Source organism: Arthrobacter sp. 05L428 (assembly GCF_056397665.1).
Genome location: NZ_JBFTNW010000002.1, coordinates 1 through 55,705, shown reverse-complemented (window position 1 = coordinate 55,705; position 55,705 = coordinate 1). Strand labels below are relative to the sequence as shown.

At 68.9% G+C, this 55,705-nt stretch carries 54 protein-coding genes; 18 read left to right on the top strand and 36 right to left on the bottom strand.

Annotation, left to right across the window (positions count from 1 at the left end):
• The first annotated feature begins 227 nt into the window (after positions 1–227).
• Positions 228–1,064, top strand: coding sequence for an HhH-GPD family protein (locus AC1DH3_RS06595; RefSeq protein ID WP_441418181.1), 837 nt, complete (start codon positions 228–230; stop codon positions 1,062–1,064).
• Positions 1,065–1,081: 17 nt separating this feature from the next.
• Here AC1DH3_RS06595 and dhaM read toward each other — a convergent pair whose 3' ends face one another.
• From dhaM to AC1DH3_RS06570, 5 genes are all read right to left on the bottom strand, one after another.
• Positions 1,082–1,756, bottom strand: a complete 675-nt coding sequence (dhaM, locus tag AC1DH3_RS06590; RefSeq protein WP_476892998.1) for a dihydroxyacetone kinase phosphoryl donor subunit DhaM — start codon at positions 1,754–1,756, stop codon at positions 1,082–1,084.
• Positions 1,753–2,379, bottom strand: coding sequence for a dihydroxyacetone kinase subunit DhaL (dhaL, locus tag AC1DH3_RS06585; RefSeq protein WP_476892999.1), 627 nt, complete (start codon positions 2,377–2,379; stop codon positions 1,753–1,755). Before dhaL ends, dhaM begins: the two co-directional genes overlap by 4 nt.
• 2 nt (positions 2,380–2,381) lie before the next feature.
• On the bottom strand, positions 2,382–3,383 hold the full coding sequence (gene dhaK / locus AC1DH3_RS06580) for a dihydroxyacetone kinase subunit DhaK (RefSeq protein WP_441418124.1): 1,002 nt from the start codon (positions 3,381–3,383) through the stop codon (positions 2,382–2,384).
• A gap of 397 nt (positions 3,384–3,780) precedes the next feature.
• Positions 3,781–4,290, bottom strand: coding sequence for an amino-acid N-acetyltransferase (locus AC1DH3_RS06575; protein ID WP_476908874.1), 510 nt, complete (start codon positions 4,288–4,290; stop codon positions 3,781–3,783).
• 69 nt (positions 4,291–4,359) lie between these two features.
• Complete coding sequence (locus AC1DH3_RS06570; protein ID WP_476908873.1) at positions 4,360–6,486, bottom strand: S9 family peptidase; 2,127 nt, start codon at positions 6,484–6,486, stop codon at positions 4,360–4,362.
• 125 nt (positions 6,487–6,611) lie between these two features.
• Here AC1DH3_RS06570 and AC1DH3_RS06565 point away from each other — a divergent pair, with 125 nt between their 5' ends.
• Positions 6,612–7,055: a Rieske (2Fe-2S) protein gene (locus tag AC1DH3_RS06565; protein ID WP_476893002.1), complete on the top strand. Its 444-nt coding sequence runs from the start codon at positions 6,612–6,614 to the stop codon at positions 7,053–7,055.
• 138 nt (positions 7,056–7,193) lie between these two features.
• On the opposite strand, the gene AC1DH3_RS06560 is transcribed toward AC1DH3_RS06565, so the two are convergent.
• From AC1DH3_RS06560 to lysS, 4 genes are all read right to left on the bottom strand, one after another.
• The gene (locus tag AC1DH3_RS06560) at positions 7,194–9,686 is read right to left on the bottom strand and encodes an ATP-dependent Clp protease ATP-binding subunit (RefSeq protein WP_441418128.1); all 2,493 of its coding nucleotides are present in this window, start codon (positions 9,684–9,686) and stop codon (positions 7,194–7,196) included.
• Positions 9,687–10,048: 362 nt separating this feature from the next.
• Positions 10,049–10,375, bottom strand: coding sequence for a histone-like nucleoid-structuring protein Lsr2 (locus tag AC1DH3_RS06555; RefSeq protein ID WP_175323908.1), 327 nt, complete (start codon positions 10,373–10,375; stop codon positions 10,049–10,051).
• 137 nt (positions 10,376–10,512) lie between these two features.
• A complete protein-coding gene (locus AC1DH3_RS06550; RefSeq protein WP_441418130.1) occupies positions 10,513–10,701 on the bottom strand; it encodes a hypothetical protein in 189 nt (62 codons plus the stop codon).
• A 2-nt stretch (positions 10,702–10,703) separates the two neighbouring features.
• Positions 10,704–12,233, bottom strand: coding sequence for a lysine--tRNA ligase (gene lysS / locus AC1DH3_RS06545; protein ID WP_175323910.1), 1,530 nt, complete (start codon positions 12,231–12,233; stop codon positions 10,704–10,706).
• A gap of 77 nt (positions 12,234–12,310) precedes the next feature.
• Here lysS and AC1DH3_RS06540 point away from each other — a divergent pair, with 77 nt between their 5' ends.
• The 3 genes from AC1DH3_RS06540 to AC1DH3_RS06530 are packed head-to-tail and all read left to right on the top strand — an operon-like array spanning position 12,311 to position 14,858.
• On the top strand, positions 12,311–13,306 hold the full coding sequence (locus AC1DH3_RS06540) for an alpha/beta fold hydrolase (RefSeq protein WP_476893003.1): 996 nt from the start codon (positions 12,311–12,313) through the stop codon (positions 13,304–13,306).
• A gap of 45 nt (positions 13,307–13,351) precedes the next feature.
• Positions 13,352–13,978: a thymidine kinase gene (locus AC1DH3_RS06535; RefSeq protein ID WP_441418132.1), complete on the top strand. Its 627-nt coding sequence runs from the start codon at positions 13,352–13,354 to the stop codon at positions 13,976–13,978.
• Positions 13,979–14,024: 46 nt separating this feature from the next.
• Positions 14,025–14,858: an alpha/beta fold hydrolase gene (locus AC1DH3_RS06530; protein ID WP_441418133.1), complete on the top strand. Its 834-nt coding sequence runs from the start codon at positions 14,025–14,027 to the stop codon at positions 14,856–14,858.
• An 11-nt stretch (positions 14,859–14,869) separates the two neighbouring features.
• On the opposite strand, the gene AC1DH3_RS06525 is transcribed toward AC1DH3_RS06530, so the two are convergent.
• The gene (locus AC1DH3_RS06525) at positions 14,870–16,372 is read right to left on the bottom strand and encodes an MDR family MFS transporter (protein WP_476893004.1); all 1,503 of its coding nucleotides are present in this window, start codon (positions 16,370–16,372) and stop codon (positions 14,870–14,872) included.
• Between the two features lie 259 nt (positions 16,373–16,631).
• Between AC1DH3_RS06525 and AC1DH3_RS06520 the strand changes: the two genes are divergently transcribed.
• Positions 16,632–17,087 (top strand): SRPBCC family protein, encoded by a 456-nt coding sequence (locus AC1DH3_RS06520; protein WP_441418135.1) that lies wholly within the window; start codon positions 16,632–16,634, stop codon positions 17,085–17,087.
• Here the strand turns inward: AC1DH3_RS06520 and panC are convergent.
• The 14 genes from panC to dacB all read right to left on the bottom strand — a co-directional run bounded on the left by panC (position 17,084) and on the right by dacB (position 30,758).
• Positions 17,084–17,971, bottom strand: a complete 888-nt coding sequence (gene panC, locus AC1DH3_RS06515; protein WP_476893005.1) for a pantoate--beta-alanine ligase — start codon at positions 17,969–17,971, stop codon at positions 17,084–17,086. The genes AC1DH3_RS06520 and panC overlap by 4 nt on opposite strands.
• A 1-nt stretch (position 17,972) precedes the next feature.
• The gene (locus AC1DH3_RS06510) at positions 17,973–18,893 is read right to left on the bottom strand and encodes a Rossmann-like and DUF2520 domain-containing protein (protein WP_441418137.1); all 921 of its coding nucleotides are present in this window, start codon (positions 18,891–18,893) and stop codon (positions 17,973–17,975) included.
• Entirely contained in the window at positions 18,886–20,403 is a 1,518-nt protein-coding gene (locus AC1DH3_RS06505) for a PH domain-containing protein (protein ID WP_476893006.1), read from the bottom strand. Before AC1DH3_RS06505 ends, AC1DH3_RS06510 begins: the two co-directional genes overlap by 8 nt.
• Positions 20,400–20,912 (bottom strand): PH domain-containing protein, encoded by a 513-nt coding sequence (locus AC1DH3_RS06500; protein WP_476893007.1) that lies wholly within the window; start codon positions 20,910–20,912, stop codon positions 20,400–20,402. Before AC1DH3_RS06500 ends, AC1DH3_RS06505 begins: the two co-directional genes overlap by 4 nt.
• A complete protein-coding gene (locus tag AC1DH3_RS06495) occupies positions 20,893–21,417 on the bottom strand; it encodes a DUF3180 domain-containing protein (RefSeq protein ID WP_441418139.1) in 525 nt (174 codons plus the stop codon). The genes AC1DH3_RS06500 and AC1DH3_RS06495 overlap by 20 nt, the downstream gene beginning before the upstream one ends.
• Complete coding sequence (folK, locus tag AC1DH3_RS06490) at positions 21,414–21,968, bottom strand: 2-amino-4-hydroxy-6-hydroxymethyldihydropteridine diphosphokinase (protein WP_441418140.1); 555 nt, start codon at positions 21,966–21,968, stop codon at positions 21,414–21,416. The genes AC1DH3_RS06495 and folK overlap by 4 nt, the downstream gene beginning before the upstream one ends.
• On the bottom strand, positions 21,965–22,324 hold the full coding sequence (gene folB, locus AC1DH3_RS06485; RefSeq protein ID WP_441418141.1) for a dihydroneopterin aldolase: 360 nt from the start codon (positions 22,322–22,324) through the stop codon (positions 21,965–21,967). The genes folK and folB overlap by 4 nt, the downstream gene beginning before the upstream one ends.
• Positions 22,325–22,336: 12 nt before the next feature.
• A complete protein-coding gene (folP, locus tag AC1DH3_RS06480) occupies positions 22,337–23,284 on the bottom strand; it encodes a dihydropteroate synthase (RefSeq protein WP_476908872.1) in 948 nt (315 codons plus the stop codon).
• A 12-nt stretch (positions 23,285–23,296) separates the two neighbouring features.
• The gene (gene folE, locus AC1DH3_RS06475) at positions 23,297–23,953 is read right to left on the bottom strand and encodes a GTP cyclohydrolase I FolE (protein ID WP_476893011.1); all 657 of its coding nucleotides are present in this window, start codon (positions 23,951–23,953) and stop codon (positions 23,297–23,299) included.
• A 9-nt stretch (positions 23,954–23,962) separates the two neighbouring features.
• Positions 23,963–26,029 carry an ATP-dependent zinc metalloprotease FtsH gene (gene ftsH, locus AC1DH3_RS06470; RefSeq protein ID WP_441418144.1) on the bottom strand — a complete coding sequence of 689 codons (2,067 nt, stop codon included), beginning with the start codon at positions 26,027–26,029 and terminating at the stop codon, positions 23,963–23,965.
• Between the two features lie 212 nt (positions 26,030–26,241).
• Positions 26,242–26,793, bottom strand: a complete 552-nt coding sequence (gene hpt / locus AC1DH3_RS06465; RefSeq protein WP_146336115.1) for a hypoxanthine phosphoribosyltransferase — start codon at positions 26,791–26,793, stop codon at positions 26,242–26,244.
• Between the two features lie 29 nt (positions 26,794–26,822).
• A complete protein-coding gene (gene tilS / locus AC1DH3_RS06460; RefSeq protein WP_476893012.1) occupies positions 26,823–27,860 on the bottom strand; it encodes a tRNA lysidine(34) synthetase TilS in 1,038 nt (345 codons plus the stop codon).
• A 98-nt stretch (positions 27,861–27,958) separates the two neighbouring features.
• Positions 27,959–29,095 carry a zinc-dependent metalloprotease gene (locus tag AC1DH3_RS06455; protein WP_476908871.1) on the bottom strand — a complete coding sequence of 379 codons (1,137 nt, stop codon included), beginning with the start codon at positions 29,093–29,095 and terminating at the stop codon, positions 27,959–27,961.
• A 148-nt stretch (positions 29,096–29,243) separates the two neighbouring features.
• Positions 29,244–30,758 carry a D-alanyl-D-alanine carboxypeptidase/D-alanyl-D-alanine endopeptidase gene (dacB, locus tag AC1DH3_RS06450; RefSeq protein ID WP_476908870.1) on the bottom strand — a complete coding sequence of 505 codons (1,515 nt, stop codon included), beginning with the start codon at positions 30,756–30,758 and terminating at the stop codon, positions 29,244–29,246.
• Between the two features lie 153 nt (positions 30,759–30,911).
• Between dacB and AC1DH3_RS06445 the strand changes: the two genes are divergently transcribed.
• From AC1DH3_RS06445 to AC1DH3_RS06435, 3 genes are all read left to right on the top strand, one after another.
• Positions 30,912–31,400 (top strand): inorganic diphosphatase, encoded by a 489-nt coding sequence (locus tag AC1DH3_RS06445; RefSeq protein ID WP_441418149.1) that lies wholly within the window; start codon positions 30,912–30,914, stop codon positions 31,398–31,400.
• Positions 31,401–31,538: 138 nt separating this feature from the next.
• Entirely contained in the window at positions 31,539–32,861 is a 1,323-nt protein-coding gene (locus AC1DH3_RS06440) for a carboxylesterase family protein (protein ID WP_476908869.1), read from the top strand.
• A 56-nt stretch (positions 32,862–32,917) separates the two neighbouring features.
• Complete coding sequence (locus AC1DH3_RS06435; protein ID WP_476908868.1) at positions 32,918–33,679, top strand: DUF429 domain-containing protein; 762 nt, start codon at positions 32,918–32,920, stop codon at positions 33,677–33,679.
• Positions 33,680–33,699: 20 nt separating this feature from the next.
• Here the strand turns inward: AC1DH3_RS06435 and AC1DH3_RS06430 are convergent, their stop codons facing one another.
• Positions 33,700–36,105: a phosphoketolase family protein gene (locus AC1DH3_RS06430; RefSeq protein ID WP_476908867.1), complete on the bottom strand. Its 2,406-nt coding sequence runs from the start codon at positions 36,103–36,105 to the stop codon at positions 33,700–33,702.
• Positions 36,106–36,303: 198 nt separating this feature from the next.
• Between AC1DH3_RS06430 and AC1DH3_RS06425 the strand changes: the two genes are divergently transcribed.
• Positions 36,304–36,903 carry a hypothetical protein gene (locus AC1DH3_RS06425; protein ID WP_441418153.1) on the top strand — a complete coding sequence of 200 codons (600 nt, stop codon included), beginning with the start codon at positions 36,304–36,306 and terminating at the stop codon, positions 36,901–36,903.
• A 36-nt stretch (positions 36,904–36,939) separates the two neighbouring features.
• Here the strand turns inward: AC1DH3_RS06425 and AC1DH3_RS06420 are convergent, their stop codons facing one another.
• Together AC1DH3_RS06420 and serS are read right to left on the bottom strand one after the other, a co-directional pair.
• A complete protein-coding gene (locus AC1DH3_RS06420) occupies positions 36,940–37,788 on the bottom strand; it encodes an HAD family hydrolase (RefSeq protein ID WP_441418154.1) in 849 nt (282 codons plus the stop codon).
• 93 nt (positions 37,789–37,881) lie between these two features.
• The gene (gene serS / locus AC1DH3_RS06415) at positions 37,882–39,162 is read right to left on the bottom strand and encodes a serine--tRNA ligase (RefSeq protein ID WP_441418155.1); all 1,281 of its coding nucleotides are present in this window, start codon (positions 39,160–39,162) and stop codon (positions 37,882–37,884) included.
• 78 nt (positions 39,163–39,240) lie between these two features.
• Here serS and AC1DH3_RS06410 point away from each other — a divergent pair, with 78 nt between their 5' ends.
• Positions 39,241–40,368 carry a diacylglycerol/lipid kinase family protein gene (locus tag AC1DH3_RS06410; RefSeq protein ID WP_476908866.1) on the top strand — a complete coding sequence of 376 codons (1,128 nt, stop codon included), beginning with the start codon at positions 39,241–39,243 and terminating at the stop codon, positions 40,366–40,368.
• A gap of 26 nt (positions 40,369–40,394) precedes the next feature.
• Here the strand turns inward: AC1DH3_RS06410 and AC1DH3_RS06405 are convergent, their stop codons facing one another.
• The 3 genes from AC1DH3_RS06405 to AC1DH3_RS06395 all read right to left on the bottom strand — a co-directional run bounded on the left by AC1DH3_RS06405 (position 40,395) and on the right by AC1DH3_RS06395 (position 42,027).
• A complete protein-coding gene (locus AC1DH3_RS06405) occupies positions 40,395–40,613 on the bottom strand; it encodes a hypothetical protein (RefSeq protein ID WP_175323934.1) in 219 nt (72 codons plus the stop codon).
• A gap of 92 nt (positions 40,614–40,705) precedes the next feature.
• Positions 40,706–41,686 carry a prephenate dehydratase gene (pheA, locus tag AC1DH3_RS06400; RefSeq protein WP_476908865.1) on the bottom strand — a complete coding sequence of 327 codons (981 nt, stop codon included), beginning with the start codon at positions 41,684–41,686 and terminating at the stop codon, positions 40,706–40,708.
• A 14-nt stretch (positions 41,687–41,700) separates the two neighbouring features.
• Entirely contained in the window at positions 41,701–42,027 is a 327-nt protein-coding gene (locus AC1DH3_RS06395) for a rhodanese-like domain-containing protein (protein WP_175323936.1), read from the bottom strand.
• 110 nt (positions 42,028–42,137) lie between these two features.
• On the opposite strand from AC1DH3_RS06395, the gene AC1DH3_RS06390 reads away from it, so the two are divergent.
• The 4 genes from AC1DH3_RS06390 to AC1DH3_RS06375 all read left to right on the top strand — a co-directional run bounded on the left by AC1DH3_RS06390 (position 42,138) and on the right by AC1DH3_RS06375 (position 47,265).
• Positions 42,138–43,607, top strand: coding sequence for an amidase (locus AC1DH3_RS06390; protein ID WP_476908864.1), 1,470 nt, complete (start codon positions 42,138–42,140; stop codon positions 43,605–43,607).
• 83 nt (positions 43,608–43,690) lie between these two features.
• Entirely contained in the window at positions 43,691–44,803 is a 1,113-nt protein-coding gene (locus AC1DH3_RS06385; protein WP_441418159.1) for an alcohol dehydrogenase catalytic domain-containing protein, read from the top strand.
• 126 nt (positions 44,804–44,929) lie between these two features.
• Complete coding sequence (locus AC1DH3_RS06380; protein ID WP_476908863.1) at positions 44,930–46,399, top strand: peptide MFS transporter; 1,470 nt, start codon at positions 44,930–44,932, stop codon at positions 46,397–46,399.
• A gap of 5 nt (positions 46,400–46,404) precedes the next feature.
• On the top strand, positions 46,405–47,265 hold the full coding sequence (locus AC1DH3_RS06375) for a phosphotransferase (protein WP_476908862.1): 861 nt from the start codon (positions 46,405–46,407) through the stop codon (positions 47,263–47,265).
• Here the strand turns inward: AC1DH3_RS06375 and AC1DH3_RS06370 are convergent.
• On the bottom strand, positions 47,255–47,716 hold the full coding sequence (locus tag AC1DH3_RS06370) for a DUF4190 domain-containing protein (RefSeq protein ID WP_476908861.1): 462 nt from the start codon (positions 47,714–47,716) through the stop codon (positions 47,255–47,257). The two genes, AC1DH3_RS06375 and AC1DH3_RS06370, sit on opposite strands and share 11 nt — an antisense overlap.
• Positions 47,717–47,848: 132 nt before the next feature.
• On the opposite strand from AC1DH3_RS06370, the gene pgm reads away from it, so the two are divergent.
• The gene (pgm, locus tag AC1DH3_RS06365) at positions 47,849–49,510 is read left to right on the top strand and encodes a phosphoglucomutase (alpha-D-glucose-1,6-bisphosphate-dependent) (RefSeq protein WP_476908860.1); all 1,662 of its coding nucleotides are present in this window, start codon (positions 47,849–47,851) and stop codon (positions 49,508–49,510) included.
• Between the two features lie 20 nt (positions 49,511–49,530).
• Here pgm and AC1DH3_RS06360 read toward each other — a convergent pair whose 3' ends face one another.
• The 5 genes from AC1DH3_RS06360 to AC1DH3_RS06340 form a co-directional block, all read right to left on the bottom strand.
• Positions 49,531–50,664 (bottom strand): GGDEF domain-containing protein, encoded by a 1,134-nt coding sequence (locus AC1DH3_RS06360; protein ID WP_476893019.1) that lies wholly within the window; start codon positions 50,662–50,664, stop codon positions 49,531–49,533.
• A gap of 138 nt (positions 50,665–50,802) precedes the next feature.
• Complete coding sequence (locus tag AC1DH3_RS06355; protein WP_476908859.1) at positions 50,803–51,330, bottom strand: 2'-5' RNA ligase family protein; 528 nt, start codon at positions 51,328–51,330, stop codon at positions 50,803–50,805.
• Positions 51,331–51,388: 58 nt separating this feature from the next.
• Positions 51,389–51,994 carry a malonic semialdehyde reductase gene (locus AC1DH3_RS06350; RefSeq protein ID WP_476908858.1) on the bottom strand — a complete coding sequence of 202 codons (606 nt, stop codon included), beginning with the start codon at positions 51,992–51,994 and terminating at the stop codon, positions 51,389–51,391.
• A gap of 127 nt (positions 51,995–52,121) precedes the next feature.
• Positions 52,122–52,862, bottom strand: a complete 741-nt coding sequence (locus tag AC1DH3_RS06345; RefSeq protein WP_476908857.1) for a phosphotransferase — start codon at positions 52,860–52,862, stop codon at positions 52,122–52,124.
• A 183-nt stretch (positions 52,863–53,045) separates the two neighbouring features.
• On the bottom strand, positions 53,046–53,609 hold the full coding sequence (locus tag AC1DH3_RS06340; protein WP_476908856.1) for a flavodoxin domain-containing protein: 564 nt from the start codon (positions 53,607–53,609) through the stop codon (positions 53,046–53,048).
• Positions 53,610–53,777: 168 nt separating this feature from the next.
• On the opposite strand from AC1DH3_RS06340, the gene AC1DH3_RS06335 reads away from it, so the two are divergent.
• On the top strand, positions 53,778–54,248 hold the full coding sequence (locus AC1DH3_RS06335) for an N-acetyltransferase family protein (RefSeq protein ID WP_476908855.1): 471 nt from the start codon (positions 53,778–53,780) through the stop codon (positions 54,246–54,248).
• Positions 54,249–54,335: 87 nt separating this feature from the next.
• Positions 54,336–55,705 (top strand): DUF222 domain-containing protein (locus AC1DH3_RS06330; RefSeq protein WP_476908854.1); only part of this gene is annotated, 1,370 nt, incomplete at its 3' end.

Below are 55,705 nucleotides of genomic sequence, written 5' to 3'. Positions count from 1 at the left end.
CCGCGGGTTATGCCGGCCCACCACGCCGCTGGCCGCACTATGGTGCCCGTCTCTATTAAGCTGGTTCGATCAAAGCCTTAGCCGATTCCCCCGCCCTCCCCGCCGCCGCGGCCCTCCCGCCGGTGCCGGCTGTGCCGCTCGCCGAGCTGCACGCCGCCCTGGACTCCTGGTTTGGTGACACCGCCCGCGATCTGCCCTGGCGGGCGGCGGACTGCTCCGCCTGGGGTGTGCTGGTCAGCGAAATCATGCTCCAGCAGACCCCCGTGGTCCGGGTGCTGCCCGTGTGGGAGGAATGGCTGCGGCGCTGGCCCGCGCCGGCCGATCTCGCCCGGGAGCCCGCCGGGGAGGCTGTCCGGTCCTGGGGCCGGCTGGGGTATCCGCGGCGGGCGCTCCGGCTGCACGCGGCCGCCGCCGCGATCGTGGACAACCATGGCGGCGCGGTTCCCGGCAGTTACCCGGAATTGCTGGAGCTTCCCGGCGTGGGCAGCTACACGGCCGCCGCCGTCGCCGCGTTCGCCTTCGGCGGCAGGGCGACCGTGGTGGACACCAACATCCGCCGGGTCCACGCTCGGCTGTTCACCGGGACCGCGCTGCCGGCGCCGGCCCTGACGGCCGGCGAAATGCGGCTGGCCGCGGAGCTGCTGCCCGACGAAGATGCCGCCTCGGTGCGCTGGAACGCCGCCGTGATGGAGCTGGGGGCGCTGGTCTGCACGGCCCGGGCGCCGAAGTGCGGTCAATGCCCCGTCCGCGGCGCGTGTGCCTGGCTCGCCGCCGGCGAACCTCCCCCCACCTACACGCCAAAGGGGCAGGCCTGGCACGGGACGGACCGTCAGGTGCGCGGAGCCGTGATGGCCGTCCTGCGCCTGGCCGAATCACCGGTGGCCCGCGAACTGCTGGAACAGGCCCCCGCGGACCTAGGCTTCGACGCCGACGGGATCGGGGTCCCGCTCGCGGCGCTGCACCGGCTGAACCCGGCGCCCGAGCAGCTGGAACGGGCCCTTGCCGGGCTGCTCAGCGACGGCCTGGCCGAGCTGCACCCGGGCGGTCTGCGGCTGCCCGGCTGACCTGGTCCCAACTACACCTAGGGCTCGCCGAAGCCTGCCTTGATCAGCCCGCCCAGGTAGTCGACCGCCTTGCCCGCGTCCGCCCCGCTGGCTTCGATGTGCAGCACGGTTCCTTTCCCGGCGCCAAGCATCATAAGTTCCGTCATGGATGCACCGTCGACCCCGTTGATGGTGACGTCGGCATCCATCCCGGCCAGGCCGCCGGCAATCTTCGCCGCGGGCCGTGCGTGCATCCCGGCCTGGTTGACGAGTTCGAAGTCGCCCTGGGCATCCGGCGGCTGCTGGTGCGCGTGTTCGGGCCCGTGCGGGTGGGCCGGCGGGCGGTAGACGGCTTCGGCCGCGTCCTTCACGGTTCCGGCGTCGGCCCCCGTCTGGGCGGAAACGGCTGCCGCGACGAGTCCCTCGATCAGCGGGGCATCGGCCAGCTGGATTGACTCCGGATCGGCGGCGAACTCCACCGCCGATTCCGCTGTCATGACGGCGGAACCGAGGTCGGTGAGCACCACGATGCCGCTTCCCCCGGACGCCCGTTCCAGCGCGGCCATCACCTTCTCCAGGCTGGTTCCGATCCGGCCGTCGTCGGTGCCGCCGGCCGCCACGATCATGACATCGGGCGCCATTTGGGCGGCGAGTTCGACGGCGCCGTCGGCGATCTTTTCGCTGTGCGAGACGACGACGAGCCGGACCGTCATCCGGCGGCCCCCACGGCGGCGCGCAGGATCAGGGCACTGGATACGGCTCCGGGGTCGCGGTGGCCGATGCTGCGCTCCCCCAGGTAGCTGGCGCGGCCCTTCCGGGCCAGCATCGGGTCGGTGGAAACAGCGCCGGCCTCGGCCGCATCGGCCGCCGCGGCCAGGACCTTGCGGACGTCGCCGTCGCCGGCGGCGGCCGCCGAGGCATCCACGGCAGGAGTCCAGGCATCCACCATCGTCTTGTCGCCGGATTCGGCCTTGCCGCGGGCCACGATGCCGTCGCGGGCCGCCTGCAGCGCCGCTGCCAGCGTGGCGGCGTCAATGTCGGCAGCGTCCCCGAGGGCCGTCGCGGCCCGCAGGAAGGCTGTTCCATAGAGCGGCCCGGCGGCGCCGCCGACCTTCGACATCAGGGTCATGGCGGTGAGTTTCAGTGCCGCCCCGGCAGTTTCCGGGGGCGCTTCGGCGAGTTTGTCCATCACGGCCTTGAAGCCGCGGTCCATGTTCTCGCCGTGGTCGGAGTCACCGATCGGCCGGTCCAGCTCAATGAGTTCGACCCTGTGCTCGGCCATTGCCTCGGCGGAGAGCGTCAGCCACCGCACGGCCCAGCCGACGTCCAGCCCCACGTTCAGACGCCCCAGCGCAGGGCGGCGGTGTGGACGGGCGCGTCCCAGAGCCCGGTCATCTCCTCGTCGAGGCGCAGCACGGTGATGGAGCAGCCCTGCATCTCAAGCGAGGTGATGTAGTTGCCCACCAGCGAGCGCGCCACGGTGACGCCCTGATCCGCAAGCCTTTGCGCGGCCCGGCGGTAGACGATGTACAACTCGCTCAACGGTGTGCCGCCCATGCCGTTGACGAACAACAGGACCTTCTCCCCCGAGGCGAGGCCAAGGTCGCTGACGACGGGATCCAGCAGGCGGTCGGTGATGCCGTCGACGGGCTCCATCGGAATCTTGTGCCGGCCCGGCTCGCCGTGGATGCCGATGCCGATCTCGATCTCGTTGTCCTCGAGCTCGAAGCTGGGCACTCCGGCGTGCGGCACGGTGCACGCGCTCAGGGCCACGCCCATGCTGCGCACGTTTTGGTTGACGCGGTCACCGATGGCGGCGACGGCGTCGAGGCTGTCGCCGCGTTCGGCGGCGGCCCCAGCGATCTTCTCGACCAGGACGGTTCCGCCGACGCCGCGGCGCCCTGCGGTGTAGAGCGAGTCCTGCACGGCGACGTCGTCGTTGACCAGCACCGTACGGACCTCCACGCCCTCGGCCTGCGCCAGTTCGGCGGCGGTCTCGAAGTTCAGCACGTCGCCGGTGTAGTTCTTCACGATGTGCACGACGCCGGCGCCGGAGTTCACTGCAAGCGTGGCCGGCAGGATCTGGTCCGGGGTGGGCGAGGTGAACACTGCGCCGGGAACCGCGGCGTCGAGCATCCCCAGTCCGACGTAGCCGCCATGCAGGGGCTCGTGGCCGCTGCCGCCGCCGGAAACCAGCCCGACTTTTCCTGCCACCGGGGCGTCCTTGCGGACGATGTATTTGGGATCCGGGTAGACAGTCACAAGGTCGGCGTGAGCAAGCCCAAACCCCTCCACTGACTCGTCGACCACGGCCTTGGGATCATTGATGAGTTTCTTCATGGCTGTGCTCCCTGGATGGTTGTCCTGGCTGCTTGCTTAGACCCTACTACCGGGGCCCTGCCAGCGGTAGGCTCCGGGTTCAACCACTGCCGGGACGCTCAGGGCCCGGGTGCAGCCTCCGGCGCGAAGCTCGGCCAGGCGTCCGGACCGAGAGCCACCCGGGGCTGGAGCCGGCGCGCGGCGGCATCGGCGCCCCCGCAGCGGTCGCCACCGGGTGAGTCCGGCTGCACCGGAACGGCGTCCACCGTCATTTGGAATGCGGAGAAATCTGGAAAAATCACGCGATTCTGCAATTTCTGCCTCCGGAAGCTGGCGGCCCGCCCCATCGGGCCGGGATCAGTTTATCCACCAAGTTGATTTGGCGGAAGACCCCGTTTCAGGCAGCTGCGGGAAGCGCCTAGAGCGTCCGGATCATGCGGGTGTTGCCCAGGGTATTGGGCTTGACCCGCGCGAGGTCCAGGAATTCGGCGACGCCTTCATCGTGTGAGCGCAGGAGCTCCGAGTACACCACCGGATCCACGGCCGTCTGGTCCGCCATCATCTCGAAGCCATGCTTCTTGAAGAAGTCCACTTCGAAGGTCAGGCAGAACACGCGGGAGATGCCGAGCGCTTTCGCATCCTCCAGCAGGCGTTCCACCAGCAGGTGTCCGACGCCCTTGCCGCGCCACGCATCCGAGGTGGCCAGGGTGCGCACCTCCGCCAGGTCCTCCCACATCACGTGCAACGCGCCGCAGCCGATCACCTCGCCGTCGGGCGCTTCGGCGATCCGGAACTCCTGGAGGCTTTCGTAGTACGCGACGGTTTCCTTGGCCATCAGGATCCGCTGGTCGGCCAAGGGTGCCACCAGGGTCTTGATGGCGGCAACGTCGCCGGTGCGGGCAGGGCGGATGCGGATCGTCTCAGTCACAGCCCAATCCTACGGCGCGGGCCCTTGCGCCCCGCCCGGCCTTGGCCGGCCGGGGCGGGGCCGGGCGGCTCAGAGACCGAGCTCGTCCGGCACCGGGATGTCCTTGTCCAGCAGGTTCCTGGCCAGGAAGTGCTCGACCACGCCGTACCAGACCTTGGCGTGCTGCGGCTGCAGGATCCAGTGGTTCTCGTCCGGGAAGTAGAGGAAGCGGTGGTCGGTTTCGCCGTTCTCGTCGGCCGCCAGCTGCGACTTTGAGAGCAGTTCGTACCAGAGCCGCAGCCCCTCGCCGATCGGCACGCGGTAGTCCTTGTCGCCGTGGATGACCAGCATCGGCGTGCGGATCTTCTCCACATGCAGGTGCGGAGAATTCTCCGCGGCCATCTCCGCAGTCATTTCCTTCAGCCAGTACTGCGCTGAGTCCGTGGTCGGGCCGAACTGGTCCAGGGCCCACAGGCTTGCATGCGTGACGATCGCCTTGAACCGGTCCGTGTGGCCTGCCACCCAGTTGGCCATGTAGCCGCCGAATGATCCGCCCATCGCCGCGGTGCGTGTCTCGTCGATGTCGGGGCGCTGCTCGACGGCGTCGGTGATCGCCATCAGGTCCAGGAACGGAGCCTTGCCCCACTCGCCCCAGCCCCGCTGGATGTGATCCTGGCCGTAGCCGGTGGACAGGGCCGGGTCCGGGAGCAGCACCGCGTAGCCCCGGGCCACGAGCAGCCACGGGTTCCAGCGCCAGGTCCAGGCGTTCCAGGAGCCCAGCGGGCCGCCGTGGATCCAGAGCAACAGCGGTGCCGGGTTTCCGGCCGATGCGTCTTCCGGAAGGGCCAGGTAACCGGGCACCCGGCTGCCGTCCGCCGAGGTGGTCTCCACCCGCTCGAGCGTGCCGCGGTAGGCAGGGCGCCCGGCCGGGGCCGGCAGCCGGGTGACGTCGCCGCTGGCGAGGTCGATCCGGACGGCTTCCGCCGGAAATTCGTAGGAACTGCGCAGCGCATAGGCGCTTCGCCCGTCCGGGGAGACGGCGACGTCGGTGTAGGCGGCCGCGTCGGCCGTCAGCCGCACGGGCGCAGCCTCCCCGCCGGCGTTGCCGGGCACGGCGATGCGGAACACCGGCGAAGCCCCGTCTTCATCCGCCGTCACAAGCACGGCCGATCCATCCGGAAGCCAGGCCGCGGGGTGGCCCCAACGATCCCAGCCTTGCGCGAGCGGCGTCAGCGCCGCATCGCCGCCGTCGCTGTCGCCCGAGACATCGAGGAGGTGCAGCGCGATCCTGGGCGCCTGCTCCGGGGTGGTGTCTGTCTCGCTGAGCACCACCAGGGTCCGGCCGTCGGGGCTGACCGGGCCGGGGAAGTAGCTCATGCCCTCGGTGTCGAGCAGGACCCGGCGGGTGCCGGCGGCGACGTCGACGGCCACGAGCACGGTGCGGGAGTCGGCATTGGCGAGCGGCCGGGTGAAGCTGCTGTAGACCGTCTTCCCGTCCGGGCTGACGGCGATATCCGCCTCACGGAGTCCGTTTCCGGCGTTGGGGGTCAGGTTGCGCAGCTTGACCGGCGGGAGGGCGTCGACCGTCACCGGCTTCCCGGGCTCCGGCTCCGCACCGGGCTCGACGGCGAACAACCGGGGCTGCGCGGGGCCCAGGTCCGCGTCCCAATAGCGCACCGGGTAGCCGCTGTGCAGGATTGCGGCCACCTTGTTGTCCTTGCGGTCCTTGCGGCGCTCCTCGTCGTTTTCCTCGTCGGTGGAACCGGCGAGGACTGACGCCGTGACAAAGAGGGCGTCGGCCTCTTTCGCGGCCAGGAGGCCGCCGATGCCGCCGGCCCGGGAGAGCGCGACGCGGGCCTCTCCGCCGTCGGCCGGGAGGACCCAGAGGGCGTTGACCGGCTCTGCATCCGGGCTCTCGGGGTCCGGGCGCGCAGAAGTGAAGTACAGGCTGCCGTCCGCCGCGAACACGGCGCCGGCCTCGCCCTTGGCACTGCGCGTGATCCGCCGGGCCTGCTTTTTGCCCGCAGGATCCAGCTCCCACAGCGCGGTACGGTATTCGGTGCCCTTGTCGTTGAGCGTGGCCACGGTGGTGACGAGCCGTCCGCCGTCGGGGCTCAGCGCCAAGCCGCTCACCTTCGGGATGGCGAGGTAGTGGTCCAGGTCGTGGAACGGGGTCTCGGGGTGTTCGGCCGGGGTCTGCGTATCGGAAGAAGCCATGCCCCCGATTCAACACCCCTTGTGCGCCGGATCACACTCCGTTCACTCAGAGTGAAACACTGCTTTCATATTCAAAGGTGCCGAAATCGCAGCGGGCTCTCAGGGACTGTTGGCATGATGAGTCCATGAACCCTGAAAAGTCCCTGCCTCGACGCTCCCTGCTGCTCGGCGCTGGCGCCCTGGGCGGCAGCGCCCTGGCCCTCTCGGCCTGCACCGCTTCGCCGACCGGCACCCCGGCGACGACGGCGGCCGGCCCCTCTGTTCCGGCCGGCACCGCGGTCAAGGTGGGCAAGCTCAGCGATGTATCGGTGGGCGGCACGGCCACCGGGAAAATCAACGGCAAGACGGTGGTGATCTTCCGGCCGGATGACAAGACCGTCCTGGCGTACGACGCGGCATGCACCCACGCCGGCTGCCCGGTGGCCCCCGCCGGGGAAGACTTCCAGTGCCCGTGCCACGGCTCCTCCTTCAAGGGATCCGACGGCAGCGTGATCAACGGTCCGGCCCAGGCGCCGCTGGCCAGGCTGAAGGCGGCTATCGACGGCGAATGGATCACCGTAACCGCCTGACACGGCCGTCCCACGTCAAATAGAAGCGCCCGCGGCAAGAAGCGCCCGCGGCAAGCGGCGCCAGCGGCAAAAAGGCCCCGGCCGCCTCCTTGAAGGAAGCGGCCGGGGCCTTTTACTTGGAACGTTATCGCTTGGCGCCTAGACGCTCGGAGCGATTTCCGGGATGCGCGGCTTGGCGTTGCCGGCGAAGGTGAACTTCGCGTCGTCGCCTTCGCCTTCCACGTCCACCACCACGATGTCGCCGGCGTGCAGTTCGCCGAAGAGGATCTTCTCGGAGAGCTGGTCCTCGATCTCGCGCTGGATGGTGCGGCGCAGCGGCCGGGCACCCATCGCCGGGTCGTAGCCGCGGGTGGCCAGCAGCACCTTGGCCGCGGGCGTGAGCTCGATGCCCATGTCCTTGTCCTTGAGGCGCTTCTCCAGGCGGGTGACGAACAGGTCCACGATCTCGATGATCTCGTCCTGGGTCAGCTGCGGGAACACCACCACGTCGTCAACACGGTTCAGGAACTCGGGGCGGAAGTGCTGCTTGAGCTCCTCCGTGACCCGGGCGCGCATCCGGTTGTAGCCGGTCTGCGTGTCCGTCCCGGACTGGAAGCCGGTGGCGACGCTCTTGGAGATGTCCCGGGTGCCGAGGTTCGTGGTCATGATGATCACGGTGTTCTTGAAGTCCACCACGCGGCCCTGGGAGTCGGTCAGGCGGCCGTCTTCCAGGATCTGCAGCAGCGAGTTGAAGAGGTCGGCGTGCGCCTTCTCTACTTCGTCGAACAGCACCACGGAGAACGGCCGGCGCCGGACCTTCTCGGTCAGCTGGCCGCCTTCCTCGTAGCCCACGTAGCCCGGAGGGGCACCGAAGAGCCGCGAGACGGTGTGCTTCTCCGAGTACTCGGACATGTCCAGCGTGATCAGCGCGTCTTCCTCGCCGAACAGGAACTCCGCGAGGGCCTTGGCCAGTTCGGTCTTGCCGACGCCGGTGGGGCCGGCGAAGATGAACGAGCCGCCCGGACGCTTCGGATCCTTCAGGCCTGCACGGGTACGGCGGATCGCCTGGGACAGGGACCTGATGGCCTCGTTCTGGCCGACCACGCGCTTGTGCAGTTCGTCTTCCATCTTCAGCAGGCGCGAGGATTCTTCCTCGGTCAGCTTGAAGACCGGAATGCCGGTGGAGTTCGCCAGCACCTCGGCGATGAGATCCTCATCCACCTCGGAGATGTCGTCCATGCCGCCGGTCTTCCATTGGCGTTCCTTCTCGGCGCGCTCGGCAATGAGCTTCTGCTCCTTGTCGCGCAGCGAGGCGGCGCCTTCGAAGTCCTGCGCGTCAATCGCGGATTCCTTCTCGAGCTTCATGGCCGCGATCTTCTCGTCCATGACCTTGAGCTCCGGCGGGGCGGTCATCCGGCGGATGCGCAGCCGCGCGCCGGCTTCATCGATCAGGTCGATTGCCTTGTCCGGCAGGAAGCGGTCCGAGATGTAGCGCTCGGAGAGGCTGGCCGCCGAGGCGAGGGCGCCGTCGGTGATCGTGACGCGGTGGTGCGCCTCGTAGCGGTCACGCAGGCCCTTGAGGATCTCGATCGCGTCGGCGACGGAGGGCTCCTTGACCTGGATCGGCTGGAAGCGGCGCTCCAGGGCGGCATCCTTCTCGATGTGCTTGCGGTACTCATCCAGCGTGGTCGCACCGATGGTCTGGAGCTCACCGCGGGCCAGCATGGGCTTCAGGATCGAAGCCGCATCGATGGCACCTTCGGCAGCACCGGCACCCACCAGGGTGTGGATCTCGTCGATGAAGAGGATGATGTCGCCGCGGGTGCGGATCTCCTTGAGCACCTTCTTCAGGCGCTCTTCGAAGTCACCGCGGTAGCGGGAGCCGGCCACCAGGGACCCGAGGTCCAGGGTGTACAGCTGCTTGTCCTTGATGGTCTCCGGCACGTCGCCGCGGACGATCGCCTGGGCCAGGCCCTCGACGACGGCGGTCTTGCCGACGCCGGGCTCGCCGATCAGCACCGGGTTGTTCTTGGTGCGGCGGGAAAGGACCTGCATGACGCGTTCCATTTCCTGCTCACGGCCGATCACCGGGTCCAGCTTGTTCTCGCGTGCGGCCTGGGTCAGGTTGCGCCCGAACTGGTCGAGGACGACAGAGCCTGCGGGGGTGCCTTCGGCCTGGCCGGAGCCAACGCCGGCACCGGCGGATTCCTTGCCCTGGTAGCCGGAGAGCAGCTGGATGACCTGCTGGCGGACGCGGTTCAGGTCCGCTCCGAGCTTGACCAGCACCTGGGCGGCCACACCTTCACCCTCGCGGATGAGGCCGAGCAGGATGTGCTCGGTGCCGATGTAGTTGTGGCCCAGCTGCAGGGCTTCGCGCAGCGAGAGCTCCAGCACCTTCTTGGCGCGCGGGGTGAAGGGGATGTGGCCGGACGGGGCCTGCTGGCCCTGGCCGATGATCTCCTGAACCTGCTCGCGGACGCCGTCGAGCGAGATGCTCAAGGACTCGAGGGCTTTGGCGGCAACACCTTCACCCTCATGGATCAGACCCAAGAGGATGTGTTCGGTGCCGATGTAATTGTGGTTCAGCATGCGTGCCTCTTCTTGGGCAAGCACAACTACGCGACGGGCACGGTCCGTAAATCGCTCAAACATTTCGCCACACTCCTAGCTACGACGTACTTTGATGCTACGTGGCGGAGTTCGAGATTTGTGGCTTGTTCGCCACGGGGGAAACCCGGACGGGTCCCGGGCGTCACGGCGGTCCACGGATACCGGCCGGCCGGGGCCCTGGCTCGGCCCCGGTCAGGGCTGCGCTCCCGCCCGGTTACTTCTTCCCAAATCCTGAAGACACGGCGTGTCCTCGGCTTATTGAGGCATTTTCCGGAGGCAACCGGGCGGGAACGCACAGTTGCCGCCAGCACCGGCCGTCCGGACACGACAATGCCCCCGCCGCGGGGGCAGGGGCATGGTCGAAGGAAAGGGGCGAGCCGACGCGCCCTTCCGGGAAGCAGGTACTAGGAATTTGCCTTTTGGTAGGCTTCCTGAATTTCGGCTTGGATACGGCCGCGGCTGTTTACCGCATAGCCGTTGTCCCGGGCCCACTGTCGAATCTGCGCCGAGTCCTGATTGCGGCCGCTCGAAACTTTAGTCCGGGTTGCCCGCCCGGTCGACGTCTTGCGCGCGTGGGCCACGTACCGCTCGACGGCCGAGCGGAGTTCTGATGCGTTGCCCGATGACAGGTCAATTTCATAACTCACGCCATCAAGGCCAAACCGGACAGTTTCGTCCGCGGATCCCCCATCCAGATCATCAACAAGGATGATTTTAACTTTCTGTGCCATAAAAACTCTCTTTTCAAAAGGTCGAGTATTTAGAAAAGCAGGATGTATCTGAAAAAAGTATCCATCCTTTTATGGCCGGGAGTCAAAGCGGAAAAGCCCTTCCAAAGAAAGTCCACAGGAAGGAATAGCCCCAGCTTTTAGCGCTGTTCGGGGGAATGCCCGGTCCCGGGAGCGGGATTTTGCTCCGGCCCGCGGGCTGCCGCCTCCGCCTGGGCGCGGGCCTCGGCCTGGCGCTCGGATTTGTCGGCATTGAAGATTGCCTTCATGGCGAACCAGAAGATGAGCCCGACGACCACGGACGGGAGCAGGACGGCAATGTATTCCATGATCAGTGGCCTTCGGGCTTCAGCAGCGGGAAGAGAATGGTCTCGCGGATGCCGGCGCCGGTGAAGAGCATGACCAGCCGGTCGATGCCCAGTCCGATGCCGCCCATCGGCGGGGCGCCGTACTCGAGGGCGCGGAGGAAGTCCTCGTCCAGCTGCATGGCTTCGACGTCGCCGGCGGCGGAGCGGCGGGACTGCTCGGTGAGGCGTTCGCGCTGGATGACCGGGTCGATCAGTTCGGAGAAGGCGGTGCCGCGCTCCATCCCGCCGATGATCAGGTCCCACGCTTCGATCAGCCGGTTGTCCTCGCGGTGGTGGCGGGCCAGCGGCTGCGCGGAGGGCGGGTAGTCATAGACGAAAGTCGGGTTGAGCAGGGTCGGTTCGACCAGCTCGCCGAAGAGCTCGACCACGAGCTTCTCGGCGTCCCAGGCCGCGTCGACCTTGACCTCGTGCTTGGCGGCGATGGCCAGCAGTTCCTCGACGGGGGTTTCCGGGGTGATGTCCTGGCCCACGAAGTCGGAGAGTCCCGGGTACACGGCCATCCAGGCCCAGTCGCCGTCGAGGTTGATCTCGCCGGCCTCGGTCTGCAGCACGCGGCCCACCCCGGCGGCGTCGGCGGCGTCCAGGATGATCTCCTTGATGCGGTCCGCCATGACGAACTGGTCGGCCCAGGCCTCGTAGCTCTCCAGGGTGGTGAATTCGGGGCTGTGGGTCGAGTCCACGCCCTCGTTGCGGAAGACCCGGCCCATGTCATAGACACGGTCGATGCCGCCGACCACCGTGCGCTTGAGGTACAGCTCGGTGGCGATCCGCAGCGTCATCTTCTGGTCAAAAGCGTTCATGTGCGTCTCGAACGGGCGGGCCGTGGCGCCGCCGTGCACCAGCTGCAGCATCGGCGTCTCCACCTCGACGTAGCCCTGGCGGTGCAGGGTTTCGCGGATGGAACGCGTGATCGCGGCCCGGGTGTAGACCATTTCGCGGGCCTCGTCGCGGACAATCAGGTCCACATAGCGCTGGCGGACGCGGGTTTCCTCGTTGAGCTCCGCGTGCAGCACAGGCAGCGGCCGCAGCGCCTTGGACGCCATGGACCAGGATTCGGCCATCACGGAGAGCTCGCCGCGGCGGGAGGAGATGACCTCGCCCTTGATGAAGACGTGGTCGCCGAGGTCCACGAGGGACTTCCAGTCCGCGAGCGCTTCCTCGCCGATGTTGGCCAGGCTGAGCATGACCTGCAGCCGGACGGCCTTGCCGTCGAGGCCGCCCTCCTGGAGGGTGGCGAAGCAGAGCTTACCGGTGTTGCGGATGAAGACAATGCGGCCGGTCACGCCGACGACGTCGCCGGTGGTCTCGTCGGCCACGAGGTGCGCGTACTTTTCGCGGATCTCCGTCAGTGAGTGCGTGCGCTCGACTCCCACCGGGTACGCCTCGATGCCACGTTCGATCAGCTTGGCGCGCTTTTCCATGCGGACCAGCGTCTGCTCGCTGGCGTCGGAGTGCTCGGCGGTGTTCGGGGCGGGGGTGTTTTGGGAAGTCACAATCCCCAAGTTTACCGGGCATCCGGCCCCCTCCGGTGCGGCAGGCGCGGGAATGGACCGGGAATACAATCACAGCTGTGGAGACGTGGACGATTCGGACCGACGACGGCGAGGGGCACCTCGAGCTGCACACCTTCCGGACCAGCGCGGAAAAGGCCCCGGAGGGCGCCCCGGCAGCAGCGCCGGAAGCCGCCCCGGGGGCAGCGCCCGGGCACTTCCCGGAGCCCGCCGGCGCGGCGCCCGGGGACGCGCCTGCGGCGGCGGCCGGCATCGTTCTGGTACATGGGACCTTGGTCACGGACGCCCTCTACCGCTCGTTCGCCCGGAGCCTGAGCCGGCTCTTGGGCCGCCCGGTGCACTGTTACAACCGCCGCGGCCGGGCCGGGTCCTCACCGCAGCCCGCGGACTACTCGGCGGCCACGGAGGTTGCAGACCTCGCCGCCGTGCTGCGGCAGACCGGCTCAACGGACGTGTTCGCGCACAGCTACGGCGGGTTCGTGGCGCTGCAGGCCGCACGCAGCGTGCCGATCCGCCGCCTGGTGACCTACGACGCGGCTGTGTCCCTCGCCGGGAACCTGACCAGCCGCTGGCGACCGGAACTGGAACGATCGGTGGCGGCCGGTGAACTGGACCACGCGTGGGCCCACCTGGTCCAGGGGCTGGAAACCGCCGGTCCCGTGTCGAAGCTGCCGCTCGGCGCCCTGCGCATGCTCAGCATCCTCTCGGCCCGGACCAGCCTGGGCGCGGAGATGCGGGAACTGCTGCCCACGGCCGTGAAGGAGATGCGCGCGGTGCTGGCCGCGGACGCCGAGCTCGACGACTTTGCCGGCATCACCATGCCCACGCTGATGCTCACCGGCGGGTGGAGCCCGGACTACTTCGCCGAAACCGGGCGGCAGCTCGCGGCGGCGGTGCCGGCAATCGAGTTTGCCGTGGTGCCGGGCCAGCTGCACGAGGGCCCCATCCGTCCCGGCAACCGGCGGCTGGCGCTGATTGCGGCCAGGTTCCTGCTCGACGGCGACGCGGTCCCGGCGCGGCTCCGGGTCCGGCGGCGGCTGCGGCCGGCCCGCTGACTTCTGGCACTAGAATCGGGGGCGACCTAAGTCGAAAGGACCCCCTTGGCCAAGCTCTACTTCCGTTACGGCGCGATGAACTCCGGCAAGTCGACGGGCCTGCTGCAGGCCGCGTTCAACTACGAGGAGCGAGGCCAGCGGGTGGTGCTCGCCAAGCCGGACATCGACACCAAGGGTGACGCCGACGTCGTATCCCGGCTGGGCATGACCCGCTCGGTGGACTTCCTGATCCCGTCCGGGGCGTCCGCCCGGAAGCTGTTCGCGGCGCACGCGCACGGGGATGACCCCGACGCGTTGCTGCAGCACGTGGACACGCCCCCCGTGGCCTGCCTGCTGGTGGACGAGGCCCAATTCCTTGAGCCGGAGCAGGTGGACGACCTTTTCCGCATCGCCGTGCTGGACAACGTTCCCGTGCTCGCCTACGGCATCCGCACCGACTTCCGGACCCGCGCCTTCCCCGGCTCGCTCCGGCTCCTGGAAATCGCGCACACGCTCGAGGAGCTCAAGACCATCTGCCGGTGCGGCCGCAAGGCCATCTTCAACACCCGCCGGATCGGCGATCAGGTGGTGTTCGACGGCGACCAGGTGGCCATCGACGGGCAGGACGCCTGGTACGAGTCACTCTGCGGCTCCTGCTACCTCGAGATCTCCGGCGGCCGGCTGGGCAGCTGACAGCACCCTGCTGTGCGGTTCCGGGCGCCTCGGCTAGGCTCGGAGCATGACCCGCGAGAACATCAAAACCCCCGACGGCGGAACCCTTGAGCTTTTCAGCACGGGCGCGGAGCTTGCCGCGGCGGGTTCCGGCGTCGTCGTCGTGCCGGCTTCGATGGTGACGGCGGCCGACTACACCCGTTTCGCGCAGAAGCTCAGCGCCGCGCTGGGCCGGCCGGTCCACACCTTCAACCGCCGCGGCCGCGGCTCGTCCTCGCCGCAGCCGGAGGACTACACCCTGGACGTGGACATCCGCGACCTGGACGCCGTGATGAAGCACACCGCCAGTACCGACGTCTTCGGGCACAGCTTCGGCGGCGCGGTGGCGCTGCATGCCGCACGCACCCTGCCGGTGGAACGCCTCGCCGTCTACGACCCGGCCGTTTCGGTGAACCACAGCGTCACGGCGGACTGGACCGCAGAGTACGAGCGCCTGACGGCGGCGGGCGACGACGACCGGGCCCTCGCCGTCCTGGTCCGCGGCCTCGAGACCGGAAGCGCGCTGTCCCGGATGCCGCTATCCATGCTGACGCTCGCGAACAAGCTCACCGCCGGCACACCTGTCGGCAAGCAGCTGCGCGAGCTGATGAAGACCGGCGTCCGCGAGATCAAGGCGATCATCGCCGCCGACATGCCGGCCGAACCATTCCTGGAGCTGCCGCTGGAGACCCTGATCATCGTGGGCGAGAAGAGCCCGGCGTACTTCGGGGTGGCCTGCGGGCAGATCCACGACGTGCTCTCGGGCTCCAGCTACACCATCCTGCCGGGCATGGGCCACGACGGCGTCAACAAGGCCCCGGACAAGCTCATCGCCGAACTCAGCGAGTTCTTCGCCGGCTAGCAGCTGCCGGGTCAGTGGGCCGCCGGGCCCGCCGCGCCTTCGGTCTTGCGCATCAGCACGGACAGCACCACGGCAGCGAGCGCTATGGCGGCCGCGGTCAGGAACGCCGCGTGCATTCCGGCGACGATGCCGGACCCCGCCGAGACGACCGCGTAGATCGAGACCAGCAGCGCCGTGCCCGCCGCGCCCGCGACCTGCTGCAGGGTGCTCATGATGGCCGAGCCGTGGGAGTACAGGTGCGGCGGCAACGGGTTCAGCCCCGTGGTGAACGCGGGGGTGAACAGCAGCGCCAGGCCCAGGCTCAGCGTCACATGCAGCGCGATGATCCAGCCGACCGGCGTCTGGGCGTCCAGCCGGGAGAACTGCCAGAGCGAAAGCACCATCAGGACCGATCCCGTCACGGTCAGCGGCAATGGGCCGAACTTGTCGAAAAGCCGGCCGATGACCGGGCCCAGCAGGCCCATTGCGAGGCCGCCGGGCAACAGGGCGAGGCCGGTTTCCAGCGACTTCAGGCCGCGGACTTCCTGCAGGTACAGGGGCAGCAGGATCACGGCGCCGAACAGGGCAATCATCGCGACCACCAGCAGCAGCACGGACACGGTGAACATCCGGAAGTTGAAGGCGCGCAGATCCAGCAGCGGCGCGTCTGACTTCTGCAGCCTGAGCTGGCGCAGGACGAAGGCGAGCAGGGCCACGACGCCGACGGCGAGCGCCGCCACGGCCGGGGTGGCGGGGCCGCCCTGGCCGCCGCCGATCTGGCTCAGTCCGTACACGACGCCGCCGAAGGCCGGGACGGTCAGGACGACGGAGAGCGCATCGAGCCGGGTCTTCTCGTTGTCGCCGATGTTCCGCAGGAACCTGGCTCCGATGGCAAACGCGAGCAACGCGATCGGGAGCACGAACACGAACATGAACCGCCAGGAGAAATTCTGCAGGATCAGCCCGGAGACCGTCGGGCCCATGGCGGGCGCCACCGAGATCGCGATGCTCACGTTGCCCATCACGGCGCCGCGGCGCGCAACCGGCACCAGGGTCAGGATGGTGGTCATCAGCAGCGGAAGCATGATGGCGGTGCCGCCGGCCTGGATGATTCTGGCCAGAAGCAGGATTTCGAAACCGGGTGCGAGGGCTGCCAGCAGGGTGCCGGCGGAAAACAGCCCCATCGCCAGCATGAAGACCGCCCGGGTGGAGAGTCGCTGCAGGATGAAGCCCGTGGTGGGAATGACCACGGCCATCGTCAGCATGAAGCCGGTGGAAAGCCACTGCACGGTGGGTGCACCGACCCTCAGGTCCACCATCAGCCGCTGCAGGGCCACGTTCATGATGGTTTCGTTCAGGATCACCACGAAGGTGGCTACCAGCAGGGTGGCGATGATGGTGACGGACTCCCGGGACAGCTTCTCCGGCCCGGCCGCCGGTGCCTCCGCGCGCTGCACGGGCGCCGGGGGCAGGGCTGCGGTCCGGGGCGGCTGCGCCAGGTTCTCCTGGACGTTGGAAGGGGCATCTGCTGGCATGGGGATTCCCTCAGGGAGTTGAAGTGGGTTTCGGCGCACGTGGTCGCCACTACGAATTCCAACCCGCCCCCCGCAGCGGTAATTCCCGGCGGCGGCGATAAATTATTCCGATTCGCAGCGGGACGGAAACTCGGCCCGGGGCCTTTGTCCCCTACCCGCTTTCCGGCGGCGGGCGTTGGCTGGTAACGGGCCGAGGCTCCCCTCCGGGCGCCCGCACCCCCGACTTACTCCACCGGCTTATTCCACGAGAGGATGATCCATGGGCCACATCAAGCTCGACACCCAGATCGACGCGCCGGTCGGGCGCGTCACCGAGATCGCCGTCGACCCCTACCACTGGGCGTCGTGGTGGGTGAACCTCAGCGAGCCGAAGAAGGTCGAAGGCGACGGCCGGGCGGGGACCGTCGTCGAGCACAGCTACCTGATGGCCGGGGTTCCGTTCCCGGTCACCACGCGCGTCCTGGAAAACGAGCCGACCCCCAGCGGCGGCCAGCACGTCCGGCTCGAATTCGACGGCCCGCTCAAGGGATGGCAGACGTGGGACTACGAGCCCTCGGGAACCGGCACCCGGGTCACCGCGGAAATCGAGTACAACGTCCCGGGCGCGGCGATCGGGAAGTTCGCCGACCGGGTGCTGGTGGAACGGCTGCAGGAGCGCGCCAGGGAGCAGACCCTGGCAAACCTCAAGCTGATGGCCGAGACGGGGAAGGGCTAGGAGTCCAGCGGCACGTTGTCGATCAGGCGGACCGGGCCGACCTTGGCCGCGATGAGAACCAGTCCTTCGCCGCGGAACGGCGTCTCGCGGCAGTTCTCCGCGAGCGGCTCAAGGGTGCGCGGGTCCACGACGTCGAAGTAGTCCAGCTCCACGAGGGGCTGGGATTCCACGAGCGCCCGGGCGGAGTCCAGGTCCAGGGGTTCGTGGGCGTTGGCGCGTTCCTCGACCAGCCGCAGCGCCCGGGAGAGCACCAGGGCGGCCTCGCGTTCCTCGGCCGAGAGGAAACGGTTCCGGCTGGAGAGCGCGAGCCCGTCCGGGGACCGCACGATCGGCACCGGGACGATCTCCACCGGGAAGTTCAGGTCCGCCACCATTCGCTGGACCAGGGTCAGCTGCTGGGCGTCCTTTTGGCCGAAATAGGCGCGGTAGGTGCCCTGTCCCAAGGCGGGCAGGCCGTAGTGCAGCAGCTTCGCCACCACCGTCAGGGCGCCGTCGAAGTGCCCCGGCCGGGAGGCTCCCTCCCACTTGTCGGCCAGCACACCGGCAGTGATCCGCACCAGGGGTTCGCCGCCGGGATACACCTCCTCCACCGCCGGCGCGAAGGCGAGGTCTACTCCTTCGGCCTCGAGCAGGGCCAAATCCGCCTCAAGCGTCCGCGGGTAGCGGTCAAGGTCCACCGCCTCGCCGAACTGCAGCGGATTGACGAAGATGCTGGCCACCACGACGTCGTTTTCCGCGACGGCGGTGCGTGCGAGCCGGGCATGTCCCTCGTGCAGGGCGCCCATCGTGGGCACGAGCCCCTGCGAGGTGCCGCGCTTTTCGGTGAGCAGCCGCGCGCTTTCAGTGCGCAGCTGCGCAGCCGTGGTCACCAACTGGATTGCCATCTCAGGGTCCTTCCTCAGGAATCGGGCCGCCGGCGTCGGGGGCCTCGAGCGCCTGCCTGATGCCGTCGATTTGCTCCGGCTTCAACAGCCCGCGGCTACCCGCACGGCGGGCCGTTGCCCGGGCCATGGCCAGGTACGCCTCAAGAATATCGCCGCCGGAGCCGCCGTCGAGTTCGCGCAGCGCCTCCGAGTGCGCGGCGACAGTCCCCACATCCCCGCGCGCCACCGGACCGGTCAGCGCCGACTCTCCCGAGGCGAGGGCGTTTTCCAGGCTGGCGCGCAGCAGGGGGCCCAGCATGCGTTCCGGGGCTTCGACGCCCACTTCGCGCAGCAGCTGGGAGGCTTGCGCCACGAGCGTGACCAAATGGTTTGAGCCGTGCGCCAGGGCCGCGTGGTACAGCGTGCGGTCAGCTTCGGCGATCGCGACCGGCTCCGCGCCCATCTCCACCACGAGGGCCTGCGCGATTGGCAGCATGGCCGGGTCGGCCGTCACGCCGAAGCTGCAGTCCAGCAGCCGGGTCAGGTCAAGGCTCATGCCGGTGAAGGTCATGGCGGGGTGCAGCGCCAGCGGGATGGCCCCCGCGGCGCGGACCGGGCGCAGGATCCCGACGCCGAATCGCCCGGAGGTGTGGGCAACGAGCTGCCCGGGCTGCCAGGCGCCGAGTTTCGCGAGCCCTTCCACGAGCGGACCGAGGGCGTCGTCCGGGACCGCCAGCAGTACCAGTTCGGCGCGTTCCACGATGTCCTGCACCTCGAGGATGGGAACGCCGGGCAGCAGGGTTTCGGCGCGCTCCCGGCTCGCGTCCGAGACGGCGGAGACCCCGACGACGGCGTGCTCGGCGGCGCGCAACGCCGCCCCCAGGACGGCCCCCACCTTGCCGGCTCCGATGATTCCGACGCCGAGGCGTCCTGGCTTAGCCATGCTGCGGACCTTCCTTTGGTGCGTGTACGAGGTGCTCTGCCGGGGCGAGCCAGTGTTCGCTGGTCTGCCGTTTCCGCGCGGTCCGGGCGCGGGCCGCCTGCGCGTCCAGCAAGGCCCGGCCTTCGTCCAGGCCGGCCTGGATCAGCCGCGGCGCGACCGGCCCGGCGGTGGTGTGCAGGACCAGGTCCGCCACCCGGAAGCGCCGGGCAAGCGGGCCCTGCTGCAGCGCGATCGACTGGGTGCGCTGGTGCGGGACCAGGACGAGGTGGCGCCACCAGCGGCCGGAGCGGATCAGCAGCGCGGTGTCGGTGGCGGTGAAGCCGTTGCGCCGCCAGCCCAGCGGGGCCAGCAGGCGGGCCCGCCTCGGCGTGGTGACGAAGCCGCCGTCTTCCGGAGCCGCGGAACGGCCGGCGCCGCCGGCGGGCGCCAGCCCGTTCAACCCCGCGGTGAAGACGCGCCCGGGGTCCGGGGTGCCGGGGTCGGGCAGGACCAGCGACAGCATGGTGAACACCTCCGCCAGCGTTCCGACGGGCAGCAGGGTGGTCCGGGCGGAGGCCTCGCCGTTGCTGCCGGCGGTGCCGTAGCCGGCCACGTTGACCTGCATCCGGTACCAGCCGAAGACCCGCCAGAGCGGCGGCTGGCTGACGCGCACGGCCTGGATCCGCCCGGGCGGCAGGGTCTGGGCCTGGGTGTCCAGCAGGCCGTAGCGGAGCCGGATACCGTCCGGGGAAATGGCGGCGGTGAAGTTGAAGCCCTTGTTGAAGGAGTTCCAGTACGCCGCGGCCAGGCCCAGGCCTGCCGGGACCAGATAGAAGTAGAAGCTGCGGTTCTCGGTGAGGGCGGAGAGCAGCACCGAGGCCACGGCGCCGAGGACGATGACGACGCTTTGCTCGCTCAGCACCAGCGACCCGACCAGCCGCGGCGGCGGCACGGTGAGTACGGCATGTTCCGGCGCCTCCTCGGCGACGGCCGCCCGCTGCCCCGGATCCTGCCCCGCCGTTACCGGCGCCGGCGTCCCGCCTCCGGCGCCGGAGGCACGGGCAAGGATGGTCGCGCGGAGCTGGCGGGCCTCGGCCAGGGGCAGGTAGGCCAGGTGCACCGCGGACTGGCCGGCGTCGGCGACCTCGAACCTGAGCTCGGCGAGCCCGAAAATCCGCGCCAGCAGGGGCTGCACGACGTCGATTGCCTGGACCCGGTCCAGCCGGGCCTGGCGCTGCTGCTTGAACAGGAACCCGGTGTTGACCCGCACGTACCCGTCAGCCACCTGGTACCGGGTGAAGTACCAGCTCAGCACGAAGCCGAGCACGGTCAGCAGCAGCACCGTGCCGCCGCCAAGCAGCAGCCATGGCGCCCGTCCGGCGAGCCGATCGTCAATGACGGGTCCGCCCTGGAGCAGGCGTTCAAAGGCATCGCGGCCAAAGAAGAAGAACATCGCGGCCAGCGCCACCCAGCCCCGAACGAACGGCGATGCCGGATGCACGCGCCGCCAGCTGTCCCCGGCGGCCGTCACAGCCCGGCCAGGCGGGCCTCGCCGCGGGCGGACAGCTGTTCGCGGAGCCTCGCCCCCTCCCCCGCGGGCAGGCCGGGGATCTCCGCGCTGGTGCCGGCCGAGGCGGTGTGAAGCTTCAGGGTGCACAGGCCGAGGCCGCGCTCCACCGGGCCGGCCCCGATGTCCACGTACTGCATCCGCCCGTACGGGACCACCAGGACGCGCTGGAAGAAGATGCCACGGCGGATCAGCAGGTCGTCCTCGCGTTCGGCGTAACCGATGGACCGCACCTGTCGCGGGATGAGCACGAGCCGCCACAGGGCCAGCAGGAAGGCCGCGGCGGGCACGGCGGCGGCGAGCCACAGCGGCGGCCAGCCCCACGCGCCGTTCAGGACCAGCACGAGGGGCAGGGACAGGACCGCGACGGCGGCCAGGTTGGCCAGCGCCCAGCCCACCAGCCGCACGGTCACGTACCGGGGAGACACCCGCCGCCAGACCAGCCCGGGCGGGTCAATCGCCTCGGTATGCATATTCGCCTTCAGCCTTGGGCTTGCCGCGCTTGCCCTGCAGTCCGGGGCTCCCCTCGGCGTCGCCGTCCTCGGGAGGAATCCGGCAGAAGCGCTCCACCACCAGGCCCACCACCACCATCACGAGGCCGCCGCCGGCCATGGACAGCGTCTCCCAGGTGATGGACTGACCGCTGCGCACGGACCATAGCCTCAGCTGGTCCAGGAAAATTCCGGCGTGCCAGCCCAGCAGCACGGTCCCGGTGTAGGCGCAGGCCTGGGCCAGGACCAGGGTCCACGCGGCCAGGATCGGGTTGAGCATTCTCTTCTTCTTGCCGTTGCGCCAGCGCAGCACACGGACGCCAAGGATCAGGGTGAGGGCCACGATCACGCCCATGGTGAGCAGGCCGGTCAGCGGCAGCACCGGGGTCTCGAGGCTGTAGCGTCCGGAAATCAGGGCGGCAAGCCAGCCCAGGACGGCGAGCGCGACAGCAATGACGAGGAGCAGGAGCGGGCTGACCGGCTTCATGGGGCCTCCACCGGCGCGGCTCCAGCCGCGCCCTTGAGGTCTTCGAAGCCGTCGAACGGCGCGAGGTCCGGGAAGTCGGCGGCCTTGGCGGCGAGGTCGCCCACCCGTTCGCCGTTGAGCTCGGCCGCGGGGTCGATCAGGGACCAGGGGTAGAGCACGAAGGCACGCTCCGCGGCGCGCGGATGCGGAAGCGTCAGGTCCGGGTCGGAGCTCACCAGGTCGCCGTAGGTGATGATGTCCACGTCGAGGGTGCGCGGACCCCAGCGGACTTCACGGACCCGCAGGTGCTTTTGTTCCACCGCGTGGCAGTGCCGCAGCAGTTCCTCCGGGGACAGCGAGGTTTCCACGGCGATGACCATGTTCAGGAAGTCCGGCTGGTCCGGCGGTCCGCCTACGGCCTTGGTCTGCACGATCGGCGAGATGGCCAGCAGCCGCACCTCCGGCGGGTCGACGAGGTCGGCGACGGCGGCGGAGAGCGTGTCGTTGCGCTCCCCCAGGTTGCTGCCGAGCGCGATCACGGCGCGGGTGTAGGGCGCTGCGTGGGGGCTCATGGCCGGTCCCGGTGGACGCTGACGGACACATCGCCGAACTCGACCTCGATCGGGGCCTTGGGCTTGTGCACGGTGATGTCGACGGCGGCCACCGGGAAGCGCAGCAGCAGGTCGTCGGCGATCCGCACCGCGAGGGCCTCGATCAGGTTCAGCGGCGTGCCGGTGATCCAGCCGCGGATGCACTCGGCCACTTCGCCGTAATGCGCGGTGTCCCGCACGTCGTCACTGGTGGCGGCCTGGCTGAAGTCGAGGTGCAGCACGGCGTCGACGACAAACGGCTGGCCGTCCCGGCGTTCGAAATCGAACACTCCGTGATGCCCGACGGCGGTGACGCCGCTTAGCGTGATCCGGTCCATGGGGCGGCCGTCTCAGCCGTTGCCGGGCACGGCCGGCGCCGATCCGGTGCGCGGACCCGGGGCGATGCGGGCGGCGACCTTGACGGCGTCGAGGCTGGGGCCGACGTCGTGCACGCGGACCGCCCAGGCGCCGCGGAAGGCGCTGATGGCGGTGACGGCGGCGGTGGCGGCATCCCGATCCTGGGGCGGGGCGGCCTTTCCGGCGACGGTCAGGAGGCTGCCCAGGAACCGTTTCCGGGACGCGGCGACCAGGACTTTGTGGCCCATGGCCTGCAGGACGTCGAGGTTCTGCAGGAGTTCCCAGTTCTGCGCCTCGTTCTTGGCGAAGCCCAGGCCGGGGTCCAGGATGATCTGCTCCGGCGAGGCGCCTGCGGCGTACAGCTTGTCGCGCACGCCGGCGAGCTCGGCGGCGACCTCCCGGGCCACGTTGCCGTAGTCGGTCAGCGAGTCCATGGTGCTCGCGTCGCCGCGGCGGTGGGTGAGGATGTAGGGCGCCTTGCTCCGGGCCACCAGCTCAACCATCTCCGGCTCGATCGTGAGGCCGGAGACGTCGTTGATGATCGTGGCGCCGGCCGCCAGCGCGGCCTCGGCGGTGGCGGCGTGCGTGGTGTCGATGCTGACCAGGGCGCCGGCCTTGACCAGCGCCTCGATCACGGGCAGTACCCGCCGCTTTTCCTCCTCGACGCTGACCTCCGCGGCACCGGGGCGGGTGGATTCCCCGCCGACGTCGATGATGTCTGCGCCGGCGTAGTACATCCGCAGGCCGGCGGCGACCGCGGTGTCCGCCGTCGCGTGCCGGCCGCCGTCGCTGAACGAATCCGGGGTGACGTTCAGGATCCCCATCACGAGCGTGCGGTCCGTCGGCAGGTCCTTGAAACTCGCAGCCGGGCGCGGCTTGCGCAGCACGGGCAGCGGCGAGGTGGCAGGTCCTGTTCCAGGGGCTGCGGCTAGGGAATCCATAGTCTGTTTTTGTTACCTTCCAAGGATGAGGCTCATGGCTTCGGCGCGGGTGGCCGGGTCATGCAGTTGCCCGCGGACCGCGCTGGTGACGGTTTTCGCGCCGGGCTTGCGGATGCCGCGCATCGACATGCAAAGGTGTTCGCATTCGACGACGACGATCGCGCCGCGCGGCTTGAGGTGGGTGACGAGGGCTTCGACGATCTGCGTGGTCAGCCGCTCCTGCACCTGCGGGCGGCGGGCGAACATGTCCACCAGCCGGGCCAGCTTGCTCAGGCCGGTGACCTTGCCGTCGTGCGAGGGGATGTAACCGACGTGGGCCACCCCGTGGAACGGCACGAGGTGGTGCTCGCAGGTTGAGTAGAACGGGATGTCCTTGACCAGTACCAGTTCTTCGTGGTCCAGGTCGAAGGTGGTGGCGAGGATTTCCGCCGGGTCGTGGTGCAGGCCGGCAAACATCTCCGCGTAGGCCTTGGCGACCCGTTTGGGGGTGTCCAGCAGTCCGCTGCGGTCCGGGTCCTCGCCGATGGCGATCAGGATCTCGCGCACCGCCGCCTGGATCCGCGGGCGGTCCACCTTGGTTCCGGGCTGGCCCGCGGCCTCCGCCGGCTCTCCCGTGGGGAGGGAGCCGGCGGTGGCGGGAACGTCGTCGTCGTCGAAGTAGGAAGTCACAGAAGAAGCCTAGCCGGGATGGACGTCGGGCCCGAGATCCGTGACGCCGTCCTGGAAGGACTCCTGTCCGGGCACGCCCTGGGCGTGCGGCGGCAGGGTGTCGAGCGGCTCCTCGAGCCGGGCTTCTTTGGCTTCTTCCTGGGCTTCGCGCTCGGCCTTTTCACGGCGGGACTCCACCGGGCCGACGGCCTGGATCGGCCGGCTCTCCTTGGAGAGCCAGATCTCGCGGAAATCGCGCTTGCGGATATTCGTGAAGACCTGGGCGATCTCGCTCTGGTTCAGGGTTTCCCGTTCCAGCAGTTCCAGCGCGAGCTGGTCCAGGACGTCGCGGTTCTCGGTCAGGATCGCGTAGGCCTCGTCGTGCGCGCCCTCGATCAGGCGGCGCACTTCCTCGTCCACGACGTAGGCGATCTGGTCCGAGTAGTTGCGCTCATGGCCGGCGTCGCGGCCCAGGAACGGCTCGCCGCCGCCCTGTCCGAGGCGCACGGCGCCGACGCGTTCACTCATGCCGAACTCGGTGACCATCTTGCGCGCGATTCCGGTGGCCTTTTCGATGTCGTTCGAGGCACCGGTGGAGGGGTCGTGGAAGACGAGTTCCTCGGCCACCCGGCCGCCCATGGCGTAGGCCATCTGGTCCAGCAGTTCGTTGCGGGTCACGGAGTACTTGTCGTTCTCCGGAACCACCATGGTGTAGCCCAGGGCGCGGCCGCGCGGCAGGATGGTGATCTTGGTGACCGGGGCAGAGTTGCGCAGTGCCGCCGCCACCAGGGCGTGGCCGCCCTCGTGGTACGCGGTGACCTTGCGCTCGTGTTCCTTCATGACCCGGCTGCGCTTCTGCGGACCGGCCATCACCCGGTCGATTGCCTCGTCGAGCGCGCGGTCATCGATCAGGTTGGCATTGGAGCGGGCCGTCAGCAGCGCGGCTTCGTTGAGCACGTTCGCGAGGTCCGCGCCGGTGTAGCCGGGGGTTTTCTTCGCGACGGCCTTGAGGTCGACGCCGGGAGCCATCGGCTTGCCCTTCGCGTGCACCTTCAGGATCTGGTCGCGGCCGATCAGGTCCGGGGCCTCGACCGAAATCTGGCGGTCGAAGCGGCCCGGCCGGAGCAGGGCCGGGTCGAGCACGTCGGGGCGGTTGGTGGCCGCGATCAGGATGACGTTGGTCTTGACGTCGAAGCCGTCCATTTCAACCAGCAGCTGGTTGAGGGTCTGCTCGCGCTCGTCGTTGCCGCCGCCGATGCCGGCGCCGCGGTGCCGGCCGACGGCGTCGATCTCGTCCACGAAGATGATGGCCGGCGCGTTGGCCTTGGCCTGTTCGAACAGGTCGCGGACGCGGGAGGCGCCGACACCGACGAACATTTCAACGAAGTCGGAACCGGAGATGGAGAAGAAGGGAACGCCGGCCTCGCCGGCGACCGCGCGGGCCAGGAGGGTCTTGCCGGTACCGGGAGGGCCGTACAGCAGCACGCCCTTGGGGATCTTGGCGCCCACGGCCTGGAACTTGGCGGGTTCCTGGAGGAATTCCTTGATCTCTTCGAGTTCCTCGACGGCTTCGTCGGCGCCGGCGACGTCGCTGAAGGTCACCTGCGGCATGTCCTTGTTGACCATCTTGGCTTTGGACTTGCCGAACTGCATGACCTTGGAGCCGCCGCCCTGCATCCGGGAGAGCAGGAACCAGAAGAGCACACCCAGCAGCAGCACCGGGACCAGCAGGGAGAACAGGCCGGAGAACCAGTTGCTTTCGACCGGCTGGTCGGTGAAGCCGCTCGGCGGCTTGGCAGCCGTTACGGCCTTGACGACGTCCGCCGCGCGGGCGTTGACGTAGTAGAACTGGACGTTCTTGCCCTTGTCCTGGCCGTCAATCTGGATGTCGTTTTTCAGGACCAGGTCCACGCGGTTCTCGGCGTCGAAAATCTTGGCCTGCTCGACCTTGTCGCTGTCGGCCAGCAGGGCCAGGCCCCGGTCCGTGTCGATCCGGACGGAGCCGCCCGGGGCCAGGGTGGCAAAGGCCAGCAGGAGCATGCCGATAACAACGACAATCCAGATGCCCGGGCCCTTGAAGAAACTCTTAGCTTTCATCTGATCGGGGGCTGGCCCCGTCCCTCCTGGTAGTGCTGCACGGCGACCGATCTGCGCGCGTGTGGTGCTGCGTCAGGTTATAGCTATACACCGTCGCAGTAACTCACGCACGGTCAGGGCTAAAAGTTCCCTGTCGGCGTAGCGGGGGCCTGTGCGGGGGCAGCCCAGGCACAGCGTCGAGCCGGAGGGAAGCTGCCGGTGCGGTCTCCGGGTTACTCGTAGACGTGCGGCGCCAGGGTGCCGACGAAGTCCAGGTTGCGGTACTTCTCGGCGTAGTCCAGGCCGTAGCCGACGACGAATTCGTTGGGGATGTCATAGCCGACGTACTTGACGTCGATCTGGACCTTGGCGGCGGTGGGCTTGCGGAACGCGGTGCAGATCTCCACCGAGGCGGGGCCGCGGGACTCCAGGTTGGTCTTCAGCCAGGAAAGCGTGAGGCCGGAGTCGATGATGTCTTCGACGATCAGGACGTCCTTGCCCATCAGGTCGGTGTCGAGGTCCTTGAGGATGCGGACCACGCCGGAGGACTGCGTGCCGGAGCCGTAGGAGGAGACGGCCATCCAGTCCATCGAGACGTGGCTGTGCAGCGCACGGGCCAGGTCGGCCATGACCATGACCGCACCCTTGAGCACACCAACGATCAGCAGATCGCGGCCTTCGTAGTCCTTGTCGATCTGGGCAGCGAGTTCAGTGATCCGGGTCTGGATCTGCTCCTTGGAGTAGAGAACGTGCTTGAGGTCTGCCTGGACGTCGTTTGAATCCACCAATGGCTCCTGTGTAGATGCGGGTGCGACTATTCTTGGGGCGGTTTTTGAGGCCGGAATACAAGCTTCCCACAGCGGGCGCCCTCACGGGGAACGCCGGCGGGGGCGGACTGCCCGGCCGCGAGCAGCTGGGCGAGGGAGAGCCGGTAGACGCTCACGCCGCCGGGAAGCTCCACGGGTCCCGCGGAGCCCTGCCGGCGAAGCAGCGCTTCGGCGGCCAGCAGCCGCTGGTAGCTGGGCTGTTGACCCCCGACGGCGGCGGCGGCCTTGGCGATCACCCGGAACCTGACGGCCGGCGCCAGTTCGCGGAGCGCGGCCTCTGGCAGGCTGAGCTCGGTCCCGGAGCGCTCCTGCAGGCGGCCAAAGGTGTCGTTGGCCACATCCTCGAGGTAGTCGGCGTCGAGCTGCAGGATCGCCGCCGTCCGGGCCAGCGACTCGGCCACCCCCGGGCCAAGCTTCTCCTCCAGCATCGGCAGCACCTCCACCCGGGTCCGGGACCGGGCGAAGGCGGGGTCCTCGTTGCTCGGGTCGTGCCACGGGTCCAGGCCTTCGACGGCGCAGATTTCCAGGGTGTCGGCCCGTCGCAGGCCCAGGAACGGCCGCAGCAGGCGGCCGCGGACCGGCCGCATCCCGGCGAGCGAGCGGGTGCCGGAACCGCGCGCCAGTCCCAGCAGGACCTGTTCGGCCTGGTCATCCAAGGTATGGCCCAGCAGGACCGCCGCGGCGCCGGTATCGTCGGCGGCGGCCTCGAGGGCGGCGTGCCTGGCGTCCCGCGCGGCGGCCTCCGGGCCCATCCCGGCGGGGGCGACGTCAACGGTCCTGACCTGCACGGGGGCGAGTCCCAGCTCCCGCAGCGCCGCCGCTGTCGCCGCGGCCACCTCCGCGGAACCGGGCTGAAGCTGGTGGTCCACGACGACGGCGCCGACGGAGATCGGGTGGCCGTCAACGTGGCCGCGGCGGGCGAAGTAGGCCGCGACGGCGGCAAGCGCCAGCGAATCCGGACCGCCGCTGCACGCCACAAGCACCCGCTCGGGGTAGCCGGCGTCGGCCAGGGCGTCCTGCAGCATCTTCCGCGCCTTGCCGACGACGGGCGCCAGCCGGCCGGGCCGTCGTCGTCCGCGGGAAGCCGCCGGAAGATCCGGGTGGGTTGGGGCCGGCACCTGGACTAGAGCCCCATCCGGTCGAGCCACAGCTTGGAGTCGTGGATTTCGGGCTCGGTGGGAAGGTGGTCGGCGGACTCCCAGACCTTGTTGAAGCCCTGCATTCCGGCGGCGTCCACCACTTCGCGGACAAACTTCGAACCATCGCTGTACTGCCGCATCTTCGCGTCCAGCCCGAGCAGGCTGCGGATGAACTTCTCGATGGCGCCGCGGTCCGTGCCGCGGGCGTTGAAGCGCTGCCGGATGGTCTTGACCGAGGGGACGATGCTGGCGTCCACCGCATCCATAACCACGTTGGCGTGGCCTTCCAGCAGGCTCATGACGGCGGTCAGGTGCGAGATCGCCGCCCGCTCCGCCGGGTCCTGCAGGAGGTCCAGGATTGCCCCGCGGCCGGGGGCGGCGCCCGAGCCGGCCCGGTCCTTGAGGGCCTTCGCGGCCGCCGCGGCACGTTCCATGATCGAGTCGACGTTGCCCAGCAGGTGTTCACTGAGGTCCTCGATTTGTTCCAGCATGTGGTGGCGCAGCCAGGGTGCGGCCGCGAACTGCACGCGGTGGGTTTGTTCGTGCAGGCACACCCAGAGCCGGAAATCCTCGGGCGCGACGTTGAGCTCGCGCTCCACGGAGATGATGTTAGGCGCCACCAGCAGCAGCCGGCCCGCGGCGGGGGCGGTGGAATTCTCGGCCAGCGCCGAGAACGGGTCGTACTGGCCGAGGACCTTGCTGGAGAGGAACGCCAGGATCGCGCCCAGCTGGCTGCCGGTGATCGCGCCGCCGACGCTCGCGGCGCCCGGGCTGACGGTCCCGCGCCGGCTTTCGAGCATCTTCTCGATGGCGGGCTGCAGCATCACGGCGAAGCTCTGTGTGTTCGCCTTGGCCCACGAGGCGCGGTCCACCACCAGGACGGAGGAGTCCCGCAGGTCGCGGGCGGCCTCGAGGCCGGTGATGTCGTGCACGTGCGGAACGGAGATGTCCGCCATCAGGCGCAGGTTCTCGACGGCGGCGCCGATCTCCGCGGACCCGAGCGAGGGGCCGGCCGGGGTGAGGCGCGCGGCCGTGGACGCGGCGAGCTCCCAGTTGATCAGGGCCTGGGCTGGTGTTTGGCCTGGTGCCTGGGCAGATGTCTCGTGCGAAGAGGACTCCATAGCCCCATCAGATCACAGCGGAGCGGGGAAGCGCCTTAAATTCGTCGGGCGGCGAACGGGCAGCCGGGACCCGCCGGTTAGATGGTTCCCCGCGGGTTAGGCGTTTCGAGTCGTCGAGTGCGCAGCGAACCGTCGAAACGGCGCGGCCTCAGCGGCAGCCGCAGGCGGCCAGGACCGAGGCTGTCCGGTCCAGGGCGGCCTTGTTGCCGGCCGCGCCGGGCGTCAGGCCGTTGCCGATCAAGGAGAAGACCAGCAGCCGGCCGTCGGCGTCCACGACGTAGCCGCTGAGTGCGATCACCGTGTTGAGCGTTCCGGTCTTGGCGCGGACCAGGCCCGCACCCCGGGAAGTGCTGGTATCCATGTACCGGCTGCCGAGTGTTCCGGTCAGCCCGGCCACCGGAAACCCGGCCAGGGCGGAGCGGAGGCGGGTGTCTGTGCCGGTGGTCATGGCACGGATCACGGCGGAGAGTTGCCGCGCCGAGACTTTGTTCTCCAGGGTCAGCCCGGCCAGGTCGGCGGCCCGGAGGGTGCCCGAAGGGATGTTCAGCTCCTCGAGCTGCTGCAGTACGGCGGCGACGGCGCCGTCGTTGCTGGCGGGTTTGCCGCTTGCCACCGCCACCATCCGGCCCATGACCTCGGTGAGGTAGTTGTCCGAGGTGCGCAGCATCAGGTCCACCTGCTGGCTGACGGTGGCGGACTGGACTTCGGCGAGGAGCTTGCCTGACTGTCCACCGGCGTCCGCGGCGGGCTTCCGCCCGGCCGGCAGCCTTGCGACGTCGGGCGCCACGGTGAGTCCCGCGGCGGCGCCGGCGGCCGAGAGCCGGTCCGCGAAGGCCTCGGCGGCCGTCATGGCGGCGTCGCGGGGGCGGGGTCCGGTGGTGACGGCGGGGTCGAAGCGGGCCGAGTTCAGGGCCAGCGGAAACAGCGGCGCCACTTCGCCGGCCGCCACGTCGTCCGGGCTCCAGGCCCGGCTCAGGGACGGTCCGCTGAAGAGGGAATCGTCCAGCAGGACGGTCACTGGACCGGCCACGCCGGCCTTCTGCAGCGCACGGACCGTGGTCTGCGCGAGGGTGGCGAGCCCGGCGTGCCCCAGGACAGCATCCGGTGCGGACTCCCTTGCACCCAGCAGCACGTCTCCGCCGCCGGTCAGGACGACCGTGCCCGGCGTGGGTCCGGCCACCACCCTGGTGCTGAAGCGCCGGTCCGGGCCGAGGGTGCGCAGCGCGGCGGCGGCGGTGAGGAGCTTGATGTTGGAAGCGGGGGCGCGGACCTCGTCGGCGGCCCGGTCGAAGAGCACCTTCCCGGTGAGGGCATCCTGGACCAGGCCGCTGAAGGACCCGGCGCCGTCGGTCTTCAGCGTGGCGGTGAGCTGGGCGGCAACGGTGGCGGCATCCGGCACCGGCGCATCGGCGCTGAGCGGCCGCATGCCTCCGGCGGTTTCCGAGCCGCCGTCGGGAGCGCTGAGGGTGGCGGGCATCTGCTGCCACGGGCCCGCCGCTGCAGGTTCCGGGGGAAGGGCTGGGCCGCGGAATCCGGGACTGACCACCAGGCCCGCGGGGACGGCGAGCGCCATGACCAGGAGGGTCAGGAGCAGCATCGGGACGATCCGCCCGAACCTTCCGGGCGCCGGAGCCGTACCCTCACGGCTCGTTGTGCGTTTCATGCTGGTGCTGGTCCTTTAGTCCCGAAATGTCCCCACTAGTTCCTGAAATCAGGGCCTGTCGCTATATCCTCAATAATAGTCGGCGGCACCGGCACTGCTTTTTCTGCACGCCACGTGTGCCGCGCACCCCCTGAATCCGTCGAGGAGCATTCCATGAAGCATGACGTGACCATCGAGATCCCCAAGGGATCGCGCGTCAAGTACGAAGTCGACCACGAGACCGGCCGCGTCCGCCTGGACCGCGTCCTGTTCACCTCCATGCAGTACCCCACGCACTACGGCTTCTTCGAGAACACCCTGGGCGAGGACGGCGACCCGCTGGACGCACTGGTGCTCCTGCAGGACTTCGATCTGCACCCCGGCGTGATCGTCGAGTCCCGCCCGATCGGCGTATTCAACATGACCGACGACGGCGGCGGGGACGCCAAGGTCCTCTGCGTGCCGGCCGATCCGCGCTTCGACCACATCAACGAGATCAGCGACGTCAGCGAATTCCTGATCAAGGAAATCGAGCACTTCTTCACCCGGTACAAGGACCTGGAGCCCGGCAAGTGGGTCAAGGCCGAGGGCTGGGGCGATCGCGCCGCGGCCGAGGCTGAACTCGAAGCGTCGATCAAGCGCTTCGTCCCGCACACGCACTAACGCCTCCGCAGCACCAACGCGGGGTCACTTACCGCCGATCCGGCCGACGGATATGGGCGGTAAGTGACCCCGCGTTGCTGTTTAAGCGCAGATGACCGCTGGCAGCCGTGGGTCAGGAAAGTGTGAAATCGTTGGTTCATGCATGAACCAACCTTTAGCCCGCCCTGCGGCCCGGTCTCCGGGTGGCGGGACGGCGACGTGGTGCGTGCCACGGGCATTCCGTACGCCACCGCGGCGCGTTTCCAGCCCCCGGCGGGTGTGCCCGACTGGAGCGAAACCCTCGCGGCCACGAACCTCTCCCCCGCCTGCCCGCAGGCGCCGGTCCCGTTCTTGGACGACATTCTTGGCACCCGCTACGGCGAACTCCCCGGCAGCGAGGACTGCCAGCGGCTCTCGATCACCATGCCGAAGGACCTGCGCGACGGCGAACGCGTGCCGGTCATGGTGTGGCTGCACGGCGGCTCCTACACCTCCGGTTCCGGCGACCTGGCAATCTTCGACCCCAAGGCGCTCGTCGCCGAAAACCGCGTCATCGTGGTCTCCGTGACGTACCGCCTGGGCCTGTTCGGTTACCTGGCCACCGGCACCGGCCGGCCCGCCAACCTCGGCCTGCTGGACCAGCTCGAGGCGTTCCGCTGGGTGCAGCGCAACATCGGCGCCTTCGGCGGCGACCCGGGCAACGTCACGGCTTTCGGTCAATCTGCCGGAGGCGACGCCGTCGCCCACCTGATGGCGACGCCGGAGGCCCCCGCACTGTTCCAACGCGCCATCATCCAGAGCGCGCCGCTGGGCATTACCCGCGGCCGGGACAAGATGAGCCGCGCCATGGGCGTCGCCGCGGAGGCCGTCACCGAAGACACCCCCGCGATGGAAGTCGTGGAGATCGAGGGGCACGTGTCGCAGGTGGCCCGGAAGTACGGGCTGATCGCGGCCATGCCCTTCGGCACCCAGTACGGGCATGCGCCCCTGCCGCCGGAGTCCGGCATTGAGGCCGCCTGGAACGCCACGGCACCCGGGATCGAGGTCCTGATCGGGCACACCTCCGAGGAAGCCCGGATGTTCCTGCCGCGCAACCCGGCGGTCAGCCGCCTGGCCAAGGTCCCCGTGCTCGGGACCGCCGTCGTCAAGGCCATCAACTGGGCAGTGACCGAGGCGGTGTACGGCCGTTCCGCCAGGCGGTTCGCCCGCCGCCACACCCGGGCAGGCGGCACGGCCTACCGCTACGTGCTGTCCTGGGCCGCGCCGGGGAACTTCTACGGGGCGGCACACACCGTGGACCTACCGCTGCTGTTCGGCGACCGGCGGACCTGGGAAGGTGTGGGGCTGGTCGCCGGCGCCAGCTGGGAGGAGATCAACGCCCAGGGCCGGGCCCTGCGTGCCGTGTGGGCCCGCTTTGCCTCGGGAAAGGGTCTGGAGAGCCGTGGCGGGATCCCCGGCGCGTTCTGGTACCGCGCTCTTTGAGCCACAGGAAAGGTTGATGCCATGTCCACCTCGCTGAGCCCCCGGGCGGGCAGCGGATGTTGACCCTCGGCGTCGACCTCGCGGCGGCCACGAAGAAGACGGCGGCCGCCGTCGTCGAATGGAACAATGGCACCGCCCGCCTGGCGCACCTGGCGCTCGACGTCGACGACGACGAAATCGTCCGGCTCTTTGGCGCTGCGGATCTGGCCGGGATCGACTGCCCCGTGGGCTGGCCGGACGCCTTCCTGCCCTTCATTGCCGGGCACCTGGCCGGGGATCCGCACCCCGTGCTTGACCACGACGGAATCGAAGGCCGCCGGCTGCTGGCCTACCGGGACACCGACCGCTTCGTCACCGCCCGGACCGGGTTGATCCCGCTCAGCGTCTCAGCCGACCGGCTGGCGCACCCGGCGATGCGCTGCGCCGTCATCCAGGCCAAGATCGCCGTGGAGCACGGTCCCCAGGCGCGGGACGGCAGCGGCCGGCTGGCCGAGGTCTACCCGGCAGCGTCACTGAAGTCCTGGGGCCTGCTGGCCCGCGGCTACAAGGGGCGCGGCGGCGCGGAAACGCAGCGGCTGGGCGATCTCCTCCGCGGGCTCAGGCAGGCCGCCCCGTGGCTGGATCTTGCCGGGCACGGGGAGCAGCTGGCCGGTTCGGACGACATGTTCGACGCCGTCATCGCGTCCCTTACCGCGCGGGCCGTGGCCCTCGGCGCGACCATCCGTCCCGACGCCGCGCACGCCCGGGCCGCACGGACCGAGGGCTGGATCCATCTGCCCACCGGCGGGCTGTCCGCACTCACCGGCGGGCCGGCCTAGACCCGCCACCGCGGGGCAGGCTATTCGCCGCCGAGGGTCCAGCCGCTGATCTCCTTCGCGTCCTCGCCGTGCTCCCTGGTGTGGTTGTGGGCCCGGATGCGCCGGTCCTGCAGCGACTGGCGCAGCAGCGAGTGCCGTTCGGCCAGCCCCGGCACCCGGTCAATTGCGTCGATGGCCAGCTGGTAGCGGTCGATCCCGTTGAGCATCGCCATGTCGAACGGCGTCGTCGTGGTGCCTTCCTCCTTGTAACCGCGCACGTGCAGGCCCTCCTGGTTGGTGCGGCGGTAGGCCAGCCGGTGGATCAGCGAGGGGTAGCCGTGGTACGCGAAAATGATCGGCTTGTCCGCGGTGAAGATGCCGTCAAAGTCCCGGGAGGAGAGGCCGTGCGGGTGTTCGGCGGCATCCTGGAGCCGCATCAGGTCCACCACGTTCACCACCCGGATCTTCAGCCCGGGTGCCCCTTCCTTGAGCAGTTCGGCCGCCGCGACGGTCTCCACCGTGGGGACGTCCCCCGCGCAGGCCAGGACGACGTCGGGCTCCTCGCCCGGGACCTCGGAACCGGCGAATTCCCAGATTCCCAGGCCGCGCTGGCAGTGGTGCGCGGCGTCGGCCGGTCCCAGCCAGGTGGGCGAGGGCTGTTTGCCGCTGACCACGATGTTGACGTAGTCCCGCGAACCGAGGCAGTGCTCCATCACCGAGAGCAGCGTGTTCGCGTCCGGCGGCAGGTAGACCCGGATGACCTCGGACTTCTTGTTCACCGCGTGGTCGATGAAGCCCGGATCCTGGTGCGAGAAGCCGTTGTGGTCCTGCTGCCAGACGTGCGAGGAGAGCACGTAGTTCAGCGAGGCGACGGGCTGGCGCCACGGCAGCTCGCGGTGCACCTTGAGCCACTTGGCGTGCTGGTTGAACATCGAATCGACAATGTGGATGAACGCCTCGTAGCAGCTGAACACCCCGTGCCGGCCGGTGAGCAGGTAGCCTTCCAGCCAGCCCTGGCACAGGTGTTCGCTGAGGACCTCCATCACCCGGCCGGCGCGGGCCAGGTGCTCGTCGACGGCCTCGATCCGGTACTGCCAGACCTTGTCCGTGACCTCGTAGACGTCCTGCAGCCGGTTGGACGCGGTCTCGTCCGGGCCGAAGAGCCGGAAGGTATCCGGGTTGAGCGCTATCACGTCCCGCATCCAGGAGCCGAGGGTGATCATGGCGCTGACCCGCTCCCGGCCCGGCTGGGCGACCTCCACCGCGTGGTCGGCGTAGCCGGGCAGCTTCAGGTCGCGCAGTAGGACGCCGCCGTTGGCATGCGGGGTGGCGCTCATCCGCAGCTCGCCGCCCGGGGCGTTCGCGGCCACCTCCGGCCGGAGCCGCCCGGCGCCGTCGAACAGTTCCTCCGGGCGGTAGGACTCCAGCCACTGCCCGAGCTGGGCCAGGTGCTCGGGATTGGTGCGGACTTCGGCGAGTGGCACCTGGTGGCTGCGCCAGGTGCCTTCCACTTGCAGCCCATCAACCGTCTTCGGCCCGGTCCAGCCCTTGGGCGAGCGCAGCACGATTATCGGCCACGCGGCGGCGGGAGCGTCGTCACCGTTCCAGCCGCCGGTGCGCCGTTCGGCCTGGATGGCCCGTATTTCCGCCAGGCACGCGTCCAGCACCGCGGCAAAATCGCGGTGCGCCGCGGCGGTGTCCTCCGGGTCAGTGACGGTTACGAAGTGCGGCTTGTGGCCGTACCCGCGCAGCAGCTGCTCCAGCTGGGCCTCCGGCATCCGCGCGAGAATCGTCGGGTTGGCGATCTTGTAGCCGTTCAGGTGCAGGATCGGCAGCACGGCCCCGTCCGCCGCCGGGTCCAGGAAGTTGTGGGAGTGCCAGCTCGCGGCCAGCGGCCCGGTCTCCGCCTCGCCGTCGCCGATCACGACGGCGGTGATCAGCCGGGGGTTGTCGAACACCGTGCCGTATGCGTGGGCCAGCGAGTACCCGAGTTCACCGCCCTCGTTGATGGAGCCAGGGGTTTCCGGGGCGGCGTGGCTGGGGATGCCGCCGGGGTAGGAGAACTGCCGGAACAGCTCGGCCAGCCCGTCCTCGTCCGGGCCCACGTTGCTGTAGATCTCCGAGTAGGTGCCCTCCAGCCAACCGTTCGCCACCACGGCCGGTCCGCCGTGGCCCGGCCCGGCGACGAACAGCATCTCCTGCGAATCCCGGCGGATGACCCGGTTCAGGTGCGCATAGATGAAGTTCAATCCTGGAGTGGTGCCCCAGTGGCCGAGCAGGCGGGACTTGGTATCCCCGGCGCTCAGCGGCTCACGCAGCAACGGATTGGAGCGCAAATAGATCTGGCCTACCGAGAGGTAGTTGGCGGCCCGCCACCACCGGTCCACGAGGCCAAGTTCGTCCCTGCCCGCCGTCTCCGCGGTCCGCTGCCCTGTCCCCTGTTCCAACCCATTACCCACTGATGCACTCCGCCCCGGTCCGTGCCGCCGTCGGCAGCGTCTCCCCCCATCGCAACATCTCCCGGGACCAGAGACAAGCCCGCCGGGTGTCCCGGCGGGGGCCGCGGCGGGGTTGTTACGTGGCCGGCATCAGGCACACCCTGCGGGCTTGCCTCCCGTTTGCCACGCGGTAGTGTGGCATCCAGTATGTTCACGCTGACCATCAACCAAACCGACAGCCGGCGCGACGGCGACCGTGTGCCGCAGCTCCTCAAGGACCTGCGGCACATTCCGGCGCGCCTGGATTTCGACCGTTCCGTGGAGGACGAGGTCCAGGGCATCCTGGACTGCCCGCGTCAGGCCGTCGAGGCGGCGCTGATCGCCCTGCGGACGGGGGCCTGGTACGTCGGAATCGGCGTCGGCCCGGTCAACGAACCGCTGCCGAACCAGATCAAGGACGCGTCCGGCCACGGGCTCGTCTACGCCCGCCGCGCCGTGGACCGGCTGAGAAACGGCAAGGAACGCATCCCGGTGGCGGTGGAAGGCCCGTTCGCTGATCTGGCCGCGGAAGCCGAGGCCGTGCTGCGGCTGCTGGGCCACATTGTGCACGACCGGAGCGCCGCCGAGTGGCGGGTGCTGGACCTGCTGACCCCCGGCGTGCGCGGGCAGCAGAAGGCGGTGGCCGAGGAACTCGGCATCACCACGCAGGCCGTCAGCAAGGCCGTGGCCCGGGCGCAGTGGAACGAGGAACACGCGGCCCGGCCCGCCGCCGCCCGGCTGCTGGGCCTGATCCTCGACGTCCGCTAGGGCCGGCGCGCCCGCACCGGCGTCCGCGCCGGTGTCTTAGAGGAGGATGCTGCGCAGCACGTGGGCGGCGCCGTCGTCGTAGACCGAGTGGGTGACCTCGTCGGCGGCGGCGATCACCTCCGCGGGCGCCTGGCCCATCGCCACGCCGCGGCGTGCCCAGGTGAGCATCTCGATGTCGTTGCGGCCGTCGCCGACGGCGACCGTGCGGTGCGCCTCGATGCTCAGCCGTCCGCGCAGGTGTTCCAGGGCGCTGGCCTTGGTGACGCCGGCGGCGGCAATGTCCAGCCACGCCGTCCAGCCGACGGAGTAGGTGACGCCGGCGAGGCCCACGTGGCGGATGGCCGCGTTGAATTCCTCTGGCGTGTTCTCCGAACTGAACACCACGACGCGCACGGCGGTGGCCTCCAGCATGGTCTGGAAGTCGACACCGATTGCCTCGACGCCGAAGCTGGCGTCCTGGAAGCGTTCGGTGGAGAGGAAGTTGCCGTTCTCGTCCTCGAGCGCGTACTTGGCCGAGGGCAGCCGCTTGCGCAGCGCCCGGAGCGCCGGCCCGGGGTCGAAGGTGGCTTTGTGCAGCACCTCGTAGCCGTCGGCCAGTCCGGAATCCACGCGCAGCGTGACGCCGCCGTTGGAGCAGACCGCGTAGCCGCTTTCAATGCCGATGTGCTCGATGATGGGCAGCGTGGCGTTGAGCGAGCGGCCCGTCGCGATCATCACCTCGTGCCCGGCGGCCACCACGGCCTGGGCGGCTTCCCGGACGGGGACGGACATGTGCCCGTCATGGTCGACGAGGGTTCCGTCGACGTCGAGGGCGATCATCATTTTTTCGTTTGCATCTCGCTGGTCATCGTTGCCAGCGACTGAGGCTTCAGTCAATGTAGTCATCCAATAAGTAGAGCAGACACCGCCGACAGCTGCTAGGACGCGCGCCACAGCGGCACGTGAAGCGTCGGTGAACAGCTGCCGGCGGCGGGTGGGCTAGAGGACGGGGAAGACCGTCATGCCCCCGAGGTACTTTTGCAGCGCCGCCGGGACGTTGACCGAGCCGTCCGGGTTCTGGTGGTGTTCCAGGATGGCGACGATCCAGCGGGTCGTGGCGAGGGTCCCGTTGAGGGTGGCAACCGCGCGGGTGCCCTTGGTGGCGCCCTCCTCGTTCAGCACGCGTTCACGGATGTTGAGCCGGCGCGCCTGGAAGGTGGTGCAGTTGGAGGTGGAGGTCAGCTCGCGGTAGGCGCCCTGGGTGGGGACCCAGGCTTCGCAGTCGAACTTGCGGGCCGCGGAGGTGCCAAGGTCGCCAGCGGCGGTGTCGATCACGCGGTAGGGCAGTTCGCACTTGGCCAGCATTTCCTCTTCCCAGGCCAGCAGGCGGGCATGCTCGGCAGCGGCCTCTTCAACCGTGGTGTAGATGAACATCTCCACCTTGTTGAACTGGTGGACCCGGATGATGCCGCGGGTGTCCTTCCCGTGCGAACCGGCCTCGCGGCGGTAGCAGGAGCTCTGCCCGGCGTAGCGGATCGGACCGCCGGAGAGGTCCAGGATCTCGTCGGCGTGGTAGCCGGCCAGGGCCACCTCCGAGGTCCCCACAAGGTAGAGGTCGTCCTCCGCGAGGCGGTAGATCTCGGCGTCGTGCTTGACGTCGAAGCCGGTACCCTGCATGGTTTCGGGCCGCACCAGCGTCGGGGTGATCATGGGCACGAAGCCGGCGTCGATGGCCTGCTCCATGGCCATCTGAAGCAGTGCCATTTCCAGCCGGGCGCCCACACCGCGCAGGAAGTAGAAGCGTGAACCGGAGACCTTGGCCCCGCGCTCCATGTCGATCGCACCGATCAGTTCGCCGATTTCGAGGTGGTCTTTCGGCTCAAAGTCGGGGAATTCGCGGGGCGTCCCCACCGTCTTCACCACAACGTAGTCGTCCTCGCCGCCCGCCGGAACCCCGTCCTCGACCAGGTTGGGAATGCCGCGCAGCAGCTCCTCCTGGGCGGACTGGGCGACGTCGGCCTCGGCCGAGGCTTCCTTGACCGAGGCCGCAAGGACCTTCACCTCGGCGAGCAGGGCCTGCTTTTCCTCGCCCTTGGCCTGCGCCACCTTCTTGCCGAAGGCGTTTTGCTCGGCGCGCAGGTTTTCAAAACGGATCAGCGCCGCGCGCCGGGCCGAATCCGCGGCGATGATCGCGTCCACCACGGATTCATCGGCGCCACGGGCGCGCTGGCTGGCACGGAACTTGTCCGGATTTTCGCTGAGGTCTTTTACGTCGATCACCAGATAAGAGTATCGAATCCGGGGGCCGCCCTTCGGCAGTCCTGCCGCGGCGGACACGCGGGATAGTGTTGGAGCAACATGCGCGACTGGCTGGTCTACCTCGTCATCGCTGGAGCCCTGGTATTTGCCGTCTCCAGCTGGTGGGGTGTGCGCCGGTTGAAGGCCAAGCACACGCGCAGTGCCGTCTGGGAAGAAACGCACAACCCGGGCCTGGTCAGGCAAAAGGTCGCCGTCGTGATCAATCCGATCAAGTCCAGGTCCGCGGAGGCCCGGGTCCTGGTCGAGAGCGCCTGCCTGGCGGCCGGCTGGGAGGCCCCGCGCTTCTTCGAGACCACCGCCGAGGACCCCGGCTTTTCGCAGGCCCGTGCCGCCGTCGAGTACGGGGCCGACGTCGTCCTGGTGGGCGGCGGCGACGGCACCGTCCGCGTGGTGGCGGACGTCCTGGCGCACACGGATATCGCCATGGGCCTCTTGCCGCTGGGCACCGGGAACCTGCTGGCCCGCAACGTCCACCTGGACATCGGGGACCTGCACGGCTGCGTGGAGATTGCGCTGTTCGGACACCAGCGCTTCATCGACACCGCCCGCATGAGGGTGGAGAACGCCCGGACCGGGCAGTCCGCGGACCATGCCTTTTTGGTGATCGCCGGGATGGGCATGGACGCCGAGGTGGTGGGGGACACCAACGACGGGCTCAAGAAGGCGGTGGGCTGGCTCGCCTACACCGAGGCCGGTGTGCGGCACCTTCCCGGGCGCCGCAAGAGGGTCTCCATCGCCCTTGACGACCAGCCGGAGCAGTCCCGTAAGATCCGCAGCGTGCTGTTCGCGAACTGCGGGCTGATCCCCGGCGGAATCGATTTCATCCCTCAGGCCATGATCGACGACGGCATGCTGGACGTGGTGGTGATGAGCCCGCGCAGCGCGATCGGCTGGCTGGCGATGTACTGGAAGATTGTGCTGAAGCACAAAAGAAACTTGCCGGTGATGACGTATTACCGCTCCGGCAAGATAGTGATCAAGTGCGCCGAACCGATGCCCACACAGGTCGACGGCGATCCGTCCGGCGAGGCCACCACCGTCACAGTCCGGGTGGCCCCCCGCTCGCTGCTGGTCCGGGTTAGGGAGGACCCCGCCCGCGAGGAACTGCCCCATGGCGGCGGGGCGGCCGGCAAGTCCGGGAGCAGCCAGGCCCGGCACCTGCCATGACCCGGCCGGCTTAGCGGGCTTCCTTCTTAGCTGGCTTCCTTTTTAGCGTCGGCTTCCTTCTTCGCGTCCGCGGCTGCCTTGGCGGCGCGTGCCTCCGACTGCTCGCGGATCATCGCCTGCTCCTCCTCGAAGCGCAGCCGGTCCGCACGGTCGGCGTCGTCGCCGTCCCAGTCCTGGTTTTCGGCCGTCGGTTTGGGATTGACAATCATTCCCTGGCCGTCATTTTCTGTGCTGGTGCCAGCCATGACCCGCTCCTTCCGGTAGAGGACTACCCCAATAGATCAGGCAAGCATACGCACAGTTTCCAAGGGGTGGAAGTGCCGCATGTGGCATTTGCCTACGCTGTGGGCGAAGCCTGGGGCTTATATTCCTGAACCACAGATGCCCCCGTGAGTATGTCTTCGACCCATGCATGGGCGGCACGGAATGCCTGGTCGGAGGTGTGCGGCGCCACCTCGGCGCGCTGGCCGTCAGCCCGGCCGTAGGAGCCAAGGAAGCGTGTCGCCGGACTGATCCGGTGCAGTCCGGCCAGCGCGTCGGCCACCCGGGCGTCGCCCACATGGCCGTCCGCGTCGATGCTGAAGAAGTAGTGGCCGAGGTACTGGCCGGTGGGACGGGATTCGATCCGGCTCAGGTTCACGCCCCGGGTGGCGAACTGATCCAGGATTTCCATCAGCGCGCCTGGCCGGTCTTCCGGCAGCGGGACCACCACCGTGGTCTTGTCCGCGCCGGTCCGTTCCGGCAGCACTCCGGGGCGCCCCACCAGCACGAACCTGGTCACCGCGCCGGGGTTGTCGCCGATGTTTTCCGCCAGCACCGCCAGGCCGGGCTGCTCGGCCGCGACGATGGGCGCACAGATGGCGGCGTCGTAGTGCGGGTCATCCTCCAGCAGGCCCATTGCGGCCGCGGCGGTGGAGGATCCCGGGATGTATTCCGCATTCGGCATATTGGCGTCGACCCAGAGCCGGCACTGCGCCCAGGCGTGACCGTGGGTGGATACCCTGCGAATGTCCTCGATCCGGACGCCGGGCCGGGCCACCAGCACGAAGCTGATCGGCACCAGGGCCTCGCGGAGGATCCGCAGTTCCTGGCCGGTGGCGATCGCGTCGAGGGTTGCCGTGACGCCGCCTTCCACGGAGTTCTCGATCGGCACCATCGCCGCGTCGGCCGAACCGTCGCGGACCTTGTCCAACGCGGTGTTGACGTTCGAGGAGGGGATGCGGATGGCCTCCGCGGCGCCTGGCACCTGCATCAACGCCGCCTCGGTGAACGTGCCTTCGGGGCCGAGGAAGGTATAGGTGACAGTTGACGCGGACATGGTTCTTCTTTCGTTTACAGGATGACGGGCTTGAGCCCGTTGTCGGACACGAGCGGCAGGCCGTTCTCGAGCCACTGGTCCATGCCGCCGGCCACGTTCAACGCTGAGTAGCCATGGCCGACGAGCCACTGCGCAGCGCGGAAGGAACGTCCGCCGGTGCGGCAGATAACATACAGGTCCTCGTCCGGATCCAGTTCGTCGAGCCGGGCCGGGAGCTGGTCGAGGGGAATGTGGACGGCGTGCTCGGCGTGGCCGGCCGACCATTCGTAGTCCTCGCGTACGTCCAGGATCCGCGCCGCTTCGGGAATGTCGGAAACGGTCACGGTGTCGATGTCGCTCATGGTCGTCCTCTCCGCTGAAATCAAGGTCTGCCTCCAGCGTATCGCCAGCGGTCGGGGCCGGGGGCCAAACAGGTGGCAGGTTACGCTTCTGGAGAGCGCAAAGGAGACCATTGGCTGAGATCCACGAGTTGTCCGCCGTCGCGCTCCGCGACGCCCTGCGCTCCGGCGAGCTCTCCGCGCGCCAAGCCGCGGCGCACTTCCTGGACCGCATCGCGGCCGACAACCCGCACCTTGGCGCATTCATCACCGTCACCGCAGAGCAGGCCCTCCAGGACGCCGACGCGGCGGACCGCCGGCATGTACGCGCGGCGGACGACGAACGCAGGGCGGCCCTGCCGCTGCTGCACGGCATGCCGACCGCGTTCAAGGACCTGACCGACGTCGCCGGCGTGGTCACCACGCACGGCAGCGCCGCCCTGGAGCACAAGCCCGCCGCCGACGACGGCGCCCTGGCCGCCACACTGAAGGGCGCCGGCGTCATCTCGCTGGGCAAGACGCAGGTCCCGGAATTCGGGCTGACAGCCTACAGCGAGAACCGGATCGCCCCGCCCTCACGCAACCCGTACGCGCTGAGCCGCAGCTCCGGCGGTTCCTCCGGCGGCAGCGCGGCCGCCGTGGCCGCCGGCCTGCTTCCCTTCGCCCCGGGATCCGACGGCGGCGGGTCCATTCGCATCCCCGCCGCCGCCTGCGGCCTGGTGGGACTGAAACCGGGCCGCGGGCTGGTCCCGGCCGGGGAAAGCACCGGCGACCCCGCCGGGCTGGTGGTCGCCGGTCCGCTGGCCCGTTCCACGGCGGACGCCGCCCTGATGCTCGACGCGCTGGTCCCGCCGCCACCAACCCGCCAATCACCCGGAGAACGGGCCGGAGAACCAGCCGGCCGCCGGCGCAGCTACCTGCAACTGGCCGGCCAGGAGCCACCCCCGCTGCGGATCGGCGTCAGCCTGGACAGTCCGTGGCAGGCTGTCTTCCCTTACACCCCGGACCGCGAAGCCCTCGATGCACTCCAGACCGGCATCAGGCTGCTGGAGGCGGCCGGGCACGAGACCGGCGAGGCCGCCATCCGCTATGACAACCGCTACCCCGGCGCGTTTACGACGGCGTGGACCGCCGGCGTCGGGAGCGCCCGCATCGCGCCGCAGCGCGAGGCCCTCCTGACCCCGCTGACCCGCACCTTCCGGCGGCGCGCCCAGCAGCGCAGCGCGGCGAAGCTGAACGAGGCCCTCGGGTTCCTGCGCCAGTTCCAGCGGGACACTGTTGCCCAGTTCTCGGCCTGGGACCTGGTGCTGAGCCCGACATTGGCTCAAACGCCCCGGCCGGTGGGCTGGTTCACCGGCGCCGCGCACGGCGACGGCTACTGGCCCGCCGAGTGGCCCGCCGACGCGGACGACGACTACCGCAGGCAGTGCGAGTTTGCCCCGTGGTCCTCGCTGGTCAACGTCTGCGGGCTTCCCGCAATCAGCATTCCGGTGCACTGGACCGGCGGGCCGCCCGGCGCCGGCCTGCCGATGGGAATCCAACTGGTCGGCCCGATGGGATCCGAGGCGCTGCTGCTGCAGGTGGCCGGGCAACTCGGCTTCTAAGCTGCCCCCCCGCGGGGATTACCCCGGCCGCGGCCGCGTGGGGTTTACTGGTGCCAACGCGGTTAACGACACGAGAGGGATCGATGAAGATCACCGGTGCAGTACTGGAGGAAATCGGCCGCCCCCGGCCCTTCGCGGAGTCCAAACCGATCAGTATCGCGGAGCTGGAGCTCTCCGCCCCCGGACCGACGGAAATCCTCGTCCGGCTCGAGGCGGCCGGCATCTGCCACTCGGACCTCAGCGTCGTCGACGGCAACCGGGTGCGCCCGGTGCCGATGCTGCTCGGCCACGAAGCGGCCGGCCGCGTCGTCGAGGTCGGCGCCGACGTCACCGACCTGCAGCCCGGCCAGCGGGTGGTCATGTCCTTCCTGCCGCGCTGCGAGCAGTGCGCCAACTGCGCAGCGGACGGCCGGCTGCCCTGCACCGCCGGTTCCAAGAGCAACAACGAGGGCACCCTGCTGCACGGGTCCATGCATTTGAGCCGCTCCGGAGAACCGATCTTCCACCACCTCGGCGTTTCCGGTTTCGCCAGCCACGCCGTCGTGGACCGGGCCTCCGCGGTGCCGGTCGGCGACGACATCCCGGCGGACATCGCCGCCGTCCTGGGCTGCGCGGTGCTAACCGGAGGCGGCGCAGTGCTGAACGCCGCCAAACCCCGGCCCGAGGACAGCATCATGATCGTGGGACTTGGCGGCGTCGGCATGGCCGCGCTGATCACTGCGGTCTCCCAGGGCCTCTCCCGGATCGTCGCCGTCGACACCCTGGACGAGAAACTGGAGCACGCCCGCCGCCTCGGCGCGCACGAAACGTACACCCCGCAGCAACTGGCCGAACAAGGCATCAAAGCCAAATTCGTCGTCGAATGCGCCGGCAGCGCGCGGGCGTTCGAGACCGCTTTCGCGGCCACCGACGTCGGCGGCACCACGATCACGGCCGGGCTGCCCTCTCCCGACGCCCGCGCGCAACTCTCCCCGCTGACCATCACTGCGGAGGCCCGCACAATCATTGGCAGCTACCTCGGCTCGGCCGTGCCGGCCCGGGACATTCCCAAGTACGCGCAGCTGTGGCGGGACGGGAAGCTGCCGGTCGAGGAGCTCATTTCCTCCCGGATCGCGCTGGCGGACATCAACCAGGCCATGGACCAGCTCGCCGACGGCAAGGCCGTCCGCCAGGTCATCATGTTCGACGCCGGATAGCCTGGCCGCGGGGTCCCCTTCGGCCGACGCTCCCGGCAAAGCGGGTCCGCGAAACACCCTCGAATTGACTTGCCCCGGAGCGCCGCGGATGTGACAATCGCGCGCCGCGGTGTCAGCATTAAGTAAATGAGCACAACTCATTTAGCCAATCCCCCCGCTACAACGCCGGGCGATACCTCGTTTTTTGGCCACCCGAAAATGCTGGCCAGCCTCTTCTCCGTAGAAATGTGGGAGCGCTTCTCCTTCTACGGAATGCAGGGGATCCTCCTCTACTACATGTACTTCACGGCCGCTGAAGGCGGCCTCGAAATCAACAAGGCCCTCGCCGCCAGCCTGGTCGGCGCCTACGGTGGCGGCGTATACCTCTCGACCATCCTGGGCGCCTGGCTCGCGGACCGGCTTTTCGGCTCCGAGCGTGTGCTCTTCGGTTCCGCGGTCATGATCATGGCCGGCCACATCGCCCTGGCCCTTATCCCCGGGATTCCGGGCCTGATCGCCGGCCTCGTGCTGGTGGGCGTGGGATCCGGCGGCTTGAAGGCCAACGCCACCGCCCTGGTCGGAAGCCTGTACCGCGAGAAGGACGAACGCCGCGACGCCGGCTTCTCCATCTTCTACATGGGCATCAACGCCGGCGCCCTGATCGGCCCGCTGGTCACCGGCTGGCTCCAGGAAAGCCAGGGCTTCCACTGGGGCTTCGGTGCCGCCGCCGTCGGCATGGCCGTCGGACTGGCCATCTACGCCCTGGGCCGCAACAAGCTGCCCGAAGAGGCCCACCGGGTGCCCAACGCGCTGCCCGCAGCCGAACGCACCAAGTACGGACTGATCTTCGCCGTGATCGCCGCGATCATCGCCGTGCTGCTGGCGACCGGCGTCGTCAACGCTGACAACCTCGCCATGTCCATGGCGTACGCGGCCATCGGCGCGTCGGTGCTCTACTTCGTCCTGATCTTCAGCAGCAAGAAGGTCAACGCCACCGAGCGAAGCCGGGTCGCGGCGTTCATCCCGCTGTACATCGCCTCCGCCGCGTTCTGGGCGCTCTTCCAGCAGCAGTTCACCTTCATCGCCGTGTACTCGGAGGAGAAGCTGGACCGGAACCTGTTCGGCTGGGAAATGCCGGCCGCCTGGGTCCAGTCCATCAACCCGGTGTTCATCATCATCTTCGCCGGTGTTATGGCTGCCCTGTGGACCCGCCTGGGACGCAAGCAGCCCGGATCGGCCCTGAAGTTCTCGATCGGCCTCTTCGTGATGGGCCTGGCCTTCCTGGCGTTCATCCCGCTGGCCGGCGACGGCAAGACGCCGCTGCTGGCGTTGGTGGGGATCCTGCTGCTGTTCACGCTGGCGGAACTGTTCCTCTCCCCCATCGGCCTGTCCGTGACGACCAAGCTGGCGCCCAAGGCCTTCCACACGCAGATGGTTGCCTTGTTCTTCCTCTCGGTCTCGCTGGGCACCACGCTGGCCGGCATGCTCTCGGGGCTCTACAACCCCGACGACGAACTGCCGTACTTCATCGGCGTCGGCGGCACGGCGATGCTTCTGGCCGTCGGCCTGGCTGCGGCCTCGCCGGCCATCAAGAAGCTCATGGGCGGCGTACGCTGAGCTAAATGAGCATCCGATATCGCCCGCCGGTTGAGGCGCGCGTCTACGTCCCCGCCCCCGGCGAGGCGTCCGACGTCGAACTCATGCCGGCGGGCGATGTCACTGAAGGCGTGGTGCGGGTCGGCGGGACAATCCGCCGACCGCACCAGCCGCAGAGCCTCGCCGTCGCAGGCTACCTCGACTGGCTCGAAGATGCCGGATTCGACGGCTCGCCGCGGTTCCTGGGCCGGGACGAGGAGGGCAGGGACGTGCTGACCTTCCTGCCGGGACAGTGCGCCGGGCCGGTGCCCGAGGCCTGGGTCCAGTCCGAGGAGCTGCTGGCCTCGGTGGCCCGTTTGCTGCGCCGGCTGCACACCGCCTCTGCCGGTTTCATGCCGGCCACCCACCCGTTTCCGCCCCGCTACATCCCACCGGTCGCCGTCAGGCAGGACCCCGCGGAGCTCGTGTGCCACCTGGACGTCACGCCGCAGAATGTGGTGGTCCGGGACGGCCTGGCCGCCGGGCTGGTGGACTTCGACCTCGCCGGACCCAGCACGGCGCTCAGGGATTCCTTCAACACTGCCATGCACTGGACGCCGCTCCGCGACCCGGCGGACGTGTGGCCCGGCTGGGAGGGAGTGGACCCGTTCCGGCGGCTCCGTATCTTCGCCGATGCCTACGGCTGGGACCAGGACGAACGACGCCGGGTGCCGGGGCTGGGCATCGAGGCCGCGTCGCTGAGCTATGAACGGATGGCACACAACGCTGCCACGCTCGGCGGCGGCTGGGCCCGGATGTGGGACGACGGCGTGGGCGGGCTGATCCTCCGCCGTCGCGGCTGGCTGGAGGCCAACGCTGAGCAGCTGGTGGCCGCTCTTACCGGGTGATGAAGTCCGCGTTCGCGAAGGCGACCCCCAGGATCACAACCACCAGCAGGGTGATGGCGATTGCGGCATAACCAAGGACCAGTCCCGCGATAGCCAGGCCCTTGCCGCCCGGCTCGCGGTGCAGCGCCAGGTGGCCGAGGACGACGGCGGCCAACTGCGGGAGCAGGAAGAAGCCGAAGCCGAGGAACGACGCGATGCCGCAGCACAGGCTCGCGATACTCAGGCCCTTAGGCGCGGGAGCCACGCCGTAGTAATACGGCTGGCCGTAAGCGTCCGCGTACGGCCCGGCCGGCTGGCCGTAGGCGTCGTAACTGCCGGCCGGCTTGCCGAGGTGCGGGGCCGCCGTCGGCATCGGCGGAACATGGCCGTCGCCACCGTATGGCGGACGATACGGCGGCGGCTGGTAGCCTCGGTGCGCCTCGTCATACCCGGACGTGGGCTGCTCGGTCATGGAAATCCCCTCTGACGTGTGTACGTCAAGATTAGCGCCGCGCCGTTTCCCCCAGCCGGACGCGCGGCGTCACAGCGGTCCGATTCGGGCGAAACCATGTCGCGGCACCCCCTCGTCTGGCATGCTGGAGCCATGGCTAGCCGCGCGGGCACAGTTGCCCAACCCCAAGACCTTGTTGACCTCACTGCGCTTCTGGACGCGTACTACGACGTTTCGCCGGATCTCGGCGACCCCGGGCAGCGGGTCGCCTTCGGCACCTCCGGGCACCGGGGCTCAAGCCTCAAGGCGTCGTTTAACGAACCGCATATCCTCGCGATCACCCAGGCGATCGTGGAATACCGGGCGGGCCAGGGCATCACCGGGCCGCTGTATCTCGCCAAGGACACCCATGCCCTGAGCGAGCCGGCGCAGAACTCCGCGCTTGAGGTGCTTGCCGCGAACGGCGTGCACGTGCTGATCGACGCCCGCCACGGCTACACGCCCACCCCGGCGTTGAGCCACGCCATCCTGACCCACAACAACAACTCCGCCGCAGGCGCGCCGCAGGCCGACGGCATCGTGGTGACGCCGAGCCACAACCCGCCCGGCGACGGCGGCTTCAAGTACAACCCGCCGCACGGCGGCCCGGCGGACACCGACGCCACAGGCTGGATCGCCAACCGCGCCAACGAACTGCTGGAGAACGGACTGCGCGGGGTCAAGCGGGTTCCGATCGCGGACGCCATGGCTGCCGGCACCACCGGCAAGTTCGACTTCCTGTCCAGCTACGTCGATGACCTGCCCTCGGTGCTGGACCTGAACGCGATCCGCGAGGCGGGCGTCCGGATCGGCGCCGACCCCATGGGCGGTGCGTCCGTGGACTACTGGGGCGAAATCGGCGAACGCCACCACCTGAACCTCACCGTGGTGAACCCGACGGTGGACCCGCAGTGGGCCTTTATGACGCTGGACTGGGATGAAAAGATCCGGATGGACTGCTCCTCGCCGTCGGCGATGGCCTCCCTGATCAACCGCATGGCTGCTGGCGCGGACGGGTCCGCACCCTTCGACATCGCCACCGGCAACGACGCCGACGCCGACCGGCACGGCATTGTCACGCCGGACGGCGGGCTGATGAACCCGAACCACTACCTCGCCGTCGCGATCGACTACCTGTACCGGCACCGCAACGGGTGGAACCCGCAGTCCGTGATCGGCAAGACCCTGGTGTCCTCCTCGATCATCGACCGGGTGGCCGAAAGCCTCGGCCGGAAGCTCGTCGAGGTGCCGGTGGGCTTTAAGTGGTTCGTCCCCGGGCTTCTGTCCGGCGAGGGTGCCTTCGGCGGGGAGGAATCCGCCGGCGCGTCGTTCAACAAAATGGATGGCAGCGTCTGGACCACGGACAAGGACGGCATCCTGCTGGCGCTGCTGGCGTCCGAGATCACGGCGGTGACGGGCAAGTCGCCGTCGCAGCTGTACAAGGGCCTGACCGACAAGTTCGGCGACCCCGTCTATGCCCGGATCGACGCCGCCGCAACGCGCGAGCAGAAGGCCGCCCTGGGCAAGCTGTCGCCGTCGGACGTCACCGCGACGGAACTGGCCGGCGAAACCATCACCGCCAAACTGACCGAGGCGCCCGGCAACGGCGCGGCCATCGGCGGATTGAAAGTGGTCACCGAGAACGCGTGGTTCGCGGCCCGGCCGTCGGGCACCGAGGACGTCTACAAGATCTACGCCGAGTCCTTCAAGGGCGCGGAGCACCTGAAACAGGTGCAGGCCGAAGCCAAGGCCCTGGTGGACGGGGTTATTTCCTAGCCGCAGCCGTGGACCGAGGCTCAGGCCGTCTGCTCCTCGCGGAGGCTGGCGGCCAGTACCGACCGGTCCCGGCCGAGCGTTTTGGCGCGGTAAAGAGCGGCATCGGCCGACGCGATCAGGGCCTGCAGGTCCACCCGGCCGGGGCCCGTCGAGGCAATCCCATAGCTCACGGTAGGAAGCCGCGCCTCAACGTTCGGCTGTGCCTCCTGCAACCGGCGGCTGATAGTGGCCGCCATCTCGCCGGCACGTTCCGGGCTGACGCCCGGGAGGAGCAGGACGAACTCTTCGCCGCCATAGCGTCCCACGAGGTCGGTTGAACGGACCGAGGCCGTGCACGCTGCGGCGAAGGTTTGCAACGCGACGTCCCCGGCCGCATGGCCGTACTGGTCGTTGACAGCCTTGAAGTGGTCCAGGTCTGCCAGAACCAGCGAGGCCGTGGTGCGGGCGTTGCCCAGGCGGCGCAGTTCGTTCTCTGCCAGATCCACAAAGGCGGTGCGGTTCAGTAGCCCGGTGAGCCCGTCAACCGTGGCCCGCGCCCGAAGGTCACGGGTCAGTTGTTCGTTGCTCAACTCGGCCATGGTGAAGGATGCGAGCACAAGGATCATCGTGGTGAGAAGGGTCGTCACCACGGAGCCGAAGTAGGTGACGAACACCGGCCCATGGGGGCCGTCAATGACAAAAACGGTCAGGCGTCCAAGATAGAAGAGGGCCAGGAGCGCTGAGCCGTAGGCGAGGGGGCGGTGCACCCTGGAGTAGTCGACGTCGAGCAGGAAGAGTTCGCGGCACGATAGACCCAGCATCAGCGCCATCATGCCCAGCATGACCGGGCCGCCGGACCAGTCGTTCGTGGCCGGGTGGTCAAACACCGAAACGACGCCCGTCACAAAAGGCCCCGCCGTCAAGGACCACAACCTCGGAATGCTCGTCCGCAGCGACCGGGCCCCTGCCCACATGGCTCCGGCGCCGCCGACCAGCAAGGTATTTCCCAGCGGGTTTGCCCACACTTGGTGGACCGTGCCGTCCCACAGATAGGACGCGGATCCAGTCAGGAAGAGCAACAGCGCCGAACACCACCAGCCGCTGAACGGGGAACGGGTCCGCCTGAAAGTGATGAAGTAGAACAGGCACAGCAGCGTCAGGGTTACTACAGCCAAGGCAACACGCAGGGTAGAGGTGTCAAGCATCATCCTGTGGTTCCCCCAGCACGCACCTAGTGACCCAAGTATTATTCGGAGTCAAACTCTCAATTTGACCTCAGTATTGCACCTCGGACCATAAATGAAGAGGTTCATTCACAATGTGGCCTCCCAGAGCCTGAGCACCCGCCGCGTGGCATGGCCGCCGTCGGGAGCCATGTCCACCAAGGCGATCCGGTCCAGCGCCATTTGCTCGCCCGCGTGGGGGGCTTTTTCACCCCGGTGGGAAACGTGCGGACGGAAGGCAGCCATCGTGTAGCCGGGGGTTGCGACCCGGCCATGAAGAGCCTCGACCGCTGCCACGAGGGCTTCGTGGAGGGCCTGGAGCGGGGCGCTGGGTTCGATCAGGCTGACCTGGACGGAGCCGCCGCGGCCAAAGCCCGCTTCCCCGCCCACGGTCACGGTGCTGCCCAGCGCGGCCCTGGCCGGAGCGTCCATTAGCCCGGCCACCTGGGTGGCCAGGGTGTCGCCGGAGGGGACGGCGTCAGCCCCGCCGTCGTCGGCTGGCAGTTGCTCGACGACGTCGAACTTCACCAGTGTGATGTGCAGCGGCCAGGCGTCGCGCGGAAACTCCATCCCCTCGGTAACGGGTTCCAGGAAGGCGACCACAATCAGATTCCGCATGGGCCCAGTCTGCCACTGGTCGCCGACGCCCGCCCCTGCCTGTGGCTGCCTCGGCCGCTTAGACCGTGCGGACCACGTCTTCGTAGGCGAACTTCGGCTTCGGGGCGCCCCAGGCGTCCTCGGCGGCCTGGCCGATGTTGACCACCATGAAGCTCTTCTGGCTACCGTCCGGGAAGAAGGCGGTGTCGATCTTGCTGAAGTCGGCACCGGTCATCGGCCCGGCAGCGAGTCCCAGCGACCGGACGGCGAGGATGAAGTAGCCGGCCTGCAGGTGGGCATTGTTGTTGCCGGTGGCCGCGGCGAGGTCCGGGGCGGCGTCGTACATTGCCTTGGGGGCGTTGTAGCCGGGGAGGAAGTTGTCCCACTGCTCGTGCCACGCGGTGTCGACGCTGAGGACCGCGACCAGCGGTGCGGAAGCCGTCTTGGCCCGGTTGCCGGCGGACAGGGCGTCCACCAGCGTGACGCGGGCCTCGTCCGAACGGACATAGGTGACACGAAGGGGCTGCGAGTTGAACGCGGTGGGACCAAACTTCGTCAGCTCGTAGATGGCGCGAGCCTGCTCGTCCGTGACTTCACCGGTGAAGGAGTTGGCCGTGCGCGCCTGGGCAAAGATGGCGTCCACTGCTGCGGCGTCGATTACTGCTTCTTCATGGGCGATAGTCATCGCGTACCTTTCGCTGGGCTTCCACCCCGTCCGGGGCACTCTTGCTGTCCCCCGGTTCAACCGATGCCCGGGCCGGCTGCTTCCCGGGGCGCGGGGTGACGTCGCCCACAGCGGGCTGATCGTGCCGTCATGCGTCCTTCGCCAGCTGCACCATGCGAATGCTGTCGCGGCGGTACATTGCGGCGTGGTCGTTGAGTTCCGGCCGTCCCGTGGCAGCCGCCCGGCCCTCGGAATAGTCGGCGAGTTCAACAAGCCTGGCGCCGAGTGTTTTCAGCACGTCCCGGCGCGGGAACGGTAAACCGTAGGCTGCAATCAGTTCGTCCAGGCGGCCCATTCTCTCCGGCCCCTCCGGCGCAGCGACGCCACCGCCCTCAATGAACGGCACCAACTGGTAGGCCAGATAGGCGAAATCCCAGATCCTCGGCCCGGGCGACGCCGCGTCAAAATCAAAGATTCCGGCGAACCGTTGGTCTTGGAACACCATGTTGTACGGGGCAAAGTCGTTGTGGCACACCACCTCGACCGGTTCGTGGGTTGGCAATTGCCAACTGAGCGTCTCGTGCGCCAAACCGACGCTGGAATCGTGGATCTGCCGGAGCAGGCCGGCCGCGTCCCGCAGGATCGAGGGATGCCAAATCCACTCCGGAAGCGGATACTGCACCACGTCCCCCGGCAGGAAGGACAGAATTTCGCGGCCTTGTTCGTCGAGGCCGGCTGCTGACGGAACGCGCGTGATTCCACTGGCGCGGAGCGCATCGAGCAAGGCGTGAACGGCCGGCGTCCAGGGCCCGGAGTTTCGGCGGACGGTGTCCCCCACGCGCACCACGATGCTGGAATTACCACCGGCAAGGACCTCTTCGTTCACCATCCAACCAATCTAGGGGATGGGGTGAGCGCCGGTTGGCGGTTCGGTGCCCGCCCCTTCGGTGAGGGGGACGGCGGCCGGCGCCCCGGGCGCATAGGCGCCCGGCGTCGTCGTGGTGCTAGGAGGACGAGAGCTCGCGGTGGTCGTTGGCCTGTTCGATGAGATCGGTGTCCGCCGGAACGTCGTTCAGGCGCCGGTTGGCGGGTCCGGAGGGAGACCCTGGACGCCCGCCCCCTCAGAAGATCTAGTGAGTTGGGCTGTAATGTCATCAGTCCAGTCGTCGATGGAAGCCCAATCCCGCAAGTCTCCGAAGTGGCCGCCGGTGAGCCGGAACAGGACCCGGAGCGGCCCTGGCATCTGGGCCGCCTCGTAGACACCCGAGAAGACTTTGTGGCCGCGAAGCTCAACGTCCTGGAACTGGGATTGTTCCAGGCGCTGCTGTTGTAGTGCCGCACCGCGCTTTCGAAAAAGTCTCGGCAAGGCGTCGGACATCCCCACGCTGAAGGTCCAGACAGGTCGTTTGGCCAGCTCGTGCGCATTGTGTGTGAAGAACACCAAAGCCGGATCCAGCCACGCCTGATTGTGGATGGCGCTGCCGACGACGAATGCGTCGTAGCCGGAGACAGACTTAACTTCCTCCACGGACCGGCACTCGACCTCGCCCAGCGCAACAGCCATGCGGTCGGCTACGTGTTGGGCGATTTCCCTGGTGGACCCCAGTGCACTTGCGTAGGCAACGAGAACCCTCATAGTTGAACCTCCTACCGTCCTCGCTCAAGTCTGTTGGAAGCTGGGGACGGTTGGAACCTGCCATAGGTCCCGGCACAGGCCAGCCTGCGACGGCCAGTGGCAGTATGGACGACCAGTGGCAGTATGTAGGTCGGAAGTCCGCTGTAATTTTAGGGGAAGGCTCGGCGAATGACGTTTGAGGAACTATCCGTCCGTCCGGGCGCGGAGGAAGATGCAGGCGAAGTTCGGCGGTTGTCGATCGCTTTCACACCCGCCGCCCGGGATGTGCCGCAGCAGGACTTCGACAGCCGTTACGCGAACGTACTCTCAGACGGGGCCTGGTGCGTTGCTGTGGCCCAGTCGGGCAGCCGGCTCCTCGGCTACGGACTGGCCCAGGACTTCGGGCCGGGTTTGCGCACCACCTTCACTACGGGCCGGGTCCATGACCTCTACGTCGATCCGGAGGCACGTCGGCTCGGCGCGGGGAAGGCGTTGATGGACTTCATCTTCGATTGGGCCAGATTACGGCCGCAGCCGATGATTCTCGACTGGCAGGCGAGCCCCTCTGCCGTGGGCTTCTACGAAGCGCTGGGGTTCCCGGCCGATCGTGCGGGCGACTATCCGGACTATCCGGGTTTCACTCTTGACCTGCGCGAATAGCGGCGGCGGATAGGAGTAGTTGGAGCGCGCAGCTGGGCGGCACCGGCTGCTCCTAATAATGTCTGAGGTCTCTGATGAACTAAGTTCATGGGAATCAGTGCAGCTCTCATTGCTCGTCCGGCCGGCTGGCCGGGCGGCGATGCGGACGGCTACGGCCCGGAACTCGCTGACGTACTCGCGCGAGTGCGGCGCCTGTGTACGACGGCGGCCGGGGATGCGGCGCTGTTCGGGTTCGGGGAGGCCGTGGAGTTCGCCGGCGGGGTCGAAGAGGCTGCCCGGGCCTTGGAATACCTGCAGGTTGTTGCTGCCGGGGAGGTGGACCGGACCCGCAAGGAGGCCGCCGCCGAGAACGCCCCGGTCCTCGATGACGGCTACCGCAAGACCGGTGAGTTCCTGCGGGACCGGCTCCAGATCACCGCCGTCGAGGCCCACCGCCGGCTGGCCCTGGCCGGGGACGTGTTGCCGCGGATCGGGATCACCGGCCAGCCGCTCCCGCCCCTGCGCGAGGAGCTCGCCGCGGCCGTGGCCGCCGGTACGGTCCCGTCCCGGTCCGCGACCATCATCACCCTCGCCCTGGCCCGGGTCCGGCCACTGTGCGATGCGGAGACGGCCGCCCGGATGGAACACGCCCTGACCCGGACCGCAGTGGAGCACGACCCGGATTTCCTGGCCCGGGTCGCGAGGCGCTGGACGGACGCGATCGACCAGGACGGGGCCGAACCCTCCGAGGAGGTCCTGCGCCAGTTACAGGGCGCGTTCGTCCGCAAACCCCGCCACGGTCTGCAACATCTGGAAATCTTCGCCACGACCGAACAGTTCGAACACCTGTTGACCGTGATGAACACCGCCACCAACCCCCGCACCACCGGTGCCGGCACCGGCACCGCGGCAGCGGACGCCCAAACGGCGGACGGCGTCAGTGCCGCTGGCACCGCAGAAAGCAACACCCGCCGGGCCGCTGGCGCCGACGACGAAGGGCGGGGCGGGACAGGACCGGACCTGGACCGGCGCTCGAGGCCGCAGAAACTCCTCGACGGCCTGGTCGGCGGCTGCAAAGTGGCCCTGGCTTCGGGCGCACTGCCCGCCACCGGAGGGCTGCGGCCCCAGGTGATGGTCACCATCGATTACCGCGACCTCCTCGAACGCCTCCACCGCCTCGAACAAGACACCGACGCCGACGGGGCCAGCGGCGGCGGCGGCCAGTTCAGCGGGACCGGAACCACCGGACCGGGCCAGTTCGGCCGTGCGGGAGAAGCCACCGGACACGGCCCCGGGGCGGGCCCGCTCGGGTTCACCGGCACCGGGACCCTGGCCTTCACCGGCCCCGTCACCGCCGCGACCATCCGCAAAATCGCCTGCGACGCGGACATCATCCCCGTCCTGCTCGGAGCCCAGGGCCGGATCCTGGACATCGGCCGCACCAGCCGGATCTTCCCGCCCCACCTCCGCAAAGCCAT

Excerpts from the sequence above, each read along its gene's own strand:
- tilS (WP_476893012.1), bottom strand. The coding sequence starts at position 27,860 with ATGCTGCAGGACGCCCTGGCCGACGCCGGCTACCCCGAGCGGGTGCTT.
- AC1DH3_RS06495 (WP_441418139.1), bottom strand. The coding sequence starts at position 21,417 with ATGAAGCCGGTCAGCCCGCTCCTGCTCCTCGTCATTGCTGTCGCGCTC.
- AC1DH3_RS06500 (WP_476893007.1), bottom strand. The coding sequence starts at position 20,912 with ATGCATACCGAGGCGATTGACCCGCCCGGGCTGGTCTGGCGGCGGGTG.
- pheA (WP_476908865.1), bottom strand. The coding sequence starts at position 41,686 with ATGTCCGCGTCAACTGTCACCTATACCTTCCTCGGCCCCGAAGGCACG.
- AC1DH3_RS06410 (WP_476908866.1), top strand. The coding sequence starts at position 39,241 with ATGCGCGACTGGCTGGTCTACCTCGTCATCGCTGGAGCCCTGGTATTT.
- AC1DH3_RS06370 (WP_476908861.1), bottom strand. The coding sequence starts at position 47,716 with ATGACCGAGCAGCCCACGTCCGGGTATGACGAGGCGCACCGAGGCTAC.
- AC1DH3_RS06375 (WP_476908862.1), top strand. The coding sequence starts at position 46,405 with ATGAGCATCCGATATCGCCCGCCGGTTGAGGCGCGCGTCTACGTCCCC.
- AC1DH3_RS06335 (WP_476908855.1), top strand. The coding sequence starts at position 53,778 with ATGACGTTTGAGGAACTATCCGTCCGTCCGGGCGCGGAGGAAGATGCA.
- AC1DH3_RS06355 (WP_476908859.1), bottom strand. The coding sequence starts at position 51,330 with ATGCGGAATCTGATTGTGGTCGCCTTCCTGGAACCCGTTACCGAGGGG.
- AC1DH3_RS06530 (WP_441418133.1), top strand. The coding sequence starts at position 14,025 with ATGACCCGCGAGAACATCAAAACCCCCGACGGCGGAACCCTTGAGCTT.
- AC1DH3_RS06570 (WP_476908873.1), bottom strand. The coding sequence starts at position 6,486 with ATGGCTTCTTCCGATACGCAGACCCCGGCCGAACACCCCGAGACCCCG.
- folK (WP_441418140.1), bottom strand. The coding sequence starts at position 21,968 with ATGAGCCCCCACGCAGCGCCCTACACCCGCGCCGTGATCGCGCTCGGC.
- AC1DH3_RS06440 (WP_476908869.1), top strand. The coding sequence starts at position 31,539 with ATGCATGAACCAACCTTTAGCCCGCCCTGCGGCCCGGTCTCCGGGTGG.
- AC1DH3_RS06420 (WP_441418154.1), bottom strand. The coding sequence starts at position 37,788 with ATGACTACATTGACTGAAGCCTCAGTCGCTGGCAACGATGACCAGCGA.
- dhaK (WP_441418124.1), bottom strand. The coding sequence starts at position 3,383 with ATGAAGAAACTCATCAATGATCCCAAGGCCGTGGTCGACGAGTCAGTG.
- AC1DH3_RS06565 (WP_476893002.1), top strand. The coding sequence starts at position 6,612 with ATGAACCCTGAAAAGTCCCTGCCTCGACGCTCCCTGCTGCTCGGCGCT.
- AC1DH3_RS06445 (WP_441418149.1), top strand. The coding sequence starts at position 30,912 with ATGAAGCATGACGTGACCATCGAGATCCCCAAGGGATCGCGCGTCAAG.
- AC1DH3_RS06340 (WP_476908856.1), bottom strand. The coding sequence starts at position 53,609 with ATGAGGGTTCTCGTTGCCTACGCAAGTGCACTGGGGTCCACCAGGGAA.
- AC1DH3_RS06525 (WP_476893004.1), bottom strand. The coding sequence starts at position 16,372 with ATGCCAGCAGATGCCCCTTCCAACGTCCAGGAGAACCTGGCGCAGCCG.
- folB (WP_441418141.1), bottom strand. The coding sequence starts at position 22,324 with ATGGACCGGATCACGCTAAGCGGCGTCACCGCCGTCGGGCATCACGGA.
- AC1DH3_RS06560 (WP_441418128.1), bottom strand. The coding sequence starts at position 9,686 with ATGTTTGAGCGATTTACGGACCGTGCCCGTCGCGTAGTTGTGCTTGCC.
- AC1DH3_RS06550 (WP_441418130.1), bottom strand. The coding sequence starts at position 10,701 with ATGGAATACATTGCCGTCCTGCTCCCGTCCGTGGTCGTCGGGCTCATC.
- ftsH (WP_441418144.1), bottom strand. The coding sequence starts at position 26,029 with ATGAAAGCTAAGAGTTTCTTCAAGGGCCCGGGCATCTGGATTGTCGTT.
- AC1DH3_RS06350 (WP_476908858.1), bottom strand. The coding sequence starts at position 51,994 with ATGACTATCGCCCATGAAGAAGCAGTAATCGACGCCGCAGCAGTGGAC.
- AC1DH3_RS06455 (WP_476908871.1), bottom strand. The coding sequence starts at position 29,095 with ATGGAGTCCTCTTCGCACGAGACATCTGCCCAGGCACCAGGCCAAACA.
- AC1DH3_RS06435 (WP_476908868.1), top strand. The coding sequence starts at position 32,918 with ATGTTGACCCTCGGCGTCGACCTCGCGGCGGCCACGAAGAAGACGGCG.
- AC1DH3_RS06345 (WP_476908857.1), bottom strand. The coding sequence starts at position 52,862 with ATGGTGAACGAAGAGGTCCTTGCCGGTGGTAATTCCAGCATCGTGGTG.
- dhaM (WP_476892998.1), bottom strand. The coding sequence starts at position 1,756 with ATGACGGTCCGGCTCGTCGTCGTCTCGCACAGCGAAAAGATCGCCGAC.
- folP (WP_476908872.1), bottom strand. The coding sequence starts at position 23,284 with ATGGATTCCCTAGCCGCAGCCCCTGGAACAGGACCTGCCACCTCGCCG.
- AC1DH3_RS06405 (WP_175323934.1), bottom strand. The coding sequence starts at position 40,613 with ATGGCTGGCACCAGCACAGAAAATGACGGCCAGGGAATGATTGTCAAT.
- AC1DH3_RS06380 (WP_476908863.1), top strand. The coding sequence starts at position 44,930 with ATGAGCACAACTCATTTAGCCAATCCCCCCGCTACAACGCCGGGCGAT.
- AC1DH3_RS06425 (WP_441418153.1), top strand. The coding sequence starts at position 36,304 with ATGTTCACGCTGACCATCAACCAAACCGACAGCCGGCGCGACGGCGAC.
- panC (WP_476893005.1), bottom strand. The coding sequence starts at position 17,971 with ATGGCAATCCAGTTGGTGACCACGGCTGCGCAGCTGCGCACTGAAAGC.
- dacB (WP_476908870.1), bottom strand. The coding sequence starts at position 30,758 with ATGAAACGCACAACGAGCCGTGAGGGTACGGCTCCGGCGCCCGGAAGG.
- AC1DH3_RS06395 (WP_175323936.1), bottom strand. The coding sequence starts at position 42,027 with ATGAGCGACATCGACACCGTGACCGTTTCCGACATTCCCGAAGCGGCG.
- AC1DH3_RS06520 (WP_441418135.1), top strand. The coding sequence starts at position 16,632 with ATGGGCCACATCAAGCTCGACACCCAGATCGACGCGCCGGTCGGGCGC.
- AC1DH3_RS06510 (WP_441418137.1), bottom strand. The coding sequence starts at position 18,893 with ATGGCTAAGCCAGGACGCCTCGGCGTCGGAATCATCGGAGCCGGCAAG.
- AC1DH3_RS06555 (WP_175323908.1), bottom strand. The coding sequence starts at position 10,375 with ATGGCACAGAAAGTTAAAATCATCCTTGTTGATGATCTGGATGGGGGA.
- AC1DH3_RS06385 (WP_441418159.1), top strand. The coding sequence starts at position 43,691 with ATGAAGATCACCGGTGCAGTACTGGAGGAAATCGGCCGCCCCCGGCCC.
- pgm (WP_476908860.1), top strand. The coding sequence starts at position 47,849 with ATGGCTAGCCGCGCGGGCACAGTTGCCCAACCCCAAGACCTTGTTGAC.